Raw genomic sequence first — 57671 nt, forward strand, 5'->3', positions numbered from 1 at the left:
CAATTAATAATTTAAATATTATTAATAACAACAAGCCCCATATTCCGACACAAATTGTTGCTTTTAATTTCAAATCATTTATATTACCTATAAATTTTATCCTTAATAACCAACCGACAAATAAGCGCAATAAACGTCTGTCGATCGATCCAAAATAAATATAAATAAAAAAAAACAGAAGTAATTGTATTATCGTTATTTTGTTGGAAAATCTTGTTATATAATTTAAACAATCGTTAATATTGTTTTTCACCGATCATTCCTCCAACAAGTCGATCTTCTCATAATAAATCGGCTTTTTATAAAAGTTTCCATATTTCGATATGTTTAAGCTGTGAATATGTTTTAGTAAGAAAAATCAACAGCTTGTATAATTATCCGTATTTTTCCCTTAATGTACAGTCAGCATTTTTTTCGGGCGTTGCGGGCTTCGCCCGCCGGCGCTTGCGCAATTCCGCTTTCGCTCCAGCCGCCTCGTATTCACTCCGGCGGCCGCTCCGCGTTGCTCCACCGCCTAACGCGGGGTGCCGGGCGCGCAGCACAAGAGAAATCGTTAATTGATAATCGGTAACTGATTACACATTGATTTCCGTGTCTGATTTGCTTGCGCCCTGTTCGAAACCGCTTAAATCGTTTATACTGTACCAATGTTCCGTTTGTATGTGGAAAGAAAGCGCGGTTTTCAAAATGAAGCCGAGAGGATCAAATCGGAAATCGTTCATTTTTTGCGGATTCCGAGCGTTACGGGCGTGCGGTACTTGAATCGCTACGATGTCGAAAATATTTCCGACGAAGAAGCGAAAGAGGCGGCGCATCGAATTTTTTCCGAACCGCAGAGCGATGAATGTATTTTCGATACGCTGCCGCTGCGTCCGGGCGAAACGGCGATCGCGTGGGAATACCTTCCCGGTCAATACGATCAACGCTCCGATTCCGCAGAGCAGTGTCTTTCGCTCTTGCGCGCAAGCCTTCCCGAAAAAAGCCGCGGTACGAAGCCGCCCCGTGTGCGGTGCGCAAAGGTCGTCCTCCTTTCAGGTGAGGTGAGCGCGCGCGACATCGAGCGCATTCAAAACTACCTTATCAATCCCGTCGATTCGCGCCTTGCAGGAGACGCCGTCCCCGACACGCTTGAATTGAAAGCGGCTCCTCCCTCAGACATTCCGTCCGTTGAGGGATTTATCGGCATGGACGAAAGCGAGCTCGCCTCTCTTCGAAAGCGTATGGCGCTTGCAATGGATGCGACCGACGTCGAATTCATGCAGGATTATTTTAAAAAGGAAGGACGCGATCCGACGGAAACTGAAATCCGCGTACTCGATACGTATTGGTCGGATCACTGCCGGCATACGACTTTCCTTACGGAATTGACGGACATTAGAATCGAAGACGGCGCATACGCTCCGCTTTTTACTTCATCGCTTAAAACCTATACCGATATGCGCGTCGACGTGTACGGAAAAGCGGAAAAACCCGTGACGCTCATGGACATGGCAGTCATCGGTGCAAAGTATTTGCGGAAGCACGGCAAACTCGACGATCTGGAAGCGTCCGAAGAAAACAATGCGTGTTCGCTGTTTATCGACGTGCATTATACGACGGACAAAGACGGCAAACCGCTCTCTCCCGATTCGCCGAGCGAAACGGAAAAGTGGCTGCTTTTATTTAAAAACGAAACGCACAATCATCCGACGGAGATCGAACCTTTCGGAGGAGCTGCGACGTGTATCGGAGGAGCGATCCGCGATCCGCTTTCGGGAAGAGCGTGGGTATACCAAGCGCTCCGCGTGACGGGAGCTGCCGATCCGACCGTGCCGATTTCCGAAACGATTCCCGGTAAACTTCCGCAGATGAAACTGTGCAGGGAAGCGGCTCAGGGATTTTCTTCGTACGGTAATCAAATAGGGCTTGCGACGGGGCAAGTCGCGGAATTGTATCATCCGGGCTATGGGGCAAAGCGCATGGAATGCGGGGCGGTCATAGCGGCTTCTCCCGCGGACTCCGTTGTCCGCGAAAGACCGGAAGCGGGCGACGTCGTCATTTTGCTCGGCGGCGGTACGGGACGCGACGGCATCGGAGGCGCTACGGGTTCGTCGAAAGTGCACACCAAAGAATCGGTGACGAGCGCGGGCGCGGAAGTGCAAAAAGGCAACGCCGTCGAGGAACGAAAGATACAGCGCCTTTTCCGCAATAAAAAAGTGAGCTTGATGATACGCCGTTCGAACGATTTCGGCGCAGGCGGCGTGTCCGTTGCGGTCGGAGAATTGGCGGCGGGGCTCGACATCGACCTCGATGCGGTGCCTAAAAAATACGACGGCTTAAACGGCACCGAGCTTGCGATTTCCGAATCGCAGGAACGCATGGCGGTCGTCGTACGCGAAAAGGATGTGCGCGCTTTTATCGACCTTGCGGCGAAGGAAAATCTCCGTGCGGTCGTCGTCGCAAAAGTGACCGGCACGAATCGCCTCGTCATGAGATGGAGAGGCAAAACGATCGTCGATCTTTCCCGCGATTTTCTCGACGCTGCCGGCGCTCCTCACAAAGCGCGTGCGTACATTGAAAACCCCGCGCTGCCCGAAACGTCGCCGCTTGTCCGCCCGCTCGAAACCGTTTCAAAAAAATTGCCCTCATCGCTTTCGGATGCGTGGCTTGCAAATATAAACGATTTGGCCTGCTGTTCCGAACGCGGCCTTTCCGAACGCTTCGACGGTTCCATCGGATCCGCAACCGTTTTATTTCCGTTCGGCGGAAAATATCAGCGTACGCCCGAAGCGGCTATGGCGGCAAAAATTCCCGTCGCCTCTCCGCGTGAAACTTCAACGGCGAGCATGATGTCTTTCGGCTTCGATCCCTTCGTCGGCGAATGGAGCGCATGGCACGGCGCCCAAACGGCGGTGCTTTCCTCTCTTGCAAAGATCGTGTGTATCGGCGGAAACGCCGCTTCGTGCCGCCTGTCGTTTCAAGAATACTTCGGCCGCGCCGTCGATGAAAAGACGTGGGGCTATCCTGCGGCGGCTTTGCTCGGCGCGCTCGACGCGCAAAAGAAGACGGGCTGTGCGTCGATCGGCGGAAAAGACAGCATGAGCGGCACCTTCGAAAATATAAACGTTCCGCACACGCTCGTGTCGTTCGCCGTAACGCACGATAAAGCTGGGCGAGTGACGAGCGGTTCGTTCAAAAAATCGGGGAGCGCGATCTATTTCGTCGGAACTCCCTATTCGCCGCTCCTTGCTCCCGATTTCACCGCATTTATGCAAAATGCCGCAATCCTCTATCGCTTGAACGCCGCGGGCGCCATACGCGCGATGTATCCCGTCGGGGCGGGCGGTATCGCGGAAGCCCTTACGAAGATGATGATGGGAAACGGTATCGGAGGACGCATCGATGCCGTGCCGCTTTCGTTTACGAGGGCGCACATACCGGGTGCGAAAGCGTCTTCGCTCGATCTCTTTACGCCGCAGTACGGTTCGATCATCTTCGAAGCTGTACCCGAAGCGGAAAGCGAAATCGATACGGCGGGTTTTGTTTCCGGTACGATTGTTAAAATCGGCGAGACGATACGCGAAAGTGAAATCGTTGTCGAAGACGAAAATGCGGGAATTCCGCACACGAAGATTTCGCTTTCGGATGCCGAAAAAGCGTGGGAATCGAAACTCTCAAAAGTATTTCCTCCCGTATCCGAAAGCCCCGCTCCGCCTGCGCTTCCCTCCTTTGCGCTTGCAGTACATCCTTCGCTTGCCGATTTGAGGAGCTGCGTTTCGCTCGGCAAAAAAAGCTTTGCCGCTCCGACAAAAAAAGTGCGCGTACTCATCCCCGTTTTTCCGGGAACGAACTGTGAATACGATATGGCTCGTGCATTCGCCGTCGCAGGAGCCGAAACGAAGATCGCAGTCTTTGCAAACAATACTCCCCGAGCCCTCGAAGAGTCGCTCGAAATGCTTGAGCGGGAATTGAGAGGCGCGCAGATTTTAGCGCTTGCCGGAGGATTTTCCGGAGGAGACGAGCCCGACGGTTCGGGTAAATTCATCGCAAACGTTTTGCGCGAGGGGCGCATCGCCGAACAAGTGATGCAGCTTATTAAAAAGCGGGACGGTCTCATCCTCGGCATCTGCAACGGTTTTCAAGCGCTCATCAAAACGGGGCTTGTGCCTTTCGGTGAGATCCGCACGATGACCGCCGATATGCCCACCCTCACGTTCAATACCGTCGGACGCCACATCTCTCGCATCGCCCGCACGCGCACGGTGAGCGCATTGAGTCCGTGGGCGCTCGATGCGTCGGTTATCGACGAGAGGGTACACTTGATTCCCGTTTCACACGGGGAAGGCCGCATCGTTGTTGCAGCATCGCTTGCGGAACAGCTTTTCGCTTCGGGACAAGTGTTTTCGCAATACGTCGATGCCCTCGGTGTGCCTGCCGTAGTCGAGCCGGACAATCCGAACGGCTCTCTTTTTGCGATCGAAGGGCTTACGAGTCCCGACGGCCGCGTACTCGGCAAAATGGGACACAGCGAGCGCACGATCGGCATCGACGGAGGAGGCGCTTCGCGCGACCTCATCAAAAACGTCGCAGGCGATCCGCTTGCAAACGAATATGAAACATCCTGCCAAAACATCTTTGCGGCGGGAGTGAGATATTTTAATAATTAATAATATGGAGTGTATGATGTTTAACAAAATTATAAAACCGATAATCGGCGCTTTGGCGATCGCAGTGTTTTTTACCGGCTGCTCCGCTTCCGCAAAAGCCGGCAAAAACGGCTGGTACGTCGATTACGATGAAGCAAAAAAAGCCGCGCAGAAAAAAAATAAAAATCTCCTCATCTTTTTTTCCGTGGTCGACAACGACGAGGAGAGCCGGACGCTCAAAGAAAAAGTGTTCGATACGAAAGAATTCGTTTCCACCCTTTCGAAGCGTTTTATCCTCGTCAATTTGGATTTTTCGGCCTCACTCTCCGGCGATGACGAAGATCAAAGCGAAAAAGGGAAAAAAGAGGCGGAAGAGCGGCAGCGGAAAATCGACTACATGGGGTACATCGCCTCTCTCTATAACGTCGATTCCATCCCTTCCGTTTTTCTTGCGACAAAAGAAGGCTACTGTGCGGCGAAGATTGAAGCTTCCGATGAAGATGCCGCCCCCGAAGCGTATATAAAGCTCATCGGAAGCAAATCGGCCGATCTCGATAAAATCAATACATTGGCTGATGCGGTGCGCGCAGCGTCGGGAGCCGAAAAAGTGCGCGCAATCGATGCGCTCACGGAAGCGACGGAGGATACGCGGCGCCTGCTTTTGGCCGATCTTTTCCGTACGGTTTCTTCCCTCGATCCCGAAAATGAAACGGAACTTGTCGGCAAATATATTTTACTCACGGCCGTCTCCGATGCGTCGACATTTTATATGCAGCGCGATTTCGCTTCCGCGATTCAAGCGCTCGCTTCGGCCGCAGAAGACAAGCGCCTCAGCGGACGCGAACGACAGCAGGCGTATTATTATGCGGGCGAATTTTTAATAACGAGCGGCAGTACCGATTATAAAGCCGTCTTCGATTATTTTCAAAAATCCTACGATGCCGATCCCGAAAGCGAATATGCGCCGCGCATAGCACGAATGCTTGTAAGCTTAAAGGAAGAGATCGAGCGGATTTCCGGTGACGGGAAGCAGCGATAAATTATGGAAAACGAACCTCCCGATAATCCTGCAACCGTCGTTTTACTGATAGCCGCGGCTGCCGTTTTAATAACGCTGTCCGCGCTCTTTTCGATTTCCGAAAGTTCGTTCCTCGGAATGAACAAACTCCGTCTCCGCATAAAACGCAAAAGCGGAGACAGGAGTGCGCTTCGGGCGGCAAAGCTCCTCGAAAAAAAAGACGTGCTCATCAATTCGCTTCTCGTCGCAAACGATCTCGTGAACATCCTCCTTTCCGCGATCCTTACCGCCGCCGCAATCGCGCTCTTCGGAAAAAACGGCGTCGGGATCGCAACGTTTACGACAACCGTTCTTTTATTGATTTTCGGAGAGATAACTCCCAAAGCGGTTTCAACGCGCCACCCCGATGTGTTCGCGTATGCGCTTTCGAAATTCGTCTCCGTCACCGTTTTTATCTTCAAACCGATTTCGATCGCGTTTACCGCCGCAGCTCACGTTATTCTGCATTTGTTCGGCGTGAGTACAAAAAAGCCCGACCGGTCGTATACCGAAGAAGAGATCAAAACCTTTATCGCCGTCGGTGCGGAAAGCGGCGCGCTCGAAAAAGACGAAAATGCGATCATGAACCGCGTTTTCAAATTCACCGATTTGGAAGCGCAGGATATCATGATCCCGCGTACGAAAATCGTCGCCGTATCCGATAAGGCAAGCTGGCGCGACATCATCGAAAAAGCCGAGCGATCGCGCTTTTCGCGCTTTCCCGTCTATCGTAAAGACATCGACGATATCGTCGGCGTCCTCTATATAAAAGATTTGCTCGCGTACAAAGAAAAGGCGGATGCGTTTTCCGTGCGGACCGTCATGCACGAACCGATTTTTATCCTCGGTACGAAAAAGATGTCGTCGGTGCAGGAAATGCTCCGCGAAAACCGTCAGTCCCTTGCGATCGTCGTTGACGAATATTCGGGTACCGACGGCATCATCACGCAGAGCGACATCGCCCGCGAAATTTTCGGCATAACCGATTCGAATGCGAGCGGACGCGGGCATTTGCCGCAGGTAAAAATCGAAGACACGTCCGACTTCGTAACCGGCGGCGATATGCTGCTGAGCGAAGCGCGGGAGCTGCTGCATGTTCCGTTTGCATCTGACATAAACGAAACGCTCGGCGGTTGGATCACCGAGAGGTTGGGGGATATGCCGCGCGCGGGAGACTGCATCGAATACGAAGGACTGCGTTTTACCGTGCTTTCGATAAAAGACCGGAGAATTAATAAAATTCACGTAAAGCGCATCGCAGGCGACGACGGAGAGGAATGATATGAACACCGTCGTCATATTAATAATTTTGATCGTGCTCGTCGCGCTTATCGGATTTTTTGCGGCATCGGAAACGGCGTACCTTTCCCTTTCGAAAATCAAATTGCGAGAACTCGTGCAGAGTAAAAAACGCTGTGCGAAAACGGCACTCGCTCTCCGAAACGATATGGACAGGCTGTTGACGCTCGTGCTCGTCGGAATCAATTTTTTCAATACCTTCGCCGCATCCCTTGCGACCGCGCTCGCCGTTTCGATCGTCGGTTCGAGCGGCGTCGGTATCGCCACACTCGTCATCACATCCCTCGTAACGATTTTCGGTGAGATCATTCCGAAGACGGCCGCCGTTTTACATCCCGACGCGACGGCGCTGCGCTTTGCACCGCTGTTGCGCGCGCTTGAAAAAATCTTTTTTCCGATCGTGTGGTTCTTTTCGCGGATTTCGCGCGGCACTTCGTTCATTGTCGGAAAATTTTGGAAGGACGACGAAGAGGATGTGACGGAAGAAGACATCAAAATGATGATCGCGGTCGCCGCGCGCGAAGGAACGCTCGAAGAAGGCGAAAGCAAAATGCTCGCGAAAATCTTTCAGTTCAGCGATCTGCGCGTCCACGATATCATGAAGCATCGCTCCCTCGTAAACGCCGTTTCCGCCGACAGCGATTATGCTCACATTTCCGACATCTTTTTGACGACAGGCTGTTCGCGCATTCCCGTTTTCGAACATACGCCCGATGCGATCGTCGGCGTGCTCGGATACAAATCGGTACTCTTCAGTTCCGAAAAAGAAACGAAACGGAGCGATTTTATCCGCCGGAAAATGTCACGTGCGCTCTTCGTCCCCGAAACCTTTACCGCCCTCGAAATGCTCGAAGATTTCAAAAAAGCGCACACGGATTTTGCCGTCGTGCTCGACGAGCAGGGCTGTACCGCAGGCATCGTTACGACGGACGATGTGATGCGCGTCGTGTTCGGACGCATGACCGATGAAAACCCGACATCCGATATAGCGCCGGAAGCACGGATTACGCTCGTCGGAAAATCGGAATACATCGTGCCCGGCGATATGAAACTCGACGATGTAAATGCGATTCTGAAACTCAACTTGGAGTCGGAGGATTTCAATACGCTCGGCGGCTGGCTTCTCGAAAAGTTCGGATACCTGCCTGCGGCAAGCGAAGCGTATATCGACGGGACGACGGCATACATCGTAGAAGATCAGGCAAGGCGCCGCATTTTATCGGTGCGCATAAAAAAAGGCGCCGGCCGAATTCAAAAAGCGAATCGATAAGTACAGCCGATCGAAATCTCACCCGTGCTGCGCGAAGCCCCGCCTTCGGCGTCTCCGGATTTGTGCCACGGACCTGTCGGACTGTTTGCATTGTACGTTGCGCCTCGTATACGGCGTGTCAGTGTCCACGAAAGAGAGAGCGACAGCGAAATATTTTTATTAAAAGAATAGACGGCTTCGGCTCCGAATCGATATGCGGAAAACCATCCGTGCAGGATGTCGGCAAAGTACGTACCGGATCCGCCGTAATGATGATCGAGCGCCTGTATATACACATACGGCGAAAGCGCAAACGAAAGCGCAAACGTAAATTTATTGTTAAAAACGGTATCGAGCGAAACGCCGAACCATGTATGCACTTCTTCGCGCGTATAATCGATTCCAAGCGGAACATAGGGCTTCGCGGCGGGATCGTCCCACGCAATGCCGGTATGGGTAAGCTCATCATAGCCTTCCCATGCGCGCCCGTCCTGCGCCTTGAAAGAGATGTACGTATAATCCACTCCGATAAAAGGGCGGATCGCAAAGGTATCCGCCATCCGGAACGCATACGATATTTGTCCGCCGAACGCATATGAAGATGCGATCGTATTTTTATGAACCGAATACGTGGTTTTTAAATCCGTCAGCGTTTTCCAATCGGAGTCTTCCATATCGCCCGATCGCATCGGAACGGCGCCGCGCGCGAATCCCCGAATCGAAAGCGCTTTCCGCGAAGCGCCGACGGCGCCTCCGAAGTACAGCGCGGGTTTTATATCCCAATCGAGTTCGCTGATTTTTTTATAATCGCCTAAAGCATCTTTTTTATAAACGTATTCGCCGATCGTACCGTATTCGACGGAAAAAAGCGGCGTGACGGAGATACTCCAATCTTTTGCAGAAAGATCTTGCGTGATCCGTACTAACAGAAAAATAATAATTAATAATTTTATTGTACGGCGATTAAACGGCAAGGGGATCGACCTTATACAGTTTTGCGAGCTGTTTGCGCGTCGCATCCATATCTTTCGGATACGGCGCACAAAACGTCATAGATTCGCCCGTTGCGGGGTGTATAATCGTCAGTTTGTACGCGTGCAGCGCGAGGCGGGCTAAAAGCGGGCGCTCTTCAAATACGTTGCCGTTCCACTTTTTTTTGAAATCGCTCAAGCGAACCGGCTTTTGATTGCCGCCGTACAGCGGATCGCAGACGATGTATAATCCGTGCGCCGCCAAGTGCGCTCTGATCTGGTGCGTGCGCCCCGTTTTCGGAACGGCTTCAAGCCATGCATATTGTCCGCAGACGCCGATAAGTCGAAAATCGGTGACGGAATATTTACCGCTTTTTTTATTGACGACAGTGCGATGCTTTGCGTCTCCGTCGGGAAGGAGCGCTTCGTCGGCGTGCAGCGTTTCCCACAAGGGACGTCCATAGACGAGACAGTGATAGATTTTTTCGACTTCTCTGCGTTCGAACTGAAGCGAGAGAGAACGATGCGCTTTTTCATTGCGCGCATACGCGATCGCGCCCGACGTATCTTTATCGATGCGGTGCACGGCAAAGAGTTTTCCGAACTCGCTTTCCGCTTCGATGTCGAGCCGCGGGGCAGCTTCGTCGTACCGGTCGGCGGCGATGAGCAGTCCGCTTTTTTTATTCAGTACGACGATATCGTCGTCCGCATAGAGCACCGTGTAAGGCGGTATTGCTTTCATAAAAACAGTATAGCAAAATGCTCGCGTGTATGAAAGGAGGACTGTAAGCAATGTTCGGTGAACGGCTGTCCCCTGTTTCCGCCGCAGCAGGTGCGGCGAGCCGTATTTGCTCACGTAAAAATCTAACCGAAAGCGCGCTTGCATTCCCTTCGTTTTTCAGCTATGATGATTCCACCGACGCGGCTGTAATATAGCGGTAGTATACGAGCTTCCCAAGCTTGGTGTAGGGGTTCAACTCCCCCCAGCCGCTGAAACTCCAAATTTATAATGCAGTTACCATTTAACAAAACAATATGTGGCAGCAAAATAATTGGGAGTTGAACCGCGGAGCGCGCGCGGCGCAGGTGCGCCGAAGAGCTTGTAAATCCGAGCAATGCGCAGGATTTACAAGCGTGTTGATAAAAGAAAAACGTTTGCAAACGTTTTTTCAACTTCAGACTTTTGGCGGCAGGAGGCCGCCGACAGCGCGCGAAGACGGCGTGGAAGGAGCGGACAGGAAGTCCGCGAGAGGAACGCTTCAACTCCCCCCAGCCGCTGAAACTCCAAATTTATAATGCAGTTACCATTTAACAAAACAATATTGTAGCGCTCAAAAATAATTATTAAAATGAGGTTTTTCTATGGCAATAATCGGCGCGTTTACGGTCCCGCATCCGCCTCTCATCGTACATGAAGTAGGGAAGGGCAGGGAAGATGAAATCGCGGCGACAATTACCGCGTATGTGCAGGTCGCAAAAAAAATCGCGAGCCTCAAGCCGGAAACGATCGTCGTCACGTCTCCGCACGCGCCACTTTACCGCGATTATTTTCATATATCGCCGGGTACCGAAGCCTTCGGTGATTTTTCCGATTTCGGTGCGCCGGAAGTGCGCTTTCACCTTTTTTACGATGCCGATTTTGTTAAGACGCTTTGCAGCGAAGCCGATAAAGCGGGTATCGCGGCGGGTACGAGAGGGGAAAAACGGGCGTCGCTCGACCACGGTACGGCGGTACCGCTGTATTTTATTAATAAATATTATACCGATTATAAACTCGTGCGCATCGGTCTTTCGGGGCAGTCGTATAAAGCGCATTATGCGCTCGGCGAATGTATTCGCCGAGCAGCAGAAAAAACGAAAAAGAAAATTGTCGTCGTCGCAAGCGGCGATCTGTCGCACGTGCTGAAATCTGACGGGCCTTACGGGTATCGCGCGGAGGGAGCGGTCTACGATGAGCGCATTATGGACGTTATGGGATGTGCCGATTTCGAAAAGCTTTTTTCGTTCAGCCCAGATTTTTGTGAAAACGCCGCCGAGTGCGGTCATCGTTCGTTTATCATTATGGCGGGCAGCCTCGACCGCACGGCAGTCCGAGCGGAAAAGCTTTCTTACGAAGGACCCTTCGGCGTCGGCTACGGGATCTGCGCATATGAAGTGACGGGGCGCGACGAAACGCGCAATTTTTTGGAGCGGTACGAAGCGGAGGAGAGGCGCTCTCTCGATGCGCGGGAAAAAAGCGAAGACGAATACGTCCGCCTCGCAAGGCTTGCGGTCGAAAACTATGTGCGAACAAAAGGCAGGCTTCGCATCGAAAGAGGCGCGGCTTTGTGCTCAAGCGGCTCCGAGCGTATGGAGCTTTCGGACGATTTGCTCGAAAACCGTGCGGGAGTTTTCGTGTCGCTGAAAAAAGACGGCATGCTCCGCGGCTGTATCGGAACGATCGTACCAGTACGGGAGAGCATTGCCCAAGAGATCGCGCACAATGCCGTAAGCGCCGCTTCTTCCGATCCGCGCTTTTCCGAAGTGACGGAAGACGAACTTTCATCTCTCGTCTACAGCGTCGACGTCCTTTCGAGTCCTGAAAAAATTTCGTCGAAAGAAGCGCTCGACGTAAAACGCTACGGCGTCATCGTGACAAAGGGAAATAGGCGCGGCTTGCTTTTGCCGAATCTCGAAACGGTAAACACGGTCGACGAACAGATCGAAATCGCGTGCAAAAAAGGCGGTATCGACAGAAGTGAAAATCCCGAACTCGAACGCTTTGAAGTCGTACGCCATTATTAAATTCCGGGTATTGCGATGGAACACGATGCAGATACAAAAATCGTTTCGCCGAGAAATCATACGACAGTCCTTACGGCGGACGACAGAAAATTATTAAAGCCGCTCATCCGCCGTGCGGCAGCCCCGCTTTCGAAAGATGAAATCGTCGATTCGATATTCAACGGCGACTTGCTCAAGACGATCGATTTTTTTCCGTCGGAATCGGTCGATCTCATGATAATCGATCCGCCGTACAATATCACGAAAAATTTCGGCGGCGTAAAATTCGCGTCTCGCGGAGATGAAGCGTATGCGGACTACCTTGCTTCGTGGTTTCCTCAAGTCGTGCGGCTGCTCAAAAAAAATGCGAGCGTTTATATTTGCGGCGATTGGAAGAGTGCGGCATCTTTGTACACGGCGGCAAGCGGTCTTTTGACGGTGCGAAACCGCATTACGTGGCAGAGGGAAAAGGGGCGGGGTGCGAAAGCGAATTGGAAAAATTGTTCGGAAGATATTTTTTTTGCGACGATAAGCGGTTATTATTATTTCGATGCGGATGCGGTCAAGCAAAAGCGGCGCGTTATAGCGCCCTACCGGAAAGACGGAAAACCGAAAGATTGGGAAGAGGGCGACGGCGGAAAATTCCGCTTGACGGGCGCGTCGAATTTTTGGGATGACATCACGGTGCCTTATTGGTCGATGAGCGAAAACACCGAGCATCCGACGCAAAAGCCGGAAAAGCTTATCGCAAAATTGATATTGGCGAGTTCGAAAAAAGGCTCGCTCGTCTTCGATCCTTTCCTGGGTTCGGGTACGACGGCCGTCGTCGCAAAAAAGCTCGGGCGCAGGTATTGCGGCATCGAAATCAACGAAGACTATTGCCTCCTTGCATTGAAGCGCCTTGAGCGGGCGGAGCGCGATACGTCGATTCAAGGGTATACGGACGGCGTGTTTTGGGAACGCAATACGGGAAGGGAGCAGGGAGAGCTTCGTGGAAAGAGATGAGGGCGAAATGCGTGTGACGTGCGACACGTGCTTTTACCGCTGCTCTCTCGCCGAAGGCCGAACGGGAAAATGCCGCGCCCGGATCAACAGCGGCGGAAACATCGTCCCGCTCAATTACGGACGACTCACCGCGCTCGCCCTCGATCCGATCGAAAAAAAGCCGCTGTATCGATTTTTTCCCGGAAGCATGATTTTGTCGGCGGGAAGTTTCGGCTGCAATATGCACTGCCCGTTTTGCCAAAATGCGGAGATTTCGCAAAGCGGCGGCGATATCGAAACGGCGTATGTTTCCCCCGAATCTCTTGCCGAAAAAGCTTTATCGCTTGCTCCTCGCGGCAATATCGGCGTCGCATACACGTACAACGAACCGCTCGTGTCGTGGGAATACGTGCGCGATGCGTCGCGCTGTGTACGCGCTCTCGATATGAAAAACGTCGTCGTCACAAACGGCTGCGTCAACAGCACTGTGATCGAAAAAGTGCTGCCGTACATCGATGCGATGAACATCGATCTGAAAGGATTTACGCGAGAGTGGTACGAAAGCTTGGGCGGCGATTTGGATGTCGTCAAAGATACGATTGTGCGCTCGGCGAAGAAGACGCACGTCGAAGTTACGACGCTCATCGTTCCCGGAAAAAACGACGATGAAAAAGAGATACGCTCGCTCGCGCTGTGGGTTTCGAAAATCGATAAAAAAATTCCGCTGCACATCACGCGCTTTTTCCCGCACTGGCGCATGCCGGATGCGGAGGCGACGCCGGTCGATACGGTGTACCGCGCGGTTTCCGCCGCGCGCGAATATCTCGAATACGTGTACCCGGGCAACTGCTGAACGTTCGCGGATGCGGCGCGAACGAAGTTTCAGTCGTACGCACAGCTTTATTAGCCTTTCCGAACGCGACATTCGACCTACTTGTTTTTCCCGCGTCCTGTGATTACAATACCGATACTATGAATTCCAAACGAATGGCGCAGCTGCATCCCTATGTGCCGGGCGAACAGCCTTCGGACAGGACATACATCAAACTCAATGCAAACGAAAACCCCTATCCGCCGAGTCCGAATGTGATCTCCGCCCTTACCGATTTTATTAAAAATCATCCGGAAAAACTTGCGCTTTATCCCGACCCCGATGCACGTCGTCTGCGAGAGGCGATCGCGGCTATGCTCAACAGAACGGGCGGCGTGCTCGCTCGCACCGTTCCCGAGGGAGTGCAGTGCCGTCCGTCGGACGCGGACAGGATTCCGTTTACGGTGACGCCCGATATGATCTATACCGGCAACGGAAGCGATGAAGTGCTTTCATTCGTGTTTTATGCTTTTTTCGATTCGGACACAAAGCTCGTCACTCCGGAATTCTCGTACAGCTTTTATCCGGTATACGGCGGCTTTTACGATATTCCGCTCGACTTCGTCAAACTCAAAAGCGATTGGACGCTCGATACGCGCACTATGATAGAACGCGAAAAAATTAACAATTCAGGAATCATATTTGCAAATCCCAACGCGCCGACAGGGCGTTCTCTTTCGCGGAACGAAGTGCGCGCCATGCTTGAAGAGACGAAGGTCGACAGGGTCTTTGTCGTCGACGAAGCCTATGTCGATTTCGGGGGTGAAAGCTGCATACCGCTGCTTGCCGACTTTCCGAATTTGGTCGTCGTCCGCACGTTCAGCAAAAGCTTTTGCGGTGCGGGTATGCGGCTCGGCTACATCGTCGCCTCTCCCGAACTCGTGCGGACGGTGACGACGGTAAAAAATTCGCTCAATCATTTTCCGATCGATGCCGCTTCTCAAATCGCGGGCATCGCCGCATGCGAAAACGACGTGTACTATGCCGAATGCGCAAAAAAAATCGTAATCGAACGGGAAAAGTTTTCGGCGTTCCTCGCCGCTCGGGGCTGGGATTGCATCCCCTCGGTGACGAATTTCGTCTTTGCGCGTAAAGCGGGGCTTTCGGGAGCAGATGCGTACCGCCGCATAAAAGAGCGGGGCATCCTCGTGCGACGATTTGCGACGAAGGGGATAGAAGATTTTCTTCGCATTACGATCGGCACGCCCGATCAAATGCGTTCTCTTTGCGATGCGATCGAAGCGCTGTAAACCGACGGAGAGCGCTCCGGTATCAGACTTTAAACTTTCCGACTTCGGCTGCAAGGCTTCCGATGCTCGCTTTGTTTTTTTGCGTCAGCGAATTGACATCCTGTATGGCGTTGTTGATCTGCATCGCGCCTGAAGCCATTTCGTTCATACTGTCGGTGATGATGCGCGTCAAATCGTCGAGCTTGCGCATTTCATCGGCAACCTGCTCTCCGCCTTTCAGCATCTCTTCCGATCCCGCCTGTACTTCCGTCGTCACCGAATTGATTTCTTTGATCGCGACGAGCACTTCTTTGCTGCCGCTTTCCTGTTCGCGCATCGCTTCCGTGAGGCGGTTGCTCATCGATTTTACTTCTTCGGATTGCGTGAAGATGATATTGAATTTTTCTTCGACGATTCTGGAGGACGAAGCGAGCGTACCGATTTCGTTGCCGAGCGATTTCAGCGTCGACGTTATCGTCTTGCCTTGCGCCGCCGAATCTTCCGCGAGCTTTCGGATTTCGTCGGCGACGACGGCAAAGCCTTTTCCCGCTTCTCCCGCATGAGCCGCTTCGATCGCGGCGTTCATCGCAAGGAGGTTCGTCTGCCTTGCGATATTCTGAATAACGTTCGACGCTTCCATGAGGCTGCCCGATTCTTCCGTGATCTGCTGCGTGATGCCGTTTGAATTGACGAGCGTATCTTTTCCTTCGTCTGTCGCCGATACGAGATCTTTGATGACGTCGTCGGTTTTGTCGAGAGTCTGCCCGATAGCTGCGATATTTGCAACCATCTCTTCTATGGCGGCGGAAGATTGCGCAACGCTTGCCGCCTGTATTTCGATGCTGTTGTTCAACTGTTTGATCGTTCTGATGATCTCTTCGATGGTAGCCGCCGTTTCAGTAACGCTTGCAGCCTGCGTCAGCGCCTGTTGTTTTACACCGTCGATGTTGCTGCTTATTTCATGGACGGCGCTTGCGGTTTCGGTCATATTCGATGCGAGTTCATTGCCGACCGATTTCATCGTATCGGTATTTTCGCCGATCGATTTTATCGTGTAACCGATTTTTTCGATCGTTTGATTAAAGTATACCGACAATTCCGTCACTTCATCGTTGCCGGTGATCTCCAAACGCACCGTCAGATCGCCGTCTCCCTGCGCAATGTTTTTCAACGCAGTACCCACACTTTGAACGGGTTGTACCATTTTTCGCGCAATAAAATATATGATAGCCAGCGTCAAAAGCAAAATGGTCAACCCGATCAAATCCATCGTAAGGCTCAGTCTGTTGACGGTTCCCATAAATTCCTCATACGGAGCTTTTACGACCACCGTCCAATCGGCTAATTTACTGTTCGCGTAGCCGCCTATTTTTTTCGTATTTCCGTACGTATAATAGCCGGTTCCGGGAGTTTCCGATTCCACGGCGGTTTTTTCAAACTCTGCAAACGATGCAAGAGTCGGATCCGTCTTTGCCTCTTCAACGGCATTGAATTGCGATAGCACGTATTCCTTATCCACATCGGCGATCGTATTGCCGGTTGGACCCAAAACATAACAATTGCCCGTTTCCCCGACTTTTATATCGTCTATGATATCGGAGAGAGCATCGCCTCCGATGGAGCAGGCGAGTACGCCGGAAACGGCATTTTTGTCGTTTCGGATGGGAACCGCGATGACGATGACAAAATTATTATCCGAACGGGAAACGATCGGCTCGGAGATAAAAGGCTTTCCGTTTTTTGCCTGTATGAACCATTCCCTATCTGCGACGAAAACCGTTTGCCCCGAAACGGTATAGCGGTACCCGCGCATATCCGTTACATCCAATTCCAATATTTTTGGATTATGCGCAGCTTCTCTCTGCAGTATTTTGATTTTATCTGCTGCGGAAATCGACGGATCGCGCAGATCGGGCATTCGCGCAATACCTTCGATCAATTGAAACCATGCGGTGATCCTTCCGTCGATAATTTCCGCGACGTCGACAGCCTTATCCGTGAGGTGGGTTCGAACACGATCGGTTACGACTTTGCGCGTTGAACGGATCGCAAAGACGCTTTCCCCGATCAGTACGACCGCTATGAGCAGTCCGAAAATAATAATTAATTTTTTACGGATCGAAAATCGTTTTTTGTCTGCGGAATCGGTCATGCGCTTGCCTCCGATTTTTCAAAGAAAAAAGAAACGGTAATTTTTTTGCTCATTCGTAAGAACTCCTTTAGAAGTCAAACACTCTTTTACACGTTTTTATCAGTATATGTATTTTTCCGCATTTAGTCTATCGGCTCACAGCAATCGTGCCGATGACTTTTTTGTGTCTCTGTGTTATGCTGTGTCTCATGATTTGTTTGCCGAAAAAATACGGTTTGATCGCGCTTTGTGCGATTTCGTTTGCGCTTGCGTCCTGTTCCCGCGTTATGGGATACGGTATGCTTTTGTGGGATATCCCCGAGCGCGGCCTTCAAGACGGCGATATCCTTCCCGTGTATATCCGCTCGAATATTTCCCATACTTATGCCGTCTCCGCACCCGATTCCAAAGAGTGTTTCGATATCCCGCTGTGGCAGATTACGTCTCCTTCTTCCCGTCGCGCACTGAAAAAGACGAAGCTTGCGTACGCTGAATTCCTTCACCGCTATGCGTCGGTAAAGCTCGACGGTCTTCCGATCCGCGCCGAGCCGGTCAATACGGCGAGGCAGGTATACCGTCTCAGAAAGGGTGAAATTATTAAGATTCTGTATAAAGGAGAGGGGCAGGCCGTTATGGTCGGATCCGATGCGCTTGAGGGCGCTTGGCTTCGCGTTTTGACGTCGAGCGGTACACAGGGCTGGTGCTTTTCGTACAATCTCGAACTCTTTGAAACGCAAAAGGGAGGAGCCGTCGCAGCGGGAGAGGGGAGCGGTGTCGAAGAAAAAGACGACGTATTTGAAAAGCTTGCCGGAACGATATGGTATCCCGATTATTACCGCGCGATGATACGCGAAAAGAGAGTCGATCCGCTTCGCATGAATGCCGCCTATTGTTTTACGGTCGATGCCGAAAATCGGAAAGTGTCGCTGAACCTTCCCGAGCGCTACGGTTCATGGGACTACGGAGCGGCGATGAAAACCGCCGACGGCGAATATACGTTTACCGATACCCCCGTAAAGGTTTCCGTCAAAAACAATTATATCGCCGTCACTTGCGCCGACGATGCGGGCAGACCGCGCGATTATAATTTTATCGCACTCGGAGAGGACGTCGATATAGCCGCCCTCGTCGCCGAAGAAAAAGAGCGGCGCGATGCCGAATATGCGCGCATCGCAGCGGCGGGGCCGAATTTTAAAAGCGCCGCATACGGACAGCTTTTGCTCAAAGGCGACGGTTCCTTTACGTGGCGGGGCAACCGAAGGCTCGTTCCGTCTCTCATCGCCGAAAACGCAAAAGGCGGCGGTACGGCGCAGATCGATTATTTTATCGACGCATCGCTTTCGCCGCAGTACGACGGTGTGCTTTCGTTTTCCTTTGAAGGCATGAAAGCCAAAGTGAATTTTTTGTACAAAATCGAAGCGAACGGCATACGCTTCGAAGATGCGTCCGAAGCGCGATTCGAAGGCAATACCCTCGTGAGGCGGGGTTCGAGTCCGCTCGTCATCTTTTTCGAAAAAAATTAGCAGCGCTTATCATGGCTTTCGTTCAGTTTTCAAAAGTGTCGCTCGCATTCGGCGACCGCGACATATTAAAAAACGTTTCGATCAATCTGCAGTCGGGCACCAAAGCCGCTCTTACGGGAGCGAACGGGGAAGGAAAATCGACTCTCATCAAAGTGATGGCCGGTCTCATCCCCTGCGACAGCGGAACGAGAGTCGTGCAAAAGGATGCGCGTATCGGCTATTTGCCGCAGTCGGGGCTTACGCACGCGGGACGCACGCTGCTTGAAGAAGCGGATACCGCATTTCAATTCGGCTACGATATGCAGGCGGAAATCGACAGGATAGGCGACGAGCTTTCGCTGCATCCGGAACGCTCGTCCGACCTCGCCGAGCGTCAAGCTTCTCTCATTGCGGCGCTCGACGAAAGCGGCTGGCACAGGAGGCGGGCGCAGGCGGAAGCGGTGCTTTCGGGGCTCGGTTTTTCACGCGAAGATTTTGCCAAACGGACGGAAGCGTTTTCGGGCGGCTGGCAGATGCGCATTGCACTTGCAAAAGTGCTCATGCAAAATCCCGACATACTCCTCCTCGACGAGCCGACGAATTACCTCGATATAGAAGCGCGCACGTGGCTCGAACGTTTTTTACAGTCGTTCAAGGGCGGGTTTTTGCTCGTCAGCCACGACCGCTATTTCCTCGATGTCAGCGTTACCGATGTGTACGAACTTTTCGGCGGCGAACTCAAACGCTATCCGGGAAACTTTACGCACTACGAAGCGGTGCGCAAAACCGAATTGAAAACGCTCATCGCCTCTTACGAACAGCAGCAAAAGGAAATCCGTCACCTCGAAGAATTTATCAGGCGCTTCGGCGCAAAAGCGACAAAGGCATCTCAAGCGCAGGAGCGGCAAAAACAGCTCGATAAAATACAGCGTATCGAGATCCCCGAATCGATGAAGAAAATCCGCTTTACCTTTCCACCGGCTCCTCATGCGGGAAAGCTCGTGCTCCGCATAAACGGCGTGACGAAAAGCTATGACGGAGAACACAATGTGCTCGACAAGCTCGACGTGACGATCGAAAACGGGGATCGGCTCGTGGTCGCGGGGCATAACGGAGCGGGCAAATCGACGCTCCTCCGGATCATCGCGGGGGAAGATACTTCTTTTTCGGGCGAGCTCATATTCGGAAGCGGCGTGCGTACGGGGTATTTTTCTCAGGACAGTTCGGAAGAAATCTCCGGCAGCGAAAGCATCATCGATTATATCGAAAGTGTCTCTCCGCTTGAAATGATTCCGAAAGTGCGCGATATGCTCGGTGCGTTTTTGTTCCGCGGAGATGACGTATTTAAAAGTTTGGACGTGCTTTCGGGCGGGGAGAAAAACCGCATCGCTCTTTTAAAGCTTTTGCTCGAGCCGGTCAATTTTCTCGTGCTTGACGAACCGACGAATCACCTCGATATGCATTCGAAAGACGTGCTCATGCAGGCGCTCAAAGATTTCGGCGGTACCGTTGTATTTGTGAGCCATGACCGCGGTTTTATCGAAGGGCTTTCAACGCGCGTGCTCGCTCTCGAAGCGGGGCGCTTCCGCATTTTTCCGGGCGATTATGCGTATTATCTTGAGCGCATCGAAGCGGAAAAAAACGGAACGGTTGCCGGTATGTCTTTTTCATCTTCGGCTGACGGAAAGGCGCAATCCGTCTCTCGTACGGCAGGCTCGGTCATGAGCGAAAATCTTTCCGGTACGAACGATGCACTCGCGGGAGGACAACTTTCGTGGGAAGAAGCGAAAAAGCGAAAAGCCGAACAGCGAAAACTCGAACGCGAAGTCGAACGGCTTGAAGCGGAAATCGCCGCGCTCGAAGCGCAAAAGGCCGAATGTGAAAACGAACTTGCAAAGCCCGAAGTGTATTCGTCGGGAGAAAAATCGCGCGTCGTGCAAAAGCGCCTCGCGGATACGGAAGCGCGTCTTACTGCGCTCGGCGAAGAATGGGAGAAGGCCGCCGAAAGCGCGGAACGAGCAAAAGCGCAAAGCTGACATACCGCTGCGTACCGTTGTCGCGCCGATCGTGTGTGCGGATGTACGGCATCGTCAGCGCAGAAAATTCCAAACGTATACGAAAGGGTAGGCGAGCAGCTCAGGCAGCGTATAATCCGTGACGGCCGGCAGCACGAAATTCCGTACGAGTACATTGTACACGACGAAGTAGCCGGTAACGGAGCCGATAAGGATGACGATGCGGGTTTTGAGCGCATTCCACACGTGTTCCGCCATAGCGCGCTTTCGCGGAATCCATGCGGGCAGTTTGCCTTCGTTCCATGTGCGGAAAAAAAACGCGTACAACGATTTTTTTGCCGGCGATCCGCAAGGGATGCTTTCGGCTGTCGCGGTGTAAATCGCTTCGGCGAACACTTCCTGCCGCCGCAATTTTTTATAGCGCGGATTTGCAAGCGCATTTTGCCTTTCCCGCGTGCGGATTTGTTTGAGCGCCGGAAAAAAATTATTAAGAAATTTAAAACATGAGATGCACGAGGCGGCGGCGGAGAGGGCAAACCAGAGGCTCGCGCTTATGAGCAGAACGGACGCTGCGATTATGCCGGGCGCCCATGCAGGCTTTGAAAGGGCAAGGAGCAGCATCGACGCGGCAAAAAGGGCGAGCTTCACAAGCGAGTTGAAAAAAAATCGCGTGCAGTACCGTTGAAACTGTTTTCCGACTGCAGCGGAAACGGCGTCTTCGGTGATGCGCCGTATCTGTTCCGACGCCGCGTCTCCGATGCCGCGGATGCCGTTTTTTACCTGTTCGGATATTTTCGGGATCGTTTCGGTGATGAGGTCTTTGCACTGCGCGTAGACGAATGCGATGACCGCGGCATCGTCGAGCAAACCGCTCGGCAGCAAAAAATCGGGCACGATATCGAAAGGACTGACGAGGTAGACGAGCGCGCCGATTATCATGACTTTTGTTTCGATAGGAATTTCCGGCGATTTAAAGCCCGCCCACAGCGCTTCGACGATATGCCACAGATCCGCGATCGGGCCGCGCTTCATTTTTTCGAGGCGTGAGCTGACTTTTTTTACTTCAAGTCTTCCGGCGGCTTTGCCGAGTTCGTCCGCTTTTTTTATCGCCTTTTTATTGATTTTTTGAAAGTTCATCGCTCACCGCTCAAACACACAGCGATACGCCTCAATCAGCGCATCGAGCGGCCAGCGCCCGCAGTTTGCGCTGCTCGTCGACGGGAGGCATACGGCACCTATGTGTGTCGCCTCTTCGCACAGCTTTGTGTAAAGTTTATACGCAGTCTGCCCCGTGCAATATATACGGTCGATATGAGACGATACAAGCAGTTTTGAAAAATCGTTCGGCACGGGATTTTTTATGCTCGTGTCGGCCGCTCCCCGTATATCGCACGAAGCGAGTACGTCCCACAGCGCGATGCCGTGACGGAGCACGAGCGCTCTCCGTTCATCGACGGCTTTGCTTCCCGCATCGTTCGCATAGTCGAGTCTTTCTCCCGTAAGGGACGCGATAACCGGCCAAAACCTGTTTTGCTCGTGCATATAGTAAAAACCCGCCGTTCGGGAACGCGGAGAAGGCATCGTGCCGAGAACGAGGACGCGGCTTTCCGAATCGTATACCGGCGCAAAGGGGTGATCGATTCGGGAAGCGGAGGGCGGATTTACAGTGCGCATATTTATATAGTAATAACAAGCGTTTCGCACGTCAAGAAAATCGATATGATGATCAAAAAATCGATCGCGCAGGAATCCTCATAAAGGAATCGCAGTCGGCTTTTGCGGTGCATCCGTTTATTTTTACAAAAAACCGCGTAATTTATCACTTTGCAGGCGATATATATTGCAGCGGCTTCCTTGTCGCGCTATCTCAACAACCGAAGGTGCAGCTATGGAATATACCCATAAACCCGTCGACGAACTTACCTTTACCGACGACTTTATGTTCGGTACCGTCATGAAAAACAAAAGAATTTGTAAAGGCGTATTGGAACGCTTATTACACATCAAAGTCGGTAAAATCGAATATCCCTCCCTGCAAAAAACAATAGCACCGTTTTACGAAAGCAAGGGCATACGTCTCGACGTCTATGTCTCAGAGCCCGAGCGCATCTTCGATATAGAAATACAAACGTCGATCCCGCCCTCTCTTCCCAAACGCACACGTTATTACCAAAGTCTTATGGATGTCGATAACCTCTTACGCGGACAAAGCTATGCCGAACTGAAAGAGAGCTACGTCATCTTTATCTGTACGCAGGATCCCTTCGGCAAAGGCTTGCCTGTCTACGAGTTCCGCAATGTATGTACCGCCGACGGCACGCTTTTTCTTGATGACAAATCGTATAAAGTATTTTATAATGTGGGTGCCTACGGTAAAGAGGATGAGCCTGAATTGAGCGCCTTGTTGAAGTATCTTTGCGAGAGGCGGGCGACGAGCGGTTTTACACAGCACATCGATGCGCTTGTCGAAAAAGCGAAACGGAACGAAAAGTTCAGGAGCCGGTATATGTCGTTGAATATTCATGAAGATGACTTACGCAGAGAAAGTTTACAGCTGGGTGAAAAGATCGGCTTTGAGCGGGGAATACGCAAAGGCAGAAGAGACGGAATCTTACAAGGCCGGCGCGACGGTATCGCCGCGGGAGCTTATCAAAAAGCACGGGAAACGGCAAAGCTGATGCAGCGAGAAAGCTGTTCTACCGATTTTATACAGCGGATGACCGGCCTTTCGGAAACGGAAATCGAAAAATTATAAGAGCTCGCGATTTCGAGCAGTGCGGAGAAATCGCGAGCGTCTTGATAAAAGAAAAACGGCTTGGTCGTTTTTTAACTCCCGACTTACCAGAGCAGATCCGAGCAGTGGTCGTTCGCGCAGCATCCGTGCCGTGCGTCGAGCAAAGCTTCCCGCGCCGCACGATTACGCAAAATCAATTTAAAAAACGTGTCAAAATGATACGATTTCAGCGTATTTTTACGAGTGTGAGTAAATTCGACATAAATTTACTTAAAATCCTGCCGAAAGTCAAGAAAAATCGATTGCAATTCGTACTGCCAAAAAATCATCCGTTTTTTAATTTATTGTATTATAAAGAATTAATATGGCGTTGCAAATCTAACGAAATATTATCGTAACGATTTTCCCGCTTCCTCGTTATTGGCATAGATATTGCAATAATTTACGTATACGGTTTTGTGCCGCTTGGAGGTTTATCTATGACAAACGATGAAAACATCCTTTCAATGTATTTGAAAGATATCAATAAAGTTTCTTTGCTTTCACGCGAAGAGGAAACCGATTTGGCGCTGAAAGCGAAAGCGGGCGACAAGGCTGCGAAAGACAAAATCGTCAACGCGAATCTGCGCTTTGTTGTCAATGTCGCAAAAAAATATCAAAATCACGGACTCGATTTGCCCGATTTGATCAGCGAAGGCAATATCGGCCTTTTGACGGCGATCGAGCGGTTCGACGTATCGAAAGGCTATCATTTCATTTCGTATGCGGTATGGTGGATCCGTCAGGCGATTTTAAAAGCGATTTGCGAAAAGAGCCGCGCCATTCGTCTCCCGCTCAACCGTGCGAACGAACTCGTGCAGATCGAACACGCGCGAAAGCTTATGACGGGCGATAAAACCGAAGAGCAGGAATTCGCCGAAGTTGCGCGCATGTTGAAGATGGACAAGCAGCACGTGCGCGAAATGGTGAATATCTCGCGCGATATGATTTCCCTCGACGCGCAGGTCGCTTCGAGCGATAACGACCGCACGTCCGTGAGCGATTTTATCGAAGACGAGCGCTACGACAATCCCGACGAGGAAGCGATTTCAAATGCAATGAAGCGCGATATCGGAGACGTGCTGAACACGCTGAAACCGAACGAAGCGAAAGTGCTGTCGCTTCGCTACGGTTTGAACGGTACCCGCCCCATGTCTCTGAAAGAAGTCGGCGATACGTGTAATCTTACCAAAGAGCGCATCCGTCAAATCGAAAAGCACGCCATCGTGCGCATGCGCCATCCGAGACGCATGCAGCGCCTCGAAGCCTACATCGCATAGTCGTTTGCCTGAATCGTGCCGGCGTTTCGCTCGATGTGCGGTCGGTGTTTTTCCCGCTTGCACGGTAAGCTTAAGGCGTCAGCGCAAAACGCTTCGCATATATTCGAAGGCGTCGTTTCTCGCTTCGACGAGGATTTCTCCGTCGCGGCGGATGTCCGCGATGCCGAGTTCGAGATCTCCCGATTGTGCGGTTCCGGTCACTTCGCCGGGGCCGCGCAGTTTTAAATCACGTTCCGCAATAAAAAATCCGTCGGTGTTTTCGCGCAGAACTTTCATCCGCTCGATCCCCGTTTCCGTGATATTTTTTCCGTAGATCAAAAAGCAATATGACTGCGCATCTCCGCGCCCGACCCTGCCCCTCAGCTGGTGCAGCTGCGCGAGTCCGAAGCGGTCGGCCTGTTCGATGACGATGCATGTCGCGTTCGGTACGTCCACTCCGACTTCGATGACGGTCGTCGCGGCGAGCACTTGTATGCGTCCCTTTTGAAAATCGCGGAGAATGCGTACTTGTTCGTCTTCATCGATGCGCGAATGGATGAGCGCACACTCGAATTCGGAATACACGCGCTCGGATAAAAATGCGAACATCTCTTCCGCCGCCTTTGCCGCGGATTTTTCTTTTGCATACAAAAGTGGAAACTGCGCGTTCCGCGTCCGCTTTGCACCTGCTGTCTTTGCGTCCGCTTCCGATCGCGCATGTGCCGTTTCGACGGATTCCATGTTGTCGCCGTTTCCGTCTTCTCCGTCCGTTTGCCGGCCGTCGCTTTCTATTGCGGGATAGACGAAATACGCCTGATGTCCCGCCTCGAGTTCTTTACGCACCGCTTCGTATGCGTTCGCTTCGTTTCCTTCCCGCACGAGATATGTTTTCACCGCCTTTCTTCCTTCGGGCTGCGTGCGCAAAAGCGAAACGTCCAAGTCGCCGAAAGCGGTGAGTGCGAGCGTCTGCGGGATCGGCGTCGCGCTCATCATCAAAAGATGGAGCGTGTAGGACGAAGTACCTGCAATCTTTCTGCCTTTTTCGATTATCGCTTGACGCTGCAAAACGCCGAAGCGGTGCTGTTCGTCTATGACGGCGAGCTGGAGGTCGTTGTACTGTACGGCTTCGGAAAAAAGCGCGTGCGTACCGATCACGATGTCGATATTGCCCGCTTTAAGCTGTTTTAACAATTCCGCTCTGCCGCCCGCTTTTACGTTTCCGGTGAGAAATGCGACACGTATGCCGAGCGGCGCGAGCATGTGCGAAGCGTTTTCCGCGTGCTGCCTGGCGAGCAGTTCCGTCGGAGCCATAAACGCACACTGTCCTTTCCAGCTGATGACGCGAAGACATGCGAAAAAAGCGGCGAGCGTTTTGCCCGATCCGACGTCTCCCTGCAAAAGCCGCGCCATCGTAAACACCGGAGGCCGCTCGTTTTCCGCGCGTTCCGCCGGAGCTTTTTTTTCATCGTTTGCGACGAGTTCGCGCTCCCGATAACCCCTGTCGAGATCGTCGTCCATTTCCATGATGACGTTCATCTGATCGAACGTGAGGCGGAACGGGAGGCGATCGTAAAGCGCTCTTTGGAGCGGAGAAAGCGAATCGATGAATATCTGCCGTGTCGCGTCGTATATGCCGCCGTCTGCACCGTCGTGCGCTCCGATTTCGGGAGCGATGCTGCCTGCGGATATTCCGTCCGCCGCGCCGCTTTCATCCGTGCCGGCGGAAGGGCTTTTTCCGCTTCCGCTTTTCACACCGCACTCTTCCGTATTTTCAAACGGAGAGAGCGAAAGCGATGCATCGGGGACTGCGCCCCTGTGTTCCCACGCGCGTTTTGCTATGACGCATTGAAAATGAAAGAGTTCTTCGTAGATGAGCGTTTGCCGCGCTTCTTCGGCCTGCAAAAGGCTTTCGGGCGCGTGTACCGCCCGGATCGCATCGCGCTTTGAAAGGAGTTTGTGCTTTTCCATGATGTAATCGGGCAGTTCGTTTTCGATTCCCGCGCTGTATTCGCGGAGAGCGGCGAGGATCGTTTTCCGCACGTTTTTTTGATTGAGTCCTTCGGTGAGCGGATAGACGGGGAGGACGCGGGAGTCGGGAAGCGCCGTCTTTTCATAATCGGAAAGATCGCCGCTTTCGCTCAATTTAATAATTTCGAATGAAGTGCTTTGGAGTTTACCGTATTTTATATCGAAAGCGCCCGTTACGGATATGATCGCTCCGACGGGAAACTGTTTTTCCAAAAACGGTCGATTGAACGCGACGAGTTCCGCTTCCGCCTCTCCGTCGGAGATGATGAGCTTCAGCGTTTTCATCCTGCCGTAGCCGAACCATTCGTGGGAAACGACAAGGGCGGCGCAGTGCACTTTCGATGAGCGGAATGCGGAAAGCGGTATACGCTTCGTGCGGTCGTCGTATTGTTTCGGATACAACGTAAGCAAATCGGCTACGGAAAACACGTTGAGCTTTGCGAACAGTTTTGCTGCCGCCGGCCCGACGCCCGGGAGAGTCGTTATCGAATTGCGTATATCGCCGAGTTTCATTATTTAAAACGGCAGCTGCTGTACGATTTTTATAAGCCATTTGAAAAGGTAATGGCCGCCCGCCAAAACACCGATGAGCGCGGCGATCGTGATGCCGAGAGAGGTTTTATAGCCGACGAATTTATTTCCCGTAAATATGCGGGAGATGCGGTGTACAAAGGGTTCGAGCGCGTAATCGAGCTGCGACCAAAGCGAGCCGTAATAGTTCGCCCGCTTTTGCGAAAGGATGACGATAAATCTGATGATGAGCAAAACGAGCAAAAACAATGCGAGCGAATTGACGATAGACCAGGCCATACCGATAATGATCGCGAGAACGGCACCGAGGTACAGACGTCCGGTCATCAAAATATTTTGGAGAATATAGGAAATCGCGTACAAAAGTCCGATCGAAACCGCGGGGGAAAAATCGAGCGAGCCGATCTGCATCCACCTCGTGCCGCGGAATATATTTAAAAACGGATCGCACAGCGCCGACAAAATCCTGCCGGGTGCCGAATACTGTGCGCCCGGAATCCACGTGAGTATTATCCGTATAAAACATAAAAACGAATAGATATTGATGAGCCGTATAAGCGTCGCGATAACATACCTTACCATGTGCATCCTCTTAGGGCATCTCGAAAAACTCACCTTTAGCGATTTTTTCGAGATGCTGACGAGTTGTAACTCGCTGTATTATCGCGAGTTACAACATCGCATTTTCAAAGTTACCTCTAAAAACTGCAGTTTTTAGAGGGTACTCTTACAATATTCATGCAGTCCACACGTCTTTGACGAAGGGCAGCTCTTTCAATTCGGCGATAAGGGCGGGGTCAGACGATACGGTGAGCTGCGAATTCGCTTTGACGATGTACGGGCCTTTGCCGGTATCTATATGAAAATATACAAAACATTGACCCGATTTGCCAAATAAAAAATCTTTCAGAGGGTTGATTTCTCGGGCATCCGCAAAACCGTCTTCGACGGCGATGTGCACTTCGCTTACCGCGCGCGCTTCCAGAGATGCGGGATCTTCAAGCGAATCGACGATAAAGGATGCCGCGTCGTTATTCACATCGACTTTGCCGCGGAACGCATAGATGCCGTCTTCGAAAATCCGCGATTTTATCGTTTCCCACGTGCGCGGAAATATCGTGATGTCGATCGCGCCTCCGTAATCCTGCAGCTTTGCAAAGGCCATTTCGTCGCCTTTTTTCGTACGGATAGTCCGCACATCGGTGAGCATGCCGAGCGCGACGTGTTCCCGCCCGGAGTTCCGCGTTTGCCACGAAGACGCTCCGTTTGCGATGCGGGCGGCTTTTATAGCCTGCGCGTCTTTCGCTTCCCGTTCGATATTTTGCGAATTGAGCGTCACCGCGTTTTTTACCGCGGTTTTATAATCGTCGAGCGGATGACCGCTGACGTAGCTTCCGATGAGCTGCTTTTCTTCGTTGAGCTTTTCGGTCTTCGACATGTCTTCGACTTTTTCGAATACGAAATCGGCGAAGACTTTTTCGTCGGTACTGCCGAATAAATCTTCCTGTCCGTTCGCTGCATCTTCTTTTTTCGCTTCCGCGTACGCTACGGCGTTTTCGAGATTTTTCAACAGCGTAGGCCTGTTTTGATCGAGTTTGTCGAAGGCGCCCGTTTTGATGAGCGCTTCGAGTGCGCGCTTGTTGACCGTGCGCAGATCGACGCGGTCGAGAAAATCGATAAAGTTTTTATACGCTCCGTTTTTGTTTCGTTCATCGACGATACACTGTGCCGCGGCTTCACCCATACCTTTGATGCCTTTCAGTCCGAATACGATATGAGCGTCGACGACGTCGAACACGATATCGGAACGGTTGACATCGGGTGCATCGACCGCAATGCCCATGTGCCGCGCTTCTTCGATGTATTCGGGCAGCTTATCGGTCGATGTGATTTCGTTCGTTAAATTCGCCGCCATGAATTCCGCGGGATAGTGGCACTTGAGCCAGCCCGTGCGGTATGCGACGACCGAATACGCGGCCGCATGCGATTTGTTAAAACCGTAGCCGGCGAAGGGTACCATGATTTCGAATATGCGATCGGCCTTTTGTTCGGAAAATCCGTTTTTGACGGCGCCTGCGATGAATTTTTCTTTTTGCGCCATGAGGACGTCTTTTTTCTTTTTACCCATAGCACGGCGCAGCATGTCCGCCTGTCCGAGCGTAAAGCCCGCGATCCGCTGCGCAACCTGCATGACCTGTTCCTGATACACCATGACGCCGTAGGTTTCTTCGAGGATGTCTTTCAGGCAGTCGTCGGGATAGGTGATCGTTTCCGGATGAAAGCGGCCTTGGATAAACTGCGGGATAAACTGCATGGGACCCGGCCGGTAGAGCGCGTTCAATGCGACGAGGTCTTCGAGTTTTGTCGGCTGCGCTTGACGCAAAACCTTTTGCATGCCCGGCGATTCGAATTGAAAGATCGCCGCGGTATCGCCCCGCTGAAAGAGCTCGTAGGTTTTTTTATCGGCTTCATCGACGCTTTCCGTGCGGAACTCGCTCTCTCCGGGGTTTCGATGCTTGTTGATGATCGTCTCGGCGTAGCGGATAAGCGAAAGCGTTTTTAATCCGAGGTAATCCATTTTGACCAAGCCGCACGGTTCGATGATGTCCATCGTATACTGCACGCCGACTTCGCCCGTTTTCGGATCTTTGAAAACCGGCGCCCAGTCGGGAAGCGGCGTCAGCGAAATCACCATGCCCGATGCGTGAAGACTCGTGTTGCGGTTCATATTTTCAAGTTTAAAACACAGTTCGAAAAGCTTTTCGTAGCGCGGATCGTCTTTGAATCGGATGAGCTGCCCGTTTTCGGGATGGCTTTCATCGGGAGGCGTGAACGCGTCTTTTAAGCGGAACTTGGGATTATTCGGAATGCACTTCGTAAGCGCCGTCACTTCCGCGAGCGGAACGCCGAGTACGCGCCCGACGTCTTTGATGACGGCTTTCGCTTTCAGCGTACCGAAAGTGACGATGTGTCCGACTTGCGGATCTCCGTAAACTTCCCGCGTGTGCCGGATGACTTCCTGCCGAAAATCGTAATCCATGTCCACGTCGAAGTCCGGCATCGAAATGCGTTCGGGATTTAAAAAACGCTCGAACAGCAGCTTGAATCGGAACGGATCGATGTCGGTGATTTCCATCGCGTATGCGACGAGAGAGCCGGCGCCCGAACCGCGTCCCGGCCCGATCGGAATATTGTTTTTTTTCGACCAGTTGATGAATTCCCACACGACGAGAAAGTAGCCCGAAAAACCCATTTTAAAGATGATGGAAAGTTCGTGTTCGGCGCGTTCGGTCATCTCGGGCGTTATCGTTTTATAGCGTTTTCGCAAACCCGTTTCGACTAAGTGGCGCACGTATTCGTCTTCGCTTTTAAACGGTTCGGGAATATGCACGTGCGGCAGGCAGGTGCGAAGTTCGGCCGTATCGTATTGGTGGATCGTCAGATTGCACATATCGGCGATTTTGAGCGTGTTCGCCATGAGTTCGGGGTAATCCGGAAAAAGGGAGCGCATTTCCCCTTCGCTTTTAAAATACCACTCGGCTCTGCCGTCTCCCATCGTCTGGTGCGGTTCGGAAAGCTTTGTTTGAAAGCCGATGCAGCGCAGCACGTCCTGCGCTTCGGCGTCTTCTTTCATACAATAGTGTACGTCGTTCGTCAGCACCGCCGGTATATTGAGCTTTTTTGCGAGCGCGATAAGGCGCGGGGCGACGCGCTTTTGCTCTTCGACCCCGTGATCCTGCACTTCGATATAATAGCGGTCGGGGCCGAAAAGTTCGGCATAGCGCCTTGCGACTTCTTCCGCATGCGCTTCGTCTCCGTGGAGCAGCGCCTGCGGCACTTCGCCCTGCAGACAGGCCGACAGACAGATAAGTCCTTCGTGATATTTTTCGAGCAGTTTGAAATCGATACGCGGTTTATAATAAAAGCCTTCCGTGTAGGCGATGCTTGAAAGCCACGACATATTGCGGTAGCCTTTTTCGTTTTCGCACAGCAAAATAAGGTGATAGTATTTTCCGCCGTAGCGTGTCTTTTCCTGCGTACGGCAGTCGTTTTCAGCGACGTAGAATTCTTCGCCGACGATCGGATTGATGCCGTTCGTATGGCAGAGCTTTTCGAAATTGAGTACGCCGAACATATTGCCGTGATCGGTGAGCGCGAGCGCTTTCATATTCAGTTCTTTTGCACGCTTTACGAGCGATTCTATCTTTGCCGCGCCGTCGAGCAGCGAATAATCGGAGTGCACGTGAAGATGCACGAACTGCGAAGGGGGAGTGCCTTCCGGCGCTTCGGGGAATTTGGGATAATCTGCCATATCGTCAGTATAGATGATTTCCCCCGTAAGGGAAAGTGTACGGACAATCTTTTGTACGGACAATCTTTGTAGAAAACGCTTGTTCGGTATCGAGCTGTAATGCGATTTTTATGACGTTTTTCCGCAAAATCTTTTCCGCAAAACCCGCGTAAAAATGCAAAACGTCGACGATTATAAGGTGAAGTCGAAATCGACGCACGGAGAAACTCTATGAAAAAAATAACGATCGCGTGTTTTTTACCGCTCTTTTTGTTCGGCGCGGGCTGCGCGGTGTCCGCCGAAGGTGCGAAGGAAAGAGAACGGGAAGAGGGCGTCCGGACGATCCGCATCGTAAACTGGAACGTACAGACCTTTTTCGATGCGAACACGGACGGATGTGAATACGCCGAATTCAAATCGCCGAAATCGAAGTGGGGAAGGGACGAATATACCGCCCGGCTCGGCCGTCTCTGCGGTGCGATTAAAAACCTCAACGCGGACGTATACGTTTTCGAAGAAATCGAAAACGAAGGCGTTGTGTACGATATCGCAAATATGCTCGCAGGCGGCGCGTGGGATGCTAAAAAAAATTGGAGCTATGTATGTTTTGCAAAGGCGCACGGCGACGCGCTCGGATGTGCCGTGCTTTCCCGCTGGCCGCTTCACGCGATGACCGTTCATACCCTCGATATCCGCACTCATGCGAAACAACCGCGCATGCGTCCCGTCATCTGTGTGTCCGTGCTGCAAGGCTCCCGCTCTCTTACGCTCTGTGTCAATCACTGGAAGTCGAAATTGGGAGGAGAAAAAGAAAGCGCTCTGTGGCGGAGCTGGCAGGAATCCGTCCTTGCCCGATTGCTGCTTGAGACGAACGGAAGCGCCGCTGTTGCCTGCGGAGACTTCAATCGCGATATCGGCGAGTTTTCGAAGGGGGGCGAAGGGGACGCTGTCGTTTTGTATGGGGCGGGTTTCGGTACCGTATCGGAAGCGCTTGTCAAATCGCCGTGGCTTTCGGAAAATGCGTGCGGGATGTACAGCTATTATTACGACGGAAAAGGGGAGCGCATCGATCATTTTTTTACGGCGGGACAAGCTAAAGTCCTTTCATTTGCGGCGGAAACGGACGGACCGTGGGCGGACGAAGAAGGCATCCCGGTTCGGTATGCGATGTACACGGGAAAGGGCTATTCCGACCACTTGCCCATTGCAGCGAGCATACGCTATTGATTCTATTGTTCGTAGCTCGGTTTCGCCCTGTTTGCGATACGCGTGGGCAAATCGGCGACGGGTGCGCCGCCCGTATTTTGTACTTCGTCCCTGAGGTACGGAACGATGATCTGCTCTTTAATAATTTCCCAATCGGCGGGCAGCTTTTCCGGTACGCCGAGCATATCGGTCGGCGGCGTATTTGTCAAAAGCATCGTTTTATACAGCGGAAGGATGTGTTCGTTCACTTCTTTGATCGAAGAAAAACCGCCTGCGATACCGAATTGGTGTATGTCGAGGTTTTGTTTCGCTTTGCGTTCAAGTATGGCACGCTGGGTTTCCGCACTCAAAAACCATACAATAAAATCGTATGCGGCGTTCGGGTGTTTTGCGCCCTTAGGAATTCCGAGCGTGACGAAGGAATCTTCGATCGGTATTTTGTTTCCGTCGTAGATCCAACGGTAGTCGAGCATTTCGGATTGTTCGGGCGTGAGACTGAACAGCGCATCGCTCGTGATGTATGCGAACAACGTGCGCCCGGACGTAACGCGCTTGAAATTCGGTACGGACAGGTATTTATACGTGAAATCCCGTTCCGCTTCCGAAGAAGTGTTTACGGTTTTCGACCAGTTTTTGAGGTAGGCGATTGCGTCGGAAAGTTTATCGGCGTTCCACGTAAACGACGATTTATACTCGCGGAACTGCGCGCCTTTCGCTTTCGCCGTAAAATAAAGAAAGCTGTTGCCCGCCTGAGGGGCGAATCCGATGCGCGTATAGGCGCCGTTTTTTTGCCGTACGTTGAATGCGGCTCCCGCCGCTTTTATCTGTTCGATCGACAGCGTGTAATTGTCTTCGACCGCCGCCGCGTTTTCCCGAGAAAAGATGACGGCCGGCAGATTGAAGCTCACCGGCAGCAGGTAGTACGACTGTCTTATCTTTCCCGCTTCAAGCAGCTGGGGATAGAAAATCGACAGTGTTATACCGTTCCCGTCGAATATCGTATCGATTGATCTGAAAAAACGGCTCGTTTTATCGGTGCGGAGCCAGGGACCGACGGCGATGTCGGGAGGATTTTTTTCCGCTTTCGATGCGATCGCTTCCGAGGGATTTTTTTTATAGACGAGGATCACTTTTTTTTTGCTGTGCGTATCGTTGAAAAGTTCTCCATATTCGGTAAATTCGGGGATATTTGTCCATATCGTGATGAGCGTTTCGCGCTTGAGTGAACAGCCTGCAAAAAATATTGTAAATAAAAAAAGAGCGCAAAGGCAGCACAGGATTTTTTTACACGCCTGCGCCGTACAGTTGCCGACAGTTCTCGTACGGGATGAAGCGTATGGCAGCGGTTGGAAAAAGAACGATGCAACGGTGCTTGTTGCGGAAAGTTCGCTGCACGATGAAGCGGTGTTTCGTTCCGTCGGCTGTGCGCGGGCGGCGGTCGATTCAGAGGGCACGGTACATCTCGTCGGCTGCGGCGTATATGTCGGCATACACCGATTCGATTTTATCTTCGTCTATGCTGCTGAATGCGACGCGGAGTGTCCGGTCGTCGATCGATATCGTGCCGATGCCTTTTTCGGAAAGCAATTTTTTGCGCAGATTTTCCGCATCGATCCCGTTGAGGCGGAAGCTCATAAAATAGCCCGAATTGAACGGCAGTGCTTCGATCGCGCCCGACTCGTGAGTATCGACAAAGCTTCTTACGGCGCGATAGCGCGCTTCGAGAATTTTTCGGAATGCGATTTTTTGTACCTCGTTTTCGGGGTCGCTATAGGAGTGCATGAGCAGCGACTGCGAAGGAGTTGCACTGCACGAAACGGATGAACGTATGACACCCATGAGTTTTTTGATGAGCGCATCGTAGTGTTCGTCGCTGAAATTTTTTGAAGCGAAGGTGACGAAGCCGCAGCGGAATCCCCACGCGAAGTCTTCTTTTGTCGGTCCATCGATTTTTACGGCGAGCACGTTTTCGTGGATGTCGGCAATGTGAGCAAAGAGCGATTGCGCTTCGATGTCGTCTTCATAGTTGAGACCGAAGTACGCGTCGTCGCATAAAATTAATAATTTTGTGCCGCCGGAAGCCGCCTCTCGTATGATGCGGCAGAGTTCGGCAACTTCGTTTTTCGTCGGACTGTAGCCCGACGGATTTTGCGGGAAGTTGAACAGGAGTCGTACCGAACCGTAAGAAGCCGCTTCTTTTTTGACTGCGTTTTCGAGTGAGACCGTGTCGATTTTGCCGCCGTCAAAGAAATTGAATGGGTGCAGTTCCGCTCCCCGTCTCGCTTCTACTATGAGCGCATAATTGTCCCACGACGGATCCGGCGCAAGAAGCGGTTTCGTCTTGTCTATAAAGAGATCTGCGATATAGGAAAGACCTGCGGTAAGACCGGGTACGACGACGGGCAGAGATGTTTTTTTCGTTTTTAAAAGCGGATTTTTGTCGATTATCTGTTTTTGCCAAATCGTGCGGAACTCTTTTTGCCCTGCCGTCGGCGCGTATGCGACAAGAGAACGGGCGTCGAAGGACGGAACGCTTTTTTGAATCGACGGAAGAATCGCCGGCGTTCCGTTAATGATCGTCATGCCGATCGTTCCGTTCGCTTTGGACGCCCCCTTTTTCGCTTCTTCGCTCTGCGCGATTATCCCTTTCGGAAAATACATCCGCGAGCCTTCGTCCGAAAGCAACTTTCCCGCAACGGTGTCTTTTAAGCATTCGTTTAATTCTTGTGCTAAAGGGTTCAACATGATAAAATAGATTATTCTGAAATACGGTGAGATTGTCAATTATAACAATGCAATGCATGCAGGCTTGAGGTTGTGAGATGGAAAAATACAGTGCGGGCGGAGAGGAACTTGCAGCATGCCGCACACTGATCGAAGCATGTCGTACTGAAGCGCATAAACGTCTTATCGGTCAGGATGTCTTGTTTGACGGTATCATGACGGCGTTTATCGCGGGCGGACACGTGCTGCTCGAAGGCGTGCCGGGTCTTGCAAAGACGCTTGCCGTCAAAACCTTTGCGCAAATTTCGGGGCTCGATTTTAAACGCATTCAATTTACGCCCGATCTGCTTCCCGCCGATGTTTCGGGCACGCTTATCTATGAGCAGGGAAAGGGAACATTTTCCGTGCGCAAGGGGCCGGTGTTTGCGAACGTCGTACTCGCCGACGAGATAAACCGTGCAAGCGCGAAAGTCCAGTCCGCCATGCTCGAAGCGATGGAAGAGCGGCAGGTGACGATCGGTGAAACGTCGTATGCGCTGCCGGAGCCTTTTTTCGTGCTTGCGACGCAAAATCCGATCGAGCAGGAAGGCACGTACAATTTGCCCGAAGCGGAACTCGACCGTTTTTTGCTGAAGATCGTCGTGCCCTATCCGAAAGCCGAAGAGGAGTTCGCCGTCGTAAAGACGGGGGGAGCGGCAGCTTCCGTTCCGGTACGCAGGATTTTGACTTCGAGCGATATCTCCCTGCTTCGAAAATTGCTTTCGAAAATCGTGTGCGACGATGCGCTTATCGAATATATCGTTTCGCTTACAGCGGTAACGCGCCCCGATCCCGATAAAAAAGCGTCCGTACACGACATTACTCGCTATATCGCTTTCGGCGCTTCTCCGCGTGCGGGCATCGCGCTTTTACAGTGTGCGAAAGCGGCAGCTCTCTTTCAAGGGCGATCGTTTGTGCTGCCCGAAGACGTCAAGCTTGCGGCTCCCGCTGTCATGCGTCACCGCCTTGTGCTCTCTTACGAAGCCGCCGCGGATTCCGTCACCGCCGATGAAATCATTTCCCGAATCCTCGATTTCGTGCCGGTTCCCTAGCGATGAAACACCTGCTCGCCGTCAACAGGGAAACGCTCGCGAAACAGGCGGCTCTGCTCCGTCTCACCGCCGCGTCTCTCGCCGACAGTTTTAAAACGGGTTCTTTCCGTTCTCTCTTCCGCGGGCAGGGCATCGAATTCAGCGGCGTGCGCGAATACCTTCGCGGCGACGACGTGCGTGCCATCGATTGGAACGTCACCGCGCGCATGGGAAAGCCCTATGTAAAGCTTTTCGAAGAAGAGCGCGAGCTCCAGATCTTTATCGTCGTAGATCGTTCGTTTTCGATGTTTAGCGGTACGGGAAAAAGAACGCGTTACCGCACGGCAGCCGAAGCGGCAGCCCTCATCGCGATGGCGGCCGAGATAAATGCGAGCAGCATCGGCGCCGTTTTTTTCGACGGCGACATACAATTTTCATGCGCGCCCGAAAGCGGACGAAAGCGAACGATGCTTTTGCTTGCGCGCCTCGATGAAGTCGATGAATACGGCACTGCCGGTTCGGCTCTGGAAAGCGCGCTTACGGGTGCGGGAAAATTATTAAAAAAGCGGTCGCTCGTCTTTGTCTTTTCCGACTTCCGGACGGTCGGATGGATTACTTCCCTCGCTTCTCTCGCACAAAAAAACGATGTCGTTGCGGTGCGCATTGTCGACGAAATCGACAACGAACTTCCGGAAATCGGAACGGTGCCCTTTATCGACAGCGAAACGGCTGTGCGCCTCGTACTGCCGTCTTCGTCATCATCCTTTCGAAACGCATGGAGAAGCGACAATCGCCGCCGCTTTATGCATTGGCAGGAATCGTGCATCCGCCACGGAGCCGTACCGCTTGCGCTTTCAACCGACGACGAGATCGCCCGCGTCCTTTCGAATTTCTTTTCGTACAAGGGGCGGGGACAATGAAAAAATTATTAATTTTTTTATGCATTGCGATAAGCGCACATGCCGTCGGTTTTGCCGAAGACGATACGACTCAGATAGTCATGCCGAAAACGATCTATGTCGGCGATACGGCCGAACTGCGCTGTACGTTCCGTTCCGCCGTCGATTTTTTTGCCGATATGGGCGACGCTGTCCTTTCCCGTGAACTTGCGTTGAAGTCGCTTCCCTTTCAAACCGATACCGACGATTATACGATATTGAATGCGTCGCTCGAACGGAACGGTCTCCTCTATACGTTTCGTCTTGTCTTTATCCCGTGGAATACCGGTGCGATCGATTTTCCGATGTTCGATATTTCCGCCGCCGTATACGGAGGTGCGGCAGCTCCCTTTATCATCAAAGGGCTGCGTGTCGAAGTTTCGTCGATCCTGCAGGACAAGGACGACGCGCAGCTCCGCGCAAGCATGGGACCGCTTTTGCTTCCCGGAACGATGTACGCGCTCTACATCGCGGCAGTCCTTTCGATCATTCTGTTGATCGCATTGATCAACCTCATCGTAAAATGGCAGTCCGTGTGCGAAGCCTATGCGACGCGGAAACTGCTTCGCGCGTATGCGAAAAACGCAAAAGAATCGTACCGACGGTTGAAGCGGCTCGAGCGGGCGGGGAATAAAATAGACGATGCGGAATTTTGCACGGAACTGCAGCAGCTTATCAGGCGCTATCTCGATTTCCGCTTCGGCTATCGATTCAGCGCCGTGTCGAGTTCCGCGATTATGGATACCTTTGAAAAGATTACGGCCGGCACGATGTCGGAAAAAAGCCAATCGGGCGCTATGTCGCTTGCGGCGGTTTTGCGGCGTACCGATTACGTGCGCTACGCCCGCGATTCGATCGATTCGAAAAAGGAGCCTGCAGAGCAGTTTGCGGCGGATCTCAAAACGGATGAACGCGCATCTCTTATCAGGATCGTGCGCGACGCCGTCGAACGCTTTGAAGGTGCCGCCCGTCGGGATTGAAATGCGGTATGGATTTCGGAAAAGGAATAAAATGAACGGTATAAAATTAATAAATTTGATTTCGAATTTTATTAAAATCGAATTGATGAACAATCTCGTCGCAGACTCGCAGCGAAGCTTCAAGCGGCAGCGGAGTATTGAACGCTCCGCACGAATAAGCGATCGGTTTTTCGGGAGCGCTTCCTATGCCTGATTTTCGAAATCCTGCGGCGTTTTTTTTGCTCCTGCTCGTTCCCTTTCTTTTTATATTGAGAGCATGCGGCTTGTTTACACGCATGGCGTTTCCGGCAACGCTTTCGGATTGGGGCGGCAAAACCTTCGAATGGAAAGGCAGACTGCGCAGCGCCGCATCTTTTATTTCCCGCATCTTTATCATAGCGGCCTTTGCGCTCACGGTTGCCGCCCTTGCCGATCCCGTCGTTTATTATCAGGAGCGGGTGTATACGTCCCGCGGTGCCGACGTCCTCTTTGTCGTAGACACGAGTCCGTCGATGGCGGTAAAGGATATCGCAAATATGACGAGGCTCGATGCTGCGCGCAGAGCGATACGTACGCTCTCTTCGGAAACGGGCGGCATGTCCTTCGGCCTTGTCGCGATGGCGACTGAAGCTGCGCTCGTCGTACCGCCGACAACCGACCGTGCCGTATTTTTTTCGCGGCTCGACTCTCTTGCGATCGGGAACCTCGGCGACGGAAGTGCGATCGGTACGGGATTGAGCACGGCGGTCTATCACCTTTGCTCTTCGGCTTCTCCGAAAAAATGCATTGTTCTCGTTACCGACGGTGAAAACAATGCCGGTTCGATCCATCCCGAAACGGCCGCCGAACTCGCGAAAAAAAATCGCATTGCCGTCTATGCGCTCGGCATCGGTACGAAGGGAGCGGTTCCGCTCGATTACGTCGATCCGAAAACGGGGCGCGTGTATTCCGGTTATCTGCAATCCGATTTCGATCCGGTACCGCTCGAACGCATCGCCTCCCTTTCCGGCGGAAAATATTACGGCGTGCAGACGACCGGCGATTTGGCAAACGTGCTTTCGTCGATCGGCCGGGAAGTGAGCGTTGTGCAGACGTATCATTTGCGCACCGAAAGTACACGATATTACGACAGATTGATCGTCGCGGCGGTAATCTTATTCGCGCTTGCCCTGTTTATACGCAGGCTTTATCTGCAGGAGCTGATTTGATATGATGATTTCCTGTGAACGTCCCTACGCTTTTTACGGCTTTATATTGATTATTCCGGCTCTCGTCGCCGCATTTCACAGATATCGCGGGATCATTGCGTATTCGAAGCGGACAGCCGTCATCGATACGAATCTTCCGGAATCGAAACGTATGCGCAATCTTTCGCGTACGCTCATCGTGCGGACACTGTTCCGCTGCTTTGCATGGATTATGCTGGTCTTCGCGTATGCGGGATTTTCGTGGGGTACTTATGAAGTGCCCGTACAGAAAAGCGGGAGCGCCGTTTCGTTCGTATTCGATATTTCATACAGCATGACTGCCGACGATGCGCCCGGCGGATTGATGCGGCTCAAAGCGGCGTCGCGCTATGCGGATATGCTTTTGTCGCACATGGACGGTGTGTCCGTTTCCGTCGTTTTGGCAAAAGGCGACGGCGTCATCGTCGTTCCGCTTACGGAAGATACGGCGATCGTGCGCTCGCTTTTGGAAACGCTTTCGCCGAATCTTATGAGCGCCGCCGGCACATCGCTCGGCAAGGGCATCGAAGCTGCGCTCCGTTCGTTTCCGTCCGATTCGGCGCAGGCGGAGCGCATTTGGGTTTTTTCCGACGGAGACGAAACCGACGGGCAGCTCGCCGCCTCTCTCGAAACTTGCGTAAAAGAAGGCGTACACGTTTCGCTTATCGGATTCGGAACGGAACGGGAAGTCGAGATAAGTGCCGGTGACGGGAAGACGAAAGTGATGACGGCTCTTCGTTCGGAGCAGATGAAAAAAGCGGTCGAGCAGGCTTCTCACTATGCCGCGCGCTATAATTATTCCGCTGCGGCGCGGTACATCGATGCGACCGAAGCGGGTTCGGCGCTCGAATTGTTAAAACCGCTCAAAAGCGAAACCGCGCTTACCGTTTCGTACGAAGTAAAACCCGTCGAGCGGTATACGCTGTTTTTGATTTTAGCGATAGCGGCGTTCGTGCTCAGTTTCGCCGTCTCGGAATTCGATATGGAAAATTACCGGAGGCTCTTTCACAAAAATCGGGTGGCCGCCGTTTTGCTATGCGTTTCGGCGCTTTTATTTTCGTCGTGCACCGCTCGAATCGCAAACACGCAGGAGACGGCGGCGAGTTCGTGGGCGTGGTACCGGAAAAATTATCGGAGCGCGATCGCGGGTTTTTTGCGGGTCGAAGAAAGGGCGGCCGAAAACGGAGACGCGCTTTCCTCACAGTACGCCGAGTACAATCTTGCGGCTACCTATATCATGCAGGCTGAATATGCGGCTTCTCTTTCGTGTTTGAAAAACATCGACCTCTCTTCGCCTGCGCACGTGCGTTTTGCAGCCTGTTACAATAGGGGGATCATCGCGTACCGGGGCGGTGATTACACGGAAGCCGTCGCATGCTTTCGGGAAGCGCTGAAGATCGACGGCACGAAGACGGCGGCGAAAGAAAACCTTGAAATCGCGCGCAGACAGCAGACCGTCAAAGAAGCGCACGAAAAGGAAACGGAATCGGTGCCGCTTGCGGAGGATACGGATGCGATCAGTGCCGTCGAAAGTGCTATATACCAGCGGATACGGGAGAACGATCAAAAACAATGGAAAAACAGCGAACGGACGGCGGAATCGAATTCTTCCGTCGATTATTGATTTTATTGCCGACTCGGATGAAAAACGAAATGATCGGAGCACTTCGACTTTTGAAAAATGCGGAATCTGCAATGCTCCTTCGAACACCGGGTAAAACGGTTTTTGCGATATTGTTTTTATTGATTTCGCTCGGCAAGGGAACGCTGTATGCCCTGTTGCCGTCCGATTTGCAAAAACTCCGCGTAACGCCTCCCGTCGGCGCGCTGTATTCGGGAACGGAATATATGTTTTCTCTCATCATACCCGATGTAAAACCCTCCGACGTTCAAGCCGACAGTCCCGTAATGCCGCCCGGCGTCAGCGTCGTATCGATGCGGAAGACGGATTATACCGAGAGCGGTATGCAGTCCGGTACCGAAATCGATATTCGGCTTTCGTTCCGGGATGCACGCATCTATACCCTTCCGCCGCTCCGCGTGCGCATCAAAGGGCGTCCCTATGATATTCCTTTTTCCGATGTCAATATCGAACGGGATCCCGCATCGACTTTTCCTCGCTTGATTATTAAATTCGAAAACGGAACGGAGCTCGCGGACGGCGCGGCGAACGATGAACCGCTGTTTACCCTGCCTGCAGGTGAAAAAATTTTATTTACGCTGTACGTGCAGTACGTCGTACAGGCGATACGTTTTTCGTGGGCGGCTCCGAAAAATGCGCTTTTGACGGAGTTGTGGCGCTATGAGATCGCCGAAGGTGCTCCGCGCGCGTCGCTTTTTACGGCCGATCCGATCCCCGTCGCTCTCTTCGAGTGGCAACCTCTCGTCAGCGGGAATGCGCCCATCCCCGACATGGAGCTTACCGTAAGCACATACAGCGGTGCCCGCGTAAAGCTTTCGCCGCCTCCGGCGTCGATCCGCGTCGTACCCTCATTTTCCTCTCCTTCCGATCAGAGCGACAGCAACGAAAGCTATTTTTCTTATGCTTTTTCGGAAGTCGGCAATTCCGAAAGCGAACATACGGTACGCGCCGTTTCCGAATCCGATTGCGAGACGCTTGCGATGCTGCGGAGCGCCGAGAGGCACGCTTTTTTTCCGTGGAAAGCGGTATCCGCCAGGCGTGCATTTGAGGCAAAGCTCGGCATCGCAGCCGGTAAAGCCGAACCGAGCGTTGTCGCGTGCATATTTTTCGCATCCGGTACGTTCGCGCTCGTGATTTTATGTGCTATATTGTTTGCGTTGAAAAAACGCACGGGAGCATATACGGTTTTAGGCTGCGCCCTCATCGTTTTCACGTTTGCCGTTGCGTCGACGATACGTGTTTCACAGACATACGGTATTTTTAAAGGCGGCGAAATACGGTTCGTACCCGACGACTCGTCGGGCTTGGTTTCTCCGATCGCGAGTGGCGAGCGTGTCCGCGTTGAAGAGGCTGCCGGCAAATGGGTATATATTCAATACGGTACGGCGGGCGGCTGGACTGCGTCGTCGTCGGTTGCCGTCATACGGTAAGAATTAATAATTAATAAGTAATAATTAAAATTAATAATCGGTAATGCGGAGGAACTATGGATTTCGGTGCGGTACTCGATGAGTGGGATACATTGCAAAAAAAAGCGAAGGTTAGGGAGCATGGAAGAAATCCCGTTTCAGGCAAGAAAGCGAACGCGCCTGAAAAAGGTAAAGAGAGGTCTGATTGTTCCGAAGAGAAAAACGCTTTTACGAAGCGGATAAATCCCGAGGAAGCGTGGCTCCGCCGCTACGGCGTCGTCGATAAAGATAAAATCGCAGCCGAAGAAGCAGAGCGCAATCGCACACGCTCTCGACTTTATGTAAAAAATCTCCCGATCGAAGCGCGTATCGATTTGCACGGACTCACGCGGGAGGAAGCGCGGAGCAGACTTACGATTTTTGTCGGTGACTGCGCAAAACGCGGACTTCGCAAAATCCTCATCGTGCACGGAAAGGGAATCCACACGACGGGAAGCGATCCGGTGCTCGGAGAAGAGGTGAGAAAATTTATCGAACAGGATAGACGTTGCGGCCGTTCCGGTCATCCCGACCGGCGCATGGGCGGCAGCGGCGCTACGTGGGTATTTTTGAAAAATTAAATCGAGGTACCCTAAAAACCGATGAAGTTTTTAGCGGCAGTCTTTACTGATACGGAGGCATATATGCAATACGAAATTTCAAACGGCGTTATTACGATCGCGGCGGTTTTAAAAGGAGCCGAACTCGTATCGCTGAAAAAGGGTGATATCGAATATCTGTGGCAGGCCGATCCCGCCGTATGGAACCGATCGGCTCCGAACCTCTTTCCGTTCGTCGGAAAATTGAACGGCGGGGTTTATCGCTATGAAGGAAAAACATATTGCATGACGCCGCACGGATTTGCGCGCGACGTCGAGTTCGCGCTTTCGAAGCGTACGGACACGTATCTGCAGTTTGCGCTTTCCGATACGGACGAAACGCGGAAAGTCTATCCGTTTCCGTTTTTATTCGAAATCACGTATACGATTACGGGAAGTACGCTGACGCAGACGTGGCGCGTGACGAATACCGGAAAACGGGCGATGTATTTTTCGCTCGGTGCGCATCCGGGTTTTATGTGTCCGGTGCAGGGCGGAAAACTTACCGACTGTTCGATCCGATTTTCCGGTGTAAAAAAAATCGAGAGGATCAGCGCGCACACGATAAATGCCGCGGGTCTTGTCCAGGAGCGGACGGATTCTTTTACGCTTTCCGACGGTACCGTGCGGATTACCGCCGATATGTTTTCGCACGACGCGCTCATCTTTGAAAACAGCGGTATCCGTGCAGTCACATTGCTCGACAAATCGAAAAAAGAATTCGTGCGCGTGGACTTCGACACGGATATTTTCGGCTTGTGGTCGCCGCAGGAAAGGGGCGCTCCGTTTTTATGCATCGAACCGTGGTACGGCCGCTGCGATCGTGCGGGTTTTTCGGGCGAACTGAGCGAACGCGAGTGGGGCAACGAGCTTGCCCCTTCCGCCGTTTTTGAAAAATCGTTTTCGATCACGCTGTTTTAGAATTCCGAACGCGAACGATTTCCGTTCGGAGCGGCTGCATGTTTTTGATCGCCTCTGTATGCGAGCCACGGAAATCAATTTTTACCTAAAAGGTCGGATGTCGAGTTTTTGAAAAGCAAATACTATTACAGTTTTTCGATTTCCGCTTCCGAAAGACCGGTCATAAGGAGGATCTCAGATAGCGGGTACTTGCGTTCAGCCATCAGCTTTGCCGTTTCCCGTGCTTTTTGATAAGCTCCCGTGGCAATACCGTCGCGTCGACCTTGTAAGAGTCCGTCTTTTCTGCCTTTGCGTATTCCCCGCTCAAAACCGATCTTTTCACCCAGCTGTAAACTTTCTCTGCGTAAGTCATCTTCATGAATATTCAACGACATATACCAGCTCCTGAACTTTTCGTTCCGTTTCGCTTTTTCGACAAGCTCATCGATGTGCTGTGTAAAACCGCTCGTCGCCCGTCTTTCGCAAAGATACTCCAACAAAGCGCTCAATTCAGGCTCATCCTCTTTACCGTAGGCACCCACATTATAAAATACCTTAACGCTTTTGTCATCAAGAAAAAGCGTACCGTCGGCGGTACATACGTTGCGGAATGTATAAACGGGTAAGTCCTCTCCGAAGGGATCCTGCGTACAGATAAAGATGACGTAGCTTTCTTTTAATTCGGCATAACTCTGTCCGCGTAAGAGGTTATCGACATCCATAAGGCTTTGGTAATAACGCGTACGTTTGGGAAGAGAGGGCGGGATCGACGTTTGTATTTCTATATCGAATACGCGCTCTGGGTCTGAGACATAGACGTCGAGGCGTATACCTTTGCTTTCGTAAAAGGGTGCTATCGTTTTTTGCAGGGAGGGATATTCTATTTTACCGACTTTGATGTGCAAAAGACGCTCGATGACACCTTTGCAAATTATTTTGTTTTTCATGACCGTGCCGAACATAAAGTCGTCGGTAAAGGAGAGTTCTTCGACGGGTTTATGGGTATATTCCATAGCTGCACCTTCGGTTATTAAGATAGTGCGGCAAGAGAGCCGCTGACCTATATATCGCCTGCAAAGTGATAAATTACGCGGTTTTTTATAAAAATAAACGGATGTACCGCGAAAGCCGACTGCGATTCCTTTATGAGGATTCCTGCGCGGGGAACTTCGCGCTCCGCGCTCGTTGCAAGGTAGCGCGGGGAACTTCGTTCGATGTACGGCACATGTCGTATCGTGTCTCCGTATGAAATGGAAAACTCAATACCGCCTCATTACCCATTACGCATTACCAATTACAAATTGATAAAGCACATTACCAATTAAAAATTGATTTCCGCTTTCGTGCGGCAGGCACTTGTAACATTTGTCCGAAACGGCTATTTTATAGCTGATGGATCAGGATTTGTATGCGGTGCTCGGAGTTTCGAAAACGGCAAGCACCGATGAAATTAAAAAAGCGTACCGCACACTCGCATTCAAATATCACCCCGACAGAAACCCCGGTGATAAGGGCGCCGAAGAAAAATTCAAAGCGATAAACGCCGCCTACGATGTGCTCGGAGACGAAACGAAGCGCTCGCAGTACGACCGTTTCGGACAGGCGGAATACTCATACGCTCGGCAGCATGATGCGCAGTATGCATACGGATCCTACGCCGATTCTCGCTTCAGCGACGAAGATATGTTTTGGCAATGGTTCGGCAGCAATTACGGAGGCGGACAAAAAGAGGGGCGCCACTATACCTATACGTGGACAAACGAAAAGAGACGTGATACGCGGGAAGCGCTCCGCTCTCAGCTTTATTCAAAATTGGGACAGGCGTTTTTCGGCATAATCGCGAGCAGCATATTCGGCTTTTTCCCGCTGTTCGGGCTCTTATGTCTCTTTATCACGATCAACGGCGTCATCGGTGCGATAAAATCCGCCGTCGCGCTTATTAAATTGGGAAGTCGGAAATAGAACGGAAGAGCCGCAAATCCTCTGCCGCGTAAATCGTGCGGCGGAAAAGCGATCTAGCGTTGGCGGAAGATGATCCGGCCGCGGTTCAAATCGTAAGGTGAAAGTGCGACCTTTACCGTATCGCCCGGCACGATCCTGATATAGTGTTTTCGCATCTTTCCGGACAGCGTCGCCAGGATGAGATGTCCGTTTTGCAATTCGATTCTGAACGTTGTATTGGGAAGCGCTTCTTTTACGACGCCTTCCACTTCGATAGCTTCTTCTTTTGCCACAGTTCCTCCGCTGCGTGACCGAATAAAAAGAGTCCTTAAAGTTAAATTGAACGGCGCTGTTTCAGACGTTCAATTTAACCTTGTTTTTATTTCGATTTGGTCGTATACTCTTCAGTATGTATAAAATTTCCGCGCTTGTCAACACGGCGCGAGGTCAATTGCACGGAGTTCATCGATTATGGATAAAAAATTTCTTGAAAGCATGAAAAAAGATTTGCTCACGCGCCGGCAGACTATCCTTGCCTCACTTGCGGAACAGAGCGACGATATGAAAAAATTGGTAAAGACCGTTGCCGCAGGCGACGTTATAGATGTTGCCTCCGATGCGATCGACCGTACGCTGCTTGATTCGCTCGGCTCTCAGGATGCCGCACGCCTGCAGCTTGTCGATAATGCACTCGACCGCATCCGACAGGGGAAATACGGAAAGTGCGTCAAATGCGGCAAAGACATTCCTCAGCAGCGTTTAAAGGCGTTGCCGTATGCACTTATGTGTGTGACCTGCGCATCCGAAGAAGAACGCAAGCGCCGCTGAACGCGTGACGCTTCGCTCCTGTCCGCCGCTTATTCGTGCGGCGGAGTAATACCCAGGTAATTTGTATTTTTTTTCAAGCGCCGCGATATACCTTGAAGATGTATATGGCGTTCCGCAACGACGTCGCCTATCTCATAGACGGTAAAATCATCACTCTCGTAGAACATCAATCTACAATCAACGCCAACATGCCGCTCCGCTTTTTGCAGTACGCCGCACGTCTCTACGAACTCATCCAAAATCCACGAGACCGCTATCTCCGCAGGTTGAAAAAGATCCCGACGCCGGAGTTCTACGTGTTCTACAACGGAGAAGATGATTATCCTGAAAATACAACGCTCTGTCTTTCCGATGCCTTTATGACGATGCCTAAAAAACCTGCTCTCGAAGTCGTTGTCAGCGTGACGAATATCAATTAATAATAAGGGGAGTGAAATCTTGCATACATGTAAACCGCTGAAAGAGTACACGTTGTTCGTAGAAGCCGTACGAAGACATACGAAACTCAACAGTGAAAACGGCTTTCGGAACGCGATCAAAGAGTGTATACAAAACGACATCTTACGGGAATATTTGCAGCGGAAGTCAAAGGAGGTGATGAATATGTTAATTGCCGAATACGATTACGATGTAGACATTGCCGTACAACGGGAAGAAGAAAGAGAAATCGCTTTGAAAGAAGGCGAAGCGAAGGGTTTTTCCGAAGGTTCATATCAAAAAGCACTTGAAACGGCAAAAACCATGCTTGCTATGCACTATCCGTTTGAAGACATTTGCAAGATTACCGGCCTCACCGAAGCGGAAATCGAACGGCTGTAAACCGAACCTTCTCCCGCGGCAACAATTCGTCGTACCTCCGATCCTGCGCGCCCGCATTGAATTAATAATTAATAAAAGTTGTGAAAAGCGATTAAATATGTTATAATAATAACAAACAGAGGTTTATTCCGTCGACGAGGAGGTTTATGATGACTGTGAACAAGATTATTCCTGTACGTTTGTATAGGGGGGGGGGTACTCGGTAAAACCCTTTTAAAAAAGATTCCGAGCGCAGCGGGCGTTTTGTTGTTTGCCGCAGCACTGGTTTTTGTAAGCTGTTCCAACGGCAGCGGTTCCGGAGGTGAAACACCCACTCCGCCCACCCCCGCGCCCAAGCACGCCGTAACGTTCAGCGTGGAAGGCGGAAACGGTTCGCTGAAAGCAAAGGCGGACGGCATTGCGGAAACGGCAACAAGCCCCATAAACGTCGATCAGGGCAAAACCGTAACCTTTACGGCAAAAGGGAATGACGATTTTGTCGTAGACAAGTGGTCGGTTTCATCCGGCGGCTTTGAAAGCGGCACCGGTACGGAAGGTAACAATACCGCAAAACTGACAGTAACGGCAGCCGTAACGGTAAAGGTGAGTTTTAAGGCCAAGCCTGCCGGAACCGTTAAGTACACCGTAGAGCACCATAAGCAAAACGTTACGGACGATGAGTACACTAAGGCGGAAGAAGAAACCAAGTACGGTAAGCCGGCTGAAAACACCCAAGCAGAGGCCAAACCCTACGAAGGCTTTAATGCAAAGCCTATAGAACAAAAAACGATAGCCGGAGACGGCACAACGGTCGTAAAAGTTTATTACGACAGAAAAGAAATCAGCCTCAGTCTTAATTTGAACGGAGGCAGCACGACTACACCTCTTTCCGGCGGCAAGCTTAAAGGCAGGTTTGAAGCACCTGTAACGGTAGCGGACCCGACAAAAGCAGGCCACATCTTTACCGGCTGGAACCCGCCTCTTCCCGCGACGTTCCCTGCCGAAGACGGCACACACACAGCACAGTGGACACCGATCCCAAAGTACGCGGTCACTTTCAGCGTGGAAGGCGGAAACGGCACGCTTAAAGCAAAGGCGGACGGAGGCACGGAAACGGAGACGAGTCCCATAAACGTCGAACAGGGCAAAACCGTAACCTTTACGGCAAAACCGGATCCGGGCTATGAACTAAAAGAATGGAAGGTAGACGACGTTGCCCTTCCAGGCAACACGACGAATTCTTATGCCTTCACCGTTACCAAAGCGGTAAACGTGAAGGTGAGCTTTGTAAGAGAACGAATTGCCATTACCCAAGTGCGCGCAAAAGCCGCACCGCTTGTATTGGGGCAAACAATACCCAGCGGCATTTCTTATACATATACGGACTATGAGCCCTCCGGCGTAGAGGGAGAGCCTGCAAAACTTATTGCGAATAATTCTACATACGGCTGGCAAAAAAAGGACGGACTGGAATGGGTCGATGTTTCAGGAGAGTCTTGTACGGAAGGAATCTACCAAATACAAACGCAAGTGCGCATAGACAGCCCCGACAGCGCACGGTATACGCTTTCTCCCGCTATAAAAGTATTTGTAAGCTTCGATGACGGCGATAGTTACGAAGAGTGGAGCGTTTCGACGCCAAACAACTATGCCGGTTATTCATATGCATCCGTTGCTTCAAAAGAACACCACGTCTCAAGCAGCGATCCTTTTACGCTCAGTTCAAACAGCGTATCCATTCCCAAATCCTATGTCGGAAAGCCGATAACCAAAGTTGATGTCGCTTCACTGGTAAGCGGCGGTACGCGTCCGTATCATTTTAGCATTACCTCGGGAGCGCTTCCCGCAGGTCTTTCGCTTCGAGAAGACGGCGTAATTTCAGGCACTCCTGAAGCAGCGCAGGCGGGGCAAACGGCAGGCATTGCGCAGATTAGGGTATACGACGAGGCTTCGCCTCCTGCAGAAAAGTTTATCGACGTCTTTTGTACGGAGGGCATAGTCGATAAAAAGCTCGTTACCTTTGTCGTCGGCTGGCGCGGACGTGCCGTCCCCCTAGCGATTGAAGTCGATTCGGGACAGCCGATTTCCCCTCCTGCCGTTCCCGCAGCCGTCAATTCGTACTGGACGTTTTCCATATGGTGTACTTCCGAATATTATGCCAGCTACGGTACGGACGCTGGGGGCACATGGGACTTTTCTGAACCGGTAACGGAGCATATGACGCTGTATGCGCGCTGGAGTGATAACCGCACGCCAATAACCGCGCTTACGGCAACGATGGATCCTCCTGTAGTAGGAAACCCGATACCCAATTCTATAACATATACCTACAGTGCAGACAGTCACGCAAAGCTGTTGTATCTCGTTCCCTACACATGGCGGGTGTGGAACGGCACCGGGTGGGAAGATGCAAGCGGCACTTTCGAATCCGGGAAAAAATACTACATAGGCACACAGATGAGAATCGAACTGCCCGACAGTAAAACGTACCGGCTTCCGACAAGAGCAACAGACATTACCGTCACGGTAAACCGACAGTCATGGGAAATAGGGAACGACATATACAATGATATAGACTACTACAATAGCGAAAAAGTATTTTCATACGTATGGTGTACCTCTCCGGACTTTGAATTGTAAACGATGCAAAAGCGCCGTGTATATAGGACATCCGTGTCCTGTATACGCGGGTTTTGGCCCCGCCTCACGGCATCTTAAAAAAATCTTCAGATGTTATTCTTTACGACGGCAAGGCTTTAACCGAAGTTACGTGCAAAGCACTAACACCGCCGTCAGTGCTGGGTTTCCATAACGGCACACCGGTTGCAAGCTGCACACTCAAAGTGCCCGCCGCCTCGGTCAGCGCCTACGAAAATGCCTACATTTGGAACTTTAGAAAGTCGTTCGTGGGGCTTTAGAAATTGGTAATGTGTAATTTCAATGGATAATGTGTAATTGGTAATGGATAATTACAAATTACACATTACAAATTAACAATTGAATCGACCGCTCTCAAGTCGGAGAATACTCCGGCTTCGGGGGCGGTTTTTTTATGAATGAGCCAAAACGCCTCGAGTTCGGCACCCCGTCCGTTGCCGGTTTTATACGCCATTTTCGTTTATCCGCTAAGCTCAAGAATGTACGTCCGTGTACATTCTTGAGTACCTTTCCCGGCGTCACGGCGGAACAATAATTGCAAAAACTTTTCCCTTTTGTTCCTGTTTTTATACTGTCTGCGCCTATAATTAGGTACGGAGGTATGTATGAGAAAAAGTTTTGACGATTTAACGATTGCTGACGATTTTATGTTCTGTAAAATTATGCAGGATGAAAGTATTTGCAAGCAATTTCTCGAAATGATCTTGTCAGATAAAATCGGGAAAATTGTCTACCTGTCGCCGCAAAACAGCGTGACAACCGGCATTGAAGCAAAATCGGTACGTTTGGATATTCTGGTCAAAGACGAATCCGGTAAATCTTACGACATCGAAATGCAAGTAAGCAACGAACACAATATCCCGAAGCGTATGCGCTATTATCAGGCGGCAATCGACATCGCATTCTTAGACAAGGGTGCCCACTACAAAGCATTAAACGACAGTTATATCATCTTTATGTGTTTATTCGATGCTATTGGGAACGACAAGCCCCTTTACACATTTGAAAACATTTGCCTTGAAGACCGGCAAACACCCTTACGCGACGGGACAAAAAAGGTTATAATAAATGCGGAAGCTTTTAGGAAAGCCGAGAATAAAGAACTCAAAGGCTTTTTGGAGTATGTCAAAACCGGGACGGCGAATACGGAATACACAGGGAGGATAGAAACGATGATACAGGCAGTAAAACATAACGAACAGGCGCGGCAGGAATACCGCTTTATGTCGGGGTTTGAAATGGATGCCCGGGAAGAGGGAATACAGCAAGGTAAATCGCTCGGTCTTGCTGAAGGTTCCCGTCAAGCAAAGCTCGAAACGGCGCGGATTTTAAAACAGCTCGGCGATTCCGTAAAAAAGATAATGCAAGCTACCGGTCTCACCCAAGAAGAAGTAGAATCGATTAGCTAATTGGTAATTCGGTTTGTTCACGGCTTCCGTTCCGCATTTAAAACCGACCGCTCTCAAGCCGGAGAAAACTTCGGCTTGGGGGCGGTTTTTTTGTGTGCGGGTGTCCTCTCTTAAATAGTTATCCCTTTTAAAATCCTTTAGCCTGTGGTATAATATGACAAGAGAGGGGGCGGTTATGAGTACGTCAAACAGAAAGTACAAAGACTCGGTTTTTGTCGACCTTTTCAGTGAAGACGAAAAAGCGAAAGAAAATTTCTTATCTCTTTACAACGCTTTACACGGTACACACCTTCCGCTTTCGTCTCCGGTAGAAAATATACGGCTTGAGAACGTTATGTACATGAACATAATCAACGATGTTTCCTGCCTTATAGACGGTAAAATCATCGTCCTCGCGGAACATCAATCCACTATAAACGAAAACATGCCCTTACGCTTTTTGGAATATATCGCACGGCTCTACGAAAAACTGCAAGCACCGACTGATCGGTATTTAAGAAAGCTCTCAAAAATCCCTGCGCCTGAGTTCTACGTTTTTTATAACGGCACAGAAGACTACCCGGAAACTACGGTTCTAAAGTTATCTGATGCGTTTATCACAAAGCCGGAACAGGTGCCGCTGGAATTGACGGTACAAGTGCTCAATATCAACACAGACAAAGCAAATAAAGTATTAACAGCCTGCAAACCGCTTGAAGAATACAGCCTCTTTGTAGAGGAAGTGAGAAAGCAAACCCAACTCGACAGCGAAAACGGTTTTACCAATGCGGTAAAGATATGCATAGAAAAAGGAATATTAAAAGAATATTTACAGAGAAAATCACGGGAGGTAATAAATATGTTAGTAGCAGAATATGACTATGATACGGACATCGCAGTACAGCGTAAAGAGGCAGGAAGAATAGCCTTTGCCGAAGGCATTGAACAAGGAATCGAACAAGGGATTGAGAAAGGTATACAACAAGGCTTTTCCGATGGCGCATACCAAAAAGCTCTTGAAACGGCGCGGATTTTAAAACATCTCGGCGATTCCGTAAAAAAGATAATGCAGGCGACCGGTCTCACCCAAGAAGAAGTGGAAGCACTGAATTAATTGATAATGGATAATTGGTAATTGCCCGCTTAATTACAAATTACACATTACCAATTATTTATTCAGCCTAGATTTTTCTGCGCTTTATAACGCCTTCATCCAAAAACGAAACTTCCGTATAACCCGCTTTTTTCGCCGCCGCTTCGGCTCTGTCGAACGCGCAGTCGATGTCGGCCGCTTTGTGTGCATCGGAGTTGATCATGACGGGAATGCCCGAGGTATGGAGCAGTGAAAGAAAATCCGCGGACGGGTAGACGTCATCGATCGCGCCGCGGGCAATGCCGCCCGTGTTGATTTCGGCGATGACGCCGGCATGCTTTGCCGAATTCGCCGTCGCGACGAGTTCGCTTCGGTACCAGCTTTCGTTTTCGTCGAAAAAATGCAGGATGCCGTTTCTTTTTCTGATAACGTCGGGATGTCCCCAGATGAGGAAATCGCCCTTTTGCAGCATTTCGCGCTGTAGTGCAAAATACATGCACACGGCTTCTTTTGCGTTGCCGTTGAAAAAACGTTCGAGTCCCTCTTTGACTTTTTCGGTTTTATCGTCGACGGAAAAGGTTCCGTTTTCCGTTATGAGATAGTGCACCGAGCCGATGAGGTAGTCCGGCCGAAAAGCGGCATAATCGCTCATGCGCGGGACTGAAAGACCGGGCATATATTCGACTTCGAAGCCGAGCAAAATCCGCATGCGTCCCTCGTATGTCTTTGCGGCGTTCCGCACAGCGTTTACGTAATTATTAAATTCTCGCGGAGCTATGTGGCAATCGCCCGCAAAGGGGTACATGCTGTGGCTTGAAAATCCGATTATATCGAATCGCTTTTCGAAGGCGGCAAGCGCCATCGCTTCGACCGTATCGCTCCCGTCGCAAAATGTCGTGTGCATGTGGTAATTCGTTTTCATCGCTTTCCTGCCGTATCCTGCGTTAGTTTTCGGTGCGCTCGTGCTGCCATATATCCGAATTGATTTCGAAAACCGTCAATTCGTCTTTCAACGCCGAAAAATCGTTTTGCACGTTTTCGATGTCGTGCCTTTTCGCATCTTCGTCGATGCGCGCGCCCCTGTTTGCGAGCGCGTTCGCGGAAATCGCGGCGGAGCTGCCTTTGATTGTGTGACCGATGCGGCGCAGTTCGTCGAAGTTTTTTTCGGCGACGGCTTTTTCCGCGTCGTGCAAAAGGGCGGCAAGCTGTTTGCGGTATTCGGCGATGAGTTCCCTGCCGAGCGTCCTATCGCCGCCGATCGTGTCTTCGAAGTCTTTTTGATCCCACGCGGTATTCGTCGGCGCCATCATGCTGTCGAGCATCGTGATTTTCGGCGCGACGGGCAGTTCGATAACCGTGTGCCATTTTTCGATAAGTGTTTTTATATCGTCCCTTTTAAAAGGTTTGACAAGGATGTCGTTCATGCCGATTTTGCGGTACAGATCGAAATCGTCTTCATCGTTGTTTGCCGTACACGCGACGATGATTCCTGCATACCCGCCCGCTCTGATTTTTTTCGACGCTTCGATGCCGTCCATGATCGGCATTTGAATGTCCATAAAGATCATATTGATCGCGCGGTTTTTTTCGACGGCTTCGACAGCTTGCTTTCCGTTTTCCGCTTCGATGACCGGCGCACCCAATTTTGTCAGAAATGTTACGATCAGTTTTCTGTTGAGCGGATGATCTTCAGCGACGAGCACCGTGATGCCCTCTGTGATGTTTGTTCCGTTTTCCGGGACGGCCGCTTCGTTCGCCTTCGTCTGTTTTGCGTCGACGGTTTCGAGGTCGGTCGGTACGTCGTAAATGTCGTTGAGCAATGACTGCACGAGATGGCGCTTTACCGGTTTGTAGAGATAGCCGTTGAACAAATTAATGAGCTTCATCTTCGCTTCGGCACCCATCTGGCCTTCGGGAACGAGCAGATATAATTTTGTGTCGGTAAAATTGCACTCTTTGATTTCCCATGCGAGGTGCCAGCCGTCCACTTTCGGCAAACTCATATCGATAAAAACGAGTGAAAAGGGTTTTCCGAGATGGTTTGCATTTTTCATTTTCAGCAACGCTTCCGCCGCGTTTTTCGCACAGGCGATATTGTACAAGCCGAACGAATTGAATTTTTGGCGCATGCTGTTTACCGCGAGGAGGCTGTCGTCGACGATGAGTATGCGCGTATTCGGCGGGGCGGCGACTATCGTGTTCGAAACCGGCAGATTTTGCGCTGCGGCAAAGGGGACGGTAAACCAAAAAACGGAGCCGCCGTCGGGATTCGTGTGTACGCCTATTTCGCCGTTCATCGCCGCGATGAGTCCTTTGCATATCGCAAGTCCCAAACCCGTCCCGCCGTACTTGCGCGTCGTCGAGGTTTCCGCTTGATAATAATCGGTAAAAAGCTGCCCCTGTTTTTCTTTCGGAATGCCGATGCCGGTATCCGTTATTTCAAAGAGCAGCATTTTTTTATCTTTACATCTAAGCGCTACGTGAATATAGCCCGACTGCGTGAACTTGACGGCATTTTTAATAATATTGAGAAGCACTTGCTGAATACGCATCGGATCTCCGATGATAAGCTGCGGCAGTGCGTAGTCGGAATCGACGACGAGCTCTATGCCTTTGCCGAACGCTTCCATGCTGACGAGATCGACGACCTGTTCGGTGATAGCGACGACATCATACGGAATCGATTCGAGGGTGATCTGCCGCGATTTGATTTTTGTAAAATCGAGTATGTCGTTGACGAGCGAGAGCAGAACATTCGTGCTGAATTGAATTTGGCGCACATATTCCTGCTGTTCGTTGTTGAGCTTCGTATCGGAAAGCAGTTCGAGCGTGCCGATGATCGTCTGCACCGGCGTACGGATTTCGTGTACGGTGTTCGCAAGAAACGTTAATCGCTGGTCGGGATCGATATTAGATTTTTCCATGGAGCAGCTCTATCGCCTTTTGTACGATGACTTCGGGTTTTTGCGGTTTTACTAGATAGTGCTTTGCGCCGAGGCTGAGCGCGCGTATGACGTCTTCGCGCTTTGTCGTCTGCGAATAGATGATGATCGGAACGCCGTGTGCAGTGTTGCCCAATCGCGCCAAAATATCGAAACCCGAAATACCGGGCATCAGTATGTCGACGACGGCGAGATCATAGCGGTGTTTGTTGATGCCCGTTAAAAACTCCGCTCCGCTGGAATACAGATCGCAGGTCGCGCTTACGGCTCTGAACGCGCTTTCCAAAAGCTTCAAAACGACAGCGTCGTCGTCCACGAGCGCGATGCGCAAAACGTTTCCGACGGTTTCGCTGTCGTCCTGTTCGACACCCAAGTCGGAATAAAAACGCGTATCGATGGAATCCTGCGACGGCTCGCGCATCGGCGTCAAAAGTTTTTCCTCGACCAATTCGGAAACGCTTGAACCCGCGCTGCTGTCGATGAGCGAATTGAGGACGTGAGAGAGTTCGGTTACGACTTCGATGCCGTCGTATTGGGGATGCCCCGCAATCAGCTCGCGGATAAAAGAATTGAGCGAAAGCACTTTCACGTTTTTGGGCTGCACTTTCGGGTCGGCAAGCACGTTGTCCAGCAGCAGTTCGATATTCGATCCGTCGACGAAAGAAAGATCGAGATTCGTCAGCATCAGGATGATCTTCGGCGTTTCCGTCTTACCCGCTTCGATCATCTCCGTCAGCTTATATTTGAGCAGCGCGAGCTTTTCCCGATTCAACCCGTCGGCGATTTCTATGAAGATGATATCGCCGTTTCGGTGGATGTCGAGTACGCACTGGGTCGTATCCATGGAAAACGCGAGAGATAGGATCTGTCCGACCGCTTCGAAAAAAATATCGAATTTTATCGGTTTGGTAAAATATTTGGTGACGCCGAACTGCGCAAACTGCGAGAGTTTAGTACGGTCGGCGACGGGACCTGAGACGATCATCGGAATGCGGACGGCATTCGGATCCGCGCGTTTTTTTTCCAAAAAGCGCAACAATTCGGAAAAATCGTCCTGTATTTCATAGATGATGAGATCGGGCAGGATCGAAATCATTTTGATAAAGGCGTCGCGTTTTCCCTGCGTCACCGTAACCGAAACTTTTTCTGCAGAAAGTTTGTCCTTCAAAAACTCTCTAAAAAGGGGGGATGCATCTATCAGCAGAACATTCTTCATAATTATATCATTTTATACGCAAATATATAAATTGACAAGCATTTTTTTGTGGTGTATTTTTTTGTGTATATGCCTACAGAAGAGCGCGGAATCCGCTGCGCCTGTTTGTTCGGACGGTCAATCGCGCGCTTTTTTCGTGTACAGAATGTATGTGTAGGGCAGGGTATCGTCGGTTATCTTTTTGATAATTTTTTTGTCGAAGAGCGCTTCGTCGAAGTCCGGAAAAAAGACGTCGCCGTCGACGTATGCGTCGATCTCCGTTATGTAAAGTGCGCTGCAAAACGGCAGCGCTTCGGCGTAGACCGATTCGCCGCCCGCAAAAAAGATGTCGGGGGGAGGATCGCTTTTTGTTGCAAGTGTTTCCGAAAGAAAAAGAGCTTCGTCTATGCTTCGCGCTCCGTAGAGCTTTGCGTCGGGCATCTGTCTTTCGGAAATGATTTTGCTTTTCGAAAGGACGATCGTCGTTCTGCCTTTAAGCGGTTTTCCGATCGATTCGAACGTCTTTCGTCCCATGACG

46 protein-coding genes, 1 tRNA gene and 1 pseudogene (1 of these 48 running past the window's edge) are annotated in these 57671 nt (G+C 51.2%); 30 read left to right on the plus strand and 18 right to left on the minus strand.

The genetic code is table 11. The features are described 5' to 3' along the window. Positions 1-253: hypothetical protein (locus tag JSQ97_RS01240; protein ID WP_205074378.1), on the minus strand; the 253-nt coding region annotated here is incomplete at its 3' end. Positions 254-647: 394 nt separating this feature from the next. Between JSQ97_RS01240 and JSQ97_RS01245 the strand changes: the two genes are divergently transcribed. From JSQ97_RS01245 to JSQ97_RS01260, 4 genes are read left to right on the plus strand one after another with little or no spacing between them, the layout of a single operon-like run. Continuing rightward, positions 648-4646 (plus strand): phosphoribosylformylglycinamidine synthase, encoded by a 3999-nt coding sequence (locus JSQ97_RS01245; protein WP_205074379.1) that lies wholly within the window; start codon positions 648-650, stop codon positions 4644-4646. A 13-nt stretch (positions 4647-4659) separates the two neighbouring features. Beyond that, on the plus strand, positions 4660-5664 hold the full coding sequence (locus tag JSQ97_RS01250; RefSeq protein ID WP_205074380.1) for a thioredoxin family protein: 1005 nt from the start codon (positions 4660-4662) through the stop codon (positions 5662-5664). 3 nt (positions 5665-5667) lie between these two features. Beyond that, a complete protein-coding gene (locus JSQ97_RS01255) occupies positions 5668-6963 on the plus strand; it encodes a hemolysin family protein (RefSeq protein ID WP_205074381.1) in 1296 nt (431 codons plus the stop codon). A gap of 1 nt (position 6964) precedes the next feature. Next, the gene (locus tag JSQ97_RS01260) at positions 6965-8251 is read left to right on the plus strand and encodes a hemolysin family protein (protein ID WP_205074382.1); all 1287 of its coding nucleotides are present in this window, start codon (positions 6965-6967) and stop codon (positions 8249-8251) included. Here JSQ97_RS01260 and JSQ97_RS01265 read toward each other — a convergent pair. After that, the gene (locus tag JSQ97_RS01265; protein ID WP_205074383.1) at positions 8233-9204 is read right to left on the minus strand and encodes an omptin family outer membrane protease; all 972 of its coding nucleotides are present in this window, start codon (positions 9202-9204) and stop codon (positions 8233-8235) included. The genes JSQ97_RS01260 and JSQ97_RS01265 overlap by 19 nt on opposite strands. Next, positions 9194-9943, minus strand: coding sequence for an RluA family pseudouridine synthase (locus JSQ97_RS01270; protein ID WP_205074384.1), 750 nt, complete (start codon positions 9941-9943; stop codon positions 9194-9196). Before JSQ97_RS01270 ends, JSQ97_RS01265 begins: the two co-directional genes overlap by 11 nt. A 179-nt stretch (positions 9944-10122) precedes the next feature. Between JSQ97_RS01270 and JSQ97_RS01275 the strand changes: the two genes are divergently transcribed. From JSQ97_RS01275 to hisC, 5 genes are all read left to right on the plus strand, one after another. Then, positions 10123-10193, plus strand: a tRNA-Gly gene (locus tag JSQ97_RS01275). 370 nt (positions 10194-10563) lie between these two features. Then, complete coding sequence (gene amrA / locus JSQ97_RS01280) at positions 10564-11985, plus strand: AmmeMemoRadiSam system protein A (RefSeq protein ID WP_205074385.1); 1422 nt, start codon at positions 10564-10566, stop codon at positions 11983-11985. A 15-nt stretch (positions 11986-12000) separates the two neighbouring features. Next, positions 12001-12969, plus strand: a complete 969-nt coding sequence (locus tag JSQ97_RS01285) for a DNA-methyltransferase (protein ID WP_205074386.1) — start codon at positions 12001-12003, stop codon at positions 12967-12969. Further along, positions 12956-13801: an AmmeMemoRadiSam system radical SAM enzyme gene (amrS, locus tag JSQ97_RS01290; protein WP_370590016.1), complete on the plus strand. Its 846-nt coding sequence runs from the start codon at positions 12956-12958 to the stop codon at positions 13799-13801. The genes JSQ97_RS01285 and amrS overlap by 14 nt, the downstream gene beginning before the upstream one ends. 119 nt (positions 13802-13920) lie before the next feature. Further along, the gene (gene hisC / locus JSQ97_RS01295) at positions 13921-15069 is read left to right on the plus strand and encodes a histidinol-phosphate transaminase (protein WP_205074387.1); all 1149 of its coding nucleotides are present in this window, start codon (positions 13921-13923) and stop codon (positions 15067-15069) included. 22 nt (positions 15070-15091) lie between these two features. Here hisC and JSQ97_RS01300 read toward each other — a convergent pair whose 3' ends face one another. Beyond that, on the minus strand, positions 15092-17200 hold the full coding sequence (locus tag JSQ97_RS01300; RefSeq protein WP_205074388.1) for a methyl-accepting chemotaxis protein: 2109 nt from the start codon (positions 17198-17200) through the stop codon (positions 15092-15094). A 188-nt stretch (positions 17201-17388) separates the two neighbouring features. Here JSQ97_RS01300 and JSQ97_RS01305 point away from each other — a divergent pair, with 188 nt between their 5' ends. Both JSQ97_RS01305 and JSQ97_RS01310 read left to right on the plus strand, forming a co-directional pair. Continuing rightward, positions 17389-18702 carry an SH3 domain-containing protein gene (locus JSQ97_RS01305; protein WP_205074389.1) on the plus strand — a complete coding sequence of 438 codons (1314 nt, stop codon included), beginning with the start codon at positions 17389-17391 and terminating at the stop codon, positions 18700-18702. 11 nt (positions 18703-18713) lie between these two features. Next, complete coding sequence (locus JSQ97_RS01310; protein ID WP_205074390.1) at positions 18714-20717, plus strand: ABC-F family ATP-binding cassette domain-containing protein; 2004 nt, start codon at positions 18714-18716, stop codon at positions 20715-20717. A gap of 54 nt (positions 20718-20771) precedes the next feature. Here the strand turns inward: JSQ97_RS01310 and JSQ97_RS01315 are convergent, their stop codons facing one another. Together JSQ97_RS01315 and JSQ97_RS01320 are read right to left on the minus strand one after the other, a co-directional pair. Continuing rightward, a complete protein-coding gene (locus tag JSQ97_RS01315; RefSeq protein WP_205074391.1) occupies positions 20772-21833 on the minus strand; it encodes a YkvA family protein in 1062 nt (353 codons plus the stop codon). A gap of 3 nt (positions 21834-21836) precedes the next feature. Beyond that, entirely contained in the window at positions 21837-22370 is a 534-nt protein-coding gene (locus JSQ97_RS01320) for a DNA-deoxyinosine glycosylase (RefSeq protein ID WP_205074392.1), read from the minus strand. Between the two features lie 214 nt (positions 22371-22584). Here JSQ97_RS01320 and JSQ97_RS01325 point away from each other — a divergent pair, with 214 nt between their 5' ends. The 3 genes from JSQ97_RS01325 (at position 22585) to JSQ97_RS01335 (ending at position 24749) form a co-directional block, all read left to right on the plus strand. Continuing rightward, positions 22585-23451 (plus strand): Rpn family recombination-promoting nuclease/putative transposase, encoded by an 867-nt coding sequence (locus tag JSQ97_RS01325; protein ID WP_205074393.1) that lies wholly within the window; start codon positions 22585-22587, stop codon positions 23449-23451. 41 nt (positions 23452-23492) lie between these two features. Continuing rightward, positions 23493-23828 carry a hypothetical protein gene (locus JSQ97_RS01330; protein ID WP_205074394.1) on the plus strand — a complete coding sequence of 112 codons (336 nt, stop codon included), beginning with the start codon at positions 23493-23495 and terminating at the stop codon, positions 23826-23828. Between the two features lie 81 nt (positions 23829-23909). Beyond that, entirely contained in the window at positions 23910-24749 is an 840-nt protein-coding gene (locus JSQ97_RS01335) for a sigma-70 family RNA polymerase sigma factor (protein ID WP_205074395.1), read from the plus strand. Between the two features lie 78 nt (positions 24750-24827). On the opposite strand, the gene JSQ97_RS01340 is transcribed toward JSQ97_RS01335, so the two are convergent. From JSQ97_RS01340 to dnaE, 3 genes are all read right to left on the minus strand, one after another. Continuing rightward, a complete protein-coding gene (locus JSQ97_RS01340) occupies positions 24828-27269 on the minus strand; it encodes an ATP-dependent DNA helicase RecG (RefSeq protein WP_205074396.1) in 2442 nt (813 codons plus the stop codon). Positions 27270-27272: 3 nt separating this feature from the next. Then, the gene (locus JSQ97_RS01345) at positions 27273-27869 is read right to left on the minus strand and encodes a YggT family protein (RefSeq protein WP_205074397.1); all 597 of its coding nucleotides are present in this window, start codon (positions 27867-27869) and stop codon (positions 27273-27275) included. A 154-nt stretch (positions 27870-28023) separates the two neighbouring features. After that, positions 28024-31599 (minus strand): DNA polymerase III subunit alpha, encoded by a 3576-nt coding sequence (gene dnaE, locus JSQ97_RS01350; protein WP_205074398.1) that lies wholly within the window; start codon positions 31597-31599, stop codon positions 28024-28026. A gap of 210 nt (positions 31600-31809) precedes the next feature. Between dnaE and JSQ97_RS01355 the strand changes: the two genes are divergently transcribed. Then, on the plus strand, positions 31810-32805 hold the full coding sequence (locus JSQ97_RS01355) for an endonuclease/exonuclease/phosphatase family protein (protein WP_205074399.1): 996 nt from the start codon (positions 31810-31812) through the stop codon (positions 32803-32805). A 2-nt stretch (positions 32806-32807) separates the two neighbouring features. Here the strand turns inward: JSQ97_RS01355 and JSQ97_RS01360 are convergent, their stop codons facing one another. Both JSQ97_RS01360 and JSQ97_RS01365 read right to left on the minus strand, forming a co-directional pair. Further along, positions 32808-34274, minus strand: coding sequence for an ABC transporter substrate-binding protein (locus JSQ97_RS01360; protein WP_205074400.1), 1467 nt, complete (start codon positions 34272-34274; stop codon positions 32808-32810). Then, positions 34228-35529, minus strand: a complete 1302-nt coding sequence (locus tag JSQ97_RS01365; RefSeq protein ID WP_205074401.1) for an aminotransferase class I/II-fold pyridoxal phosphate-dependent enzyme — start codon at positions 35527-35529, stop codon at positions 34228-34230. The genes JSQ97_RS01360 and JSQ97_RS01365 overlap by 47 nt, the downstream gene beginning before the upstream one ends. A gap of 77 nt (positions 35530-35606) precedes the next feature. On the opposite strand from JSQ97_RS01365, the gene JSQ97_RS01370 reads away from it, so the two are divergent. From JSQ97_RS01370 to JSQ97_RS01410, 9 genes are all read left to right on the plus strand, one after another. After that, a complete protein-coding gene (locus JSQ97_RS01370) occupies positions 35607-36599 on the plus strand; it encodes an AAA family ATPase (RefSeq protein WP_205074402.1) in 993 nt (330 codons plus the stop codon). 2 nt (positions 36600-36601) lie between these two features. Next, the gene (locus JSQ97_RS01375) at positions 36602-37498 is read left to right on the plus strand and encodes a DUF58 domain-containing protein (RefSeq protein ID WP_205074403.1); all 897 of its coding nucleotides are present in this window, start codon (positions 36602-36604) and stop codon (positions 37496-37498) included. Next, positions 37495-38496, plus strand: a complete 1002-nt coding sequence (locus JSQ97_RS01380; RefSeq protein WP_205074404.1) for a hypothetical protein — start codon at positions 37495-37497, stop codon at positions 38494-38496. Before JSQ97_RS01375 ends, JSQ97_RS01380 begins: the two co-directional genes overlap by 4 nt. Positions 38497-38527: 31 nt before the next feature. Further along, complete coding sequence (locus JSQ97_RS01385) at positions 38528-38689, plus strand: hypothetical protein (protein WP_205074405.1); 162 nt, start codon at positions 38528-38530, stop codon at positions 38687-38689. Further along, a complete protein-coding gene (locus JSQ97_RS01390; RefSeq protein ID WP_205074406.1) occupies positions 38682-39683 on the plus strand; it encodes a VWA domain-containing protein in 1002 nt (333 codons plus the stop codon). The genes JSQ97_RS01385 and JSQ97_RS01390 overlap by 8 nt, the downstream gene beginning before the upstream one ends. Before the next feature lies 1 nt (position 39684). Then, entirely contained in the window at positions 39685-41325 is a 1641-nt protein-coding gene (locus JSQ97_RS01395) for a VWA domain-containing protein (protein ID WP_205074407.1), read from the plus strand. After that, a complete protein-coding gene (locus JSQ97_RS01400) occupies positions 41274-42773 on the plus strand; it encodes a hypothetical protein (protein ID WP_205074408.1) in 1500 nt (499 codons plus the stop codon). Before JSQ97_RS01395 ends, JSQ97_RS01400 begins: the two co-directional genes overlap by 52 nt. A gap of 56 nt (positions 42774-42829) precedes the next feature. Next, positions 42830-43372, plus strand: coding sequence for a Smr/MutS family protein (locus tag JSQ97_RS01405; protein ID WP_205074409.1), 543 nt, complete (start codon positions 42830-42832; stop codon positions 43370-43372). Positions 43373-43435: 63 nt separating this feature from the next. After that, positions 43436-44311, plus strand: coding sequence for an aldose 1-epimerase family protein (locus JSQ97_RS01410; RefSeq protein WP_205074410.1), 876 nt, complete (start codon positions 43436-43438; stop codon positions 44309-44311). Positions 44312-44436: 125 nt separating this feature from the next. Here the strand turns inward: JSQ97_RS01410 and JSQ97_RS01415 are convergent, their stop codons facing one another. Beyond that, complete coding sequence (locus JSQ97_RS01415; RefSeq protein ID WP_205074411.1) at positions 44437-45303, minus strand: Rpn family recombination-promoting nuclease/putative transposase; 867 nt, start codon at positions 45301-45303, stop codon at positions 44437-44439. 379 nt (positions 45304-45682) lie between these two features. On the opposite strand from JSQ97_RS01415, the gene JSQ97_RS01420 reads away from it, so the two are divergent. Beyond that, complete coding sequence (locus JSQ97_RS01420) at positions 45683-46252, plus strand: DnaJ domain-containing protein (protein WP_205074412.1); 570 nt, start codon at positions 45683-45685, stop codon at positions 46250-46252. A 53-nt stretch (positions 46253-46305) separates the two neighbouring features. On the opposite strand, the gene infA is transcribed toward JSQ97_RS01420, so the two are convergent. Then, a complete protein-coding gene (infA, locus tag JSQ97_RS01425; RefSeq protein WP_016521760.1) occupies positions 46306-46524 on the minus strand; it encodes a translation initiation factor IF-1 in 219 nt (72 codons plus the stop codon). 178 nt (positions 46525-46702) lie between these two features. On the opposite strand from infA, the gene JSQ97_RS01430 reads away from it, so the two are divergent. The 3 genes and pseudogenes from JSQ97_RS01430 to JSQ97_RS01440 all read left to right on the plus strand — a co-directional run bounded on the left by JSQ97_RS01430 (position 46703) and on the right by JSQ97_RS01440 (position 50497). Further along, the gene (locus JSQ97_RS01430; RefSeq protein ID WP_205074413.1) at positions 46703-47059 is read left to right on the plus strand and encodes a TraR/DksA family transcriptional regulator; all 357 of its coding nucleotides are present in this window, start codon (positions 46703-46705) and stop codon (positions 47057-47059) included. Positions 47060-47157: 98 nt separating this feature from the next. Next, positions 47158-47878, plus strand: a pseudogene (locus tag JSQ97_RS01435) (Rpn family recombination-promoting nuclease/putative transposase); the annotation flags it as partial. Between the two features lie 243 nt (positions 47879-48121). Then, positions 48122-50497, plus strand: a complete 2376-nt coding sequence (locus tag JSQ97_RS01440; protein WP_205074414.1) for an InlB B-repeat-containing protein — start codon at positions 48122-48124, stop codon at positions 50495-50497. A gap of 343 nt (positions 50498-50840) precedes the next feature. On the opposite strand, the gene JSQ97_RS13040 is transcribed toward JSQ97_RS01440, so the two are convergent. Continuing rightward, positions 50841-50969: a hypothetical protein gene (locus JSQ97_RS13040; protein ID WP_255519623.1), complete on the minus strand. Its 129-nt coding sequence runs from the start codon at positions 50967-50969 to the stop codon at positions 50841-50843. Positions 50970-51120: 151 nt separating this feature from the next. On the opposite strand from JSQ97_RS13040, the gene JSQ97_RS01445 reads away from it, so the two are divergent. Together JSQ97_RS01445 and JSQ97_RS01450 are read left to right on the plus strand one after the other, a co-directional pair. Next, complete coding sequence (locus JSQ97_RS01445) at positions 51121-51924, plus strand: Rpn family recombination-promoting nuclease/putative transposase (RefSeq protein ID WP_205074415.1); 804 nt, start codon at positions 51121-51123, stop codon at positions 51922-51924. A gap of 175 nt (positions 51925-52099) precedes the next feature. Next, positions 52100-53017: an Rpn family recombination-promoting nuclease/putative transposase gene (locus tag JSQ97_RS01450; protein ID WP_205074416.1), complete on the plus strand. Its 918-nt coding sequence runs from the start codon at positions 52100-52102 to the stop codon at positions 53015-53017. 67 nt (positions 53018-53084) lie between these two features. Here the strand turns inward: JSQ97_RS01450 and JSQ97_RS01455 are convergent, their stop codons facing one another. The 4 genes from JSQ97_RS01455 to JSQ97_RS01470 all read right to left on the minus strand — a co-directional run. Beyond that, positions 53085-53918, minus strand: a complete 834-nt coding sequence (locus JSQ97_RS01455; protein WP_205074417.1) for a histidinol-phosphatase — start codon at positions 53916-53918, stop codon at positions 53085-53087. Between the two features lie 22 nt (positions 53919-53940). Then, positions 53941-55920: a response regulator gene (locus tag JSQ97_RS01460; RefSeq protein ID WP_205074418.1), complete on the minus strand. Its 1980-nt coding sequence runs from the start codon at positions 55918-55920 to the stop codon at positions 53941-53943. After that, positions 55907-57154 (minus strand): response regulator, encoded by a 1248-nt coding sequence (locus JSQ97_RS01465; RefSeq protein WP_239446855.1) that lies wholly within the window; start codon positions 57152-57154, stop codon positions 55907-55909. The genes JSQ97_RS01460 and JSQ97_RS01465 overlap by 14 nt, the downstream gene beginning before the upstream one ends. A gap of 117 nt (positions 57155-57271) precedes the next feature. Then, on the minus strand, positions 57272-57671 hold the 3' portion of the coding sequence (locus tag JSQ97_RS01470) for a dihydrofolate reductase (protein ID WP_205074419.1). It continues 119 nt past the right edge of the window; 400 of the gene's 519 nt are visible here — the last part of the coding sequence; its start codon lies off the right edge, out of view; its stop codon occupies positions 57272-57274.

It is taken from the genome of Treponema sp. Marseille-Q4523 (assembly GCF_016901105.1).
Classification (GTDB): Bacteria; Spirochaetota; Spirochaetia; order Treponematales; family Treponemataceae; genus Treponema_D.

Bases quoted from the DNA above. Each gene is read 5' to 3' on its own strand.
- JSQ97_RS01315 (WP_205074391.1), bottom strand. From the start codon at position 21,833: ATGAACTTTCAAAAAATCAATAAAAAGGCGATAAAAAAAGCGGACGAA.
- JSQ97_RS01370 (WP_205074402.1), top strand. From the start codon at position 35,607: ATGGAAAAATACAGTGCGGGCGGAGAGGAACTTGCAGCATGCCGCACA.
- JSQ97_RS01460 (WP_205074418.1), bottom strand. From the start codon at position 55,920: ATGGAAAAATCTAATATCGATCCCGACCAGCGATTAACGTTTCTTGCG.
- JSQ97_RS01445 (WP_205074415.1), top strand. From the start codon at position 51,121: ATGAGAAAAAGTTTTGACGATTTAACGATTGCTGACGATTTTATGTTC.
- JSQ97_RS01390 (WP_205074406.1), top strand. From the start codon at position 38,682: ATGCCTGATTTTCGAAATCCTGCGGCGTTTTTTTTGCTCCTGCTCGTT.
- JSQ97_RS01455 (WP_205074417.1), bottom strand. From the start codon at position 53,918: ATGAAAACGAATTACCACATGCACACGACATTTTGCGACGGGAGCGAT.
- JSQ97_RS01245 (WP_205074379.1), top strand. From the start codon at position 648: ATGTTCCGTTTGTATGTGGAAAGAAAGCGCGGTTTTCAAAATGAAGCC.
- JSQ97_RS01345 (WP_205074397.1), bottom strand. From the start codon at position 27,869: ATGGTAAGGTATGTTATCGCGACGCTTATACGGCTCATCAATATCTAT.
- JSQ97_RS01465 (WP_239446855.1), bottom strand. From the start codon at position 57,154: ATGAAGAATGTTCTGCTGATAGATGCATCCCCCCTTTTTAGAGAGTTT.
- JSQ97_RS13040 (WP_255519623.1), bottom strand. From the start codon at position 50,969: ATGGCGTATAAAACCGGCAACGGACGGGGTGCCGAACTCGAGGCGTTT.
- JSQ97_RS01260 (WP_205074382.1), top strand. From the start codon at position 6,965: ATGAACACCGTCGTCATATTAATAATTTTGATCGTGCTCGTCGCGCTT.
- JSQ97_RS01430 (WP_205074413.1), top strand. From the start codon at position 46,703: ATGGATAAAAAATTTCTTGAAAGCATGAAAAAAGATTTGCTCACGCGC.
- JSQ97_RS01340 (WP_205074396.1), bottom strand. From the start codon at position 27,269: ATGAAACTCGGCGATATACGCAATTCGATAACGACTCTCCCGGGCGTC.
- JSQ97_RS01415 (WP_205074411.1), bottom strand. From the start codon at position 45,303: ATGGAATATACCCATAAACCCGTCGAAGAACTCTCCTTTACCGACGAC.
- JSQ97_RS01335 (WP_205074395.1), top strand. From the start codon at position 23,910: ATGACAAACGATGAAAACATCCTTTCAATGTATTTGAAAGATATCAAT.
- hisC (WP_205074387.1), top strand. From the start codon at position 13,921: ATGAATTCCAAACGAATGGCGCAGCTGCATCCCTATGTGCCGGGCGAA.
- JSQ97_RS01355 (WP_205074399.1), top strand. From the start codon at position 31,810: ATGAAAAAAATAACGATCGCGTGTTTTTTACCGCTCTTTTTGTTCGGC.
- amrA (WP_205074385.1), top strand. From the start codon at position 10,564: ATGGCAATAATCGGCGCGTTTACGGTCCCGCATCCGCCTCTCATCGTA.
- JSQ97_RS01380 (WP_205074404.1), top strand. From the start codon at position 37,495: ATGAAAAAATTATTAATTTTTTTATGCATTGCGATAAGCGCACATGCC.
- JSQ97_RS01320 (WP_205074392.1), bottom strand. From the start codon at position 22,370: ATGCGCACTGTAAATCCGCCCTCCGCTTCCCGAATCGATCACCCCTTT.
- JSQ97_RS01450 (WP_205074416.1), top strand. From the start codon at position 52,100: ATGAGTACGTCAAACAGAAAGTACAAAGACTCGGTTTTTGTCGACCTT.
- JSQ97_RS01365 (WP_205074401.1), bottom strand. From the start codon at position 35,529: ATGTTGAACCCTTTAGCACAAGAATTAAACGAATGCTTAAAAGACACC.
- JSQ97_RS01255 (WP_205074381.1), top strand. From the start codon at position 5,668: ATGGAAAACGAACCTCCCGATAATCCTGCAACCGTCGTTTTACTGATA.
- JSQ97_RS01420 (WP_205074412.1), top strand. From the start codon at position 45,683: ATGGATCAGGATTTGTATGCGGTGCTCGGAGTTTCGAAAACGGCAAGC.
- JSQ97_RS01325 (WP_205074393.1), top strand. From the start codon at position 22,585: ATGGAATATACCCATAAACCCGTCGACGAACTTACCTTTACCGACGAC.
- JSQ97_RS01400 (WP_205074408.1), top strand. From the start codon at position 41,274: ATGGAAAAACAGCGAACGGACGGCGGAATCGAATTCTTCCGTCGATTA.
- JSQ97_RS01250 (WP_205074380.1), top strand. From the start codon at position 4,660: ATGATGTTTAACAAAATTATAAAACCGATAATCGGCGCTTTGGCGATC.
- JSQ97_RS01360 (WP_205074400.1), bottom strand. From the start codon at position 34,274: ATGCCGACATATACGCCGCAGCCGACGAGATGTACCGTGCCCTCTGAA.
- JSQ97_RS01310 (WP_205074390.1), top strand. From the start codon at position 18,714: ATGGCTTTCGTTCAGTTTTCAAAAGTGTCGCTCGCATTCGGCGACCGC.
- JSQ97_RS01375 (WP_205074403.1), top strand. From the start codon at position 36,602: ATGAAACACCTGCTCGCCGTCAACAGGGAAACGCTCGCGAAACAGGCG.
- JSQ97_RS01305 (WP_205074389.1), top strand. From the start codon at position 17,389: ATGATTTGTTTGCCGAAAAAATACGGTTTGATCGCGCTTTGTGCGATT.
- JSQ97_RS01270 (WP_205074384.1), bottom strand. From the start codon at position 9,943: ATGAAAGCAATACCGCCTTACACGGTGCTCTATGCGGACGACGATATC.
- dnaE (WP_205074398.1), bottom strand. From the start codon at position 31,599: ATGGCAGATTATCCCAAATTCCCCGAAGCGCCGGAAGGCACTCCCCCT.
- JSQ97_RS01385 (WP_205074405.1), top strand. From the start codon at position 38,528: ATGAACGGTATAAAATTAATAAATTTGATTTCGAATTTTATTAAAATC.
- JSQ97_RS01285 (WP_205074386.1), top strand. From the start codon at position 12,001: ATGGAACACGATGCAGATACAAAAATCGTTTCGCCGAGAAATCATACG.
- JSQ97_RS01410 (WP_205074410.1), top strand. From the start codon at position 43,436: ATGCAATACGAAATTTCAAACGGCGTTATTACGATCGCGGCGGTTTTA.
- JSQ97_RS01405 (WP_205074409.1), top strand. From the start codon at position 42,830: ATGGATTTCGGTGCGGTACTCGATGAGTGGGATACATTGCAAAAAAAA.
- JSQ97_RS01395 (WP_205074407.1), top strand. From the start codon at position 39,685: ATGATGATTTCCTGTGAACGTCCCTACGCTTTTTACGGCTTTATATTG.
- JSQ97_RS01300 (WP_205074388.1), bottom strand. From the start codon at position 17,200: ATGACCGATTCCGCAGACAAAAAACGATTTTCGATCCGTAAAAAATTA.